Here is a 56,299-nt window from a genome sequence, read left to right as displayed (position 1 = left end):
GTTTGTAGCCCCGGTAAGCGCAGCGCCACCGGGGAACAGGGATTACTGACTCAAATCCAGCTGATAAATGGCGAAGCCGATATCATCGGTGGTCACCTGGCGCATCGGATATTGGGCTTTCTCTTTGATAAACGCCGCGGCTTTGTCGCCAGGCGAGGTCTCAAAACGAATATCCAGCGGCGTCTTACTGTGGATCGGCGCCAGACGCCAGTTGTTATCCGCCGCCGGATGGATCGCGCCATCCTTCTTCGATTGCGCGCCAATCCACGCCGCCAGCACTGAACGGTTTTCATCCGGTGAGGCGAAGGCGATATGGCTTTCGCCGGTGCCAGCGAATTTACCGCCGTACGCGCGATAGTTATTGGTGGCGACCAGGAAAGTGGCCTGCGGATCGACCGGTTTGCCGTTGAAGGTCAGGTGCTTAATACGCTCTGCCTGCGGATGGATCATCTGACATTCGCCGTCGTAGCGGGCCGGCTGAGTGACGTCGATCTGGTAGTTCACCCCGTCAATCACGTCGAAATTATAGGTGCGGAAGCCGTCCCAGTTGATCAGCGACTGCGGCTTGCTGCTGGTCGGGTCAATCTGGTTAAACTGCCCGGCGGAGCACTCCAGCCACTCCTTGACCTCCTTCCCGCTGACCTTCATCACCACCAGGGTGTTCGGGTAGAGATAGAGGTCGGCGGCGTTGCGGAAGGTAAGCTGGCCTTTTTCCACTTCCACGAAGCTCGCCGGATCGTTTTTACGCCCGCCGACTTTAAACGGCGCGGCAGCGGAGAGTACCGGTAGTTTCGCCAGATCCGGGTCGCCCTGAATGTAGTGTTCAACGTAGGCTTTCTGCGCCATGTTGACTACCTGCACCGTCGGGTCGTCCTGCACCAGCGCCAGATAGCTGTACATGTTGTCGGCGGACTTGCCGATCGGCTTACTGACGAACTCGCGAGTAGCGTCGTGATCGGCTTTCAGCACCGCCACCAGCTTACCGTCTTCGTCCGCCAGCGATTTCTTCGCCACCGCGTCGTAGATTGGCCGTGCTTCCGCTTTACTCTGAGTCACCTGCCATTTGCCGCTGTCGTTGTTCAGCACCAGATCGACCACCCCGAGATGATCGCCCCACATTCCCGGCATCACCGCCGGTACGCCGTTCAGCGTCCCTCTGGCGATATCCGCGCCTTTAATGTTGGCGAAGTCTTTGCCTGGGAATACCGCGTGGGCGTGGCCGAACATGATGGCGTCAACGCCGGGCACCTGGCTTAAGTAGTAGACTGAGTTCTCGGCCATCGCCTGATACGGGTCGGCGGAGAGGCCGGAGTGAGCGACCACTACCACCACATCAGCCCCTTTCGCCCGCATCTCCGGGATATATTTGCGCGCGGTTTCGGTAATGTCGTTGACCGTCACTTTGCCGCTAAGATTGGCTTTATCCCAGGTCATGATCTGCGGCGGCACAAAGCCGATATAGCCGATGCGCAGGGTGTGGGATTGACCTGCGCTGTCCTGAACCGGGGTATCCTTGATCAGGTACGGGGTGAACAGCGGTTTGCCGGTTTTGGCATCGATGATATTGGCGTTCACGTAGGGGAATTTCGCCCCGGCTAGCGCCTTGTGCAGGAAGTCGAGGCCGTAGTTGAATTCATGGTTGCCCAGGTTGCCGACGGCATAATTCAGGGTATTCATCGCCTTATACACCGGATGAACATCGCCCTCTTTCAGTCCCTTGGCGGCCATGTAGTCGCCCAGCGGGCTCCCCTGGATGACATCCCCGTTATCCACCAGTACGCTGTTTTTCGCTTCTGCCCGCGCCTGTTCAATCAGGGTGGCGGTACGCACCAGGCCGAATTTCTCCGTGGCGGCATCTTTGTAATAGTCAAAGTCCATCATATTGCTGTGCAGATCGGTGGTTTCCATGATCCGCAGGTCGACCGTTGCGGCGTTGACGCTGGCGGCGATCAGCGTGGCCAGGAGCGTTGCGCTAAACTTAATCATCAGAGGCGTCCTTTTTTATGAGCGATAGCACAGAAGAAAATGTATTTATATTCTGTTGCTTACAGAAATGTGAATCTTGCCAGAAAAGCGGGCAGAGAAACCGCCATCGTTATCACAGATAGCGGAACTTGCGGTGATGCGATATAAATAAAACAACAAGTTAACGCCACTGTAACCAGACGAGGTGGAGAATGTTAGAACAAGTATGTCAGCTTGCACGGAACGCGGGCGATGCCATCATGGAAGTTTACGATGGAAACCAGCCGATCAACGTCGCCAGCAAGAAAGATGATTCTCCGGTCACGGCGGCGGATATCGCGGCGCATAAAGTCATTGTCAGCGGCCTGCAGGCGCTGGATGCCACCATTCCCATTCTGTCGGAAGAGGACCCGCCGGCCTGGGAAGTGCGCCAGCACTGGCAGCGCTACTGGCTGGTCGACCCGTTGGACGGCACCAAAGAATTTATTAAGCGTAACGGCGAGTTCACCGTTAATATCGCGCTGATTGAAAACGGCAAGCCGACGCTGGGCGTGGTCTATGCGCCGGTGATGAAGGTGATGTACAGCGCGGAAAAAGGCAAAGCCTGGAAAGAAGAGTGCGGCGTGCGCAAGCAGATCCAGGTCCGCGATGCCCGTCCACCGCTGGTGGTGATCAGCCGCTCCCATGGCAACGATCCGGAGCTGCAGGAGTACCTTGAGCAGCTGGGCGAGCACCAGACCACTTCCATCGGCTCCTCGCTGAAGTTCTGCCTGGTGGCGGAAGGCCAGGCCCAGCTCTATCCGCGCTTCGGGCCGACCAGCACCTGGGACACCGCCGCCGGCCATGCCGTCGCGGTCGCCGCCGGGGCGCATGTTCACGACTGGCAGGGCAAAACCCTCGACTACACGCCGCGTGAATCCTTCCTCAATCCCGGCTTCCGGGTCTCTATTTATTAAGCAATTTATGCAGCAGGTCGATCACCTGCTGCACCTCTTGCTGAGTGAGCGCGCCGTCTTTGGCCCACTGGATGCGCCCGCTCTTATCCAGCACCACAATCGCCGAGCTCTTCTCGTCCAGCTGCCAGGCTTTTCGCACCAATCCATTGCTGTCGACGATAAATTGCGACCATGGGAAGAGCTTTTTATTGCTTTCGATACTGTTGCGCACAAACATACCGGTGCCCGGGATGGCATCGTCGGTATTGACGATGGTGGTGGTCTGATAGCGATCGTGCGGGAAGCCCGCCGCTTTAATCGCCTCGATCAGATTGGCATTTTTCTCTTTTGCTGACGAGCGTCCGGCGATGTGCTGGACGACGCGCACTTTTCCCGCCAGCTGCGAGCTATTCCAGTTTTTATAGCTAAACTTATCATTATCCAGAATTAATTCGCCCCGATCCGCGACGCCGACCGGCGCCACGCGCTGGCCATCGACAAAGTTATGCGCTGAGGCCAGCAGCGGCACGAGGAGTAACGAGGCGGCCAGTATGCTACGTAGGGTCATACGGTTTCCTTAATCATTTTTTGTGCAGGTGATCCGACCACTTGGTCTCGTTTAATCATAAGTGCGATTGGTGGTGATTACCCGCAATGAGGATGCCAGTTTGCGTGTTGACGCACAAATTAGTCGAAAAACGGCGACTTATACTTACTTCATCGTATGTCTGAAACGAAAATTCTGAATTATTGTCATCAAAGGGTAAATAAACTTATACATACTGGGTCCCTCTGAGATTCTGGACTATAGTTTTAGGGCATTAAAATTTGCGCTCCCGATACGTGGGCTAACTGTGGCACCACAGGAGCGTAACCCTGGCAGGAGAGAAGAATGAAAATTTTCCAACGCTACAATCCGCTGCAAGTGGCGAAGTACGTGAAGATCCTGTTTCGTGGACGGTTGTACATCAAGGACGTTGGCGCATTTGAATTTGATAAGGGCAAAATCCTTATCCCGAAGGTCAAGGACAAGCTGCATCTGTCAGTGATGTCCGAAGTCAATCGTCAGGTGTTGCGTCTGCAAACTGAGATGGCATAACCTGAAACGTAGCAGTACGTAGTAGGTAAAAGACGGCTCCCGATGGGAGCCGTTGATGTTTTTAGCCCTTCATTTCCGCATAGCGTTTGCGATATTCGCCCGGTGGAATACCGTTATGTTTACGAAACAAGCGGGTGAAATAGACCGGATCGCTGTAGCCTACCGATAAAGCAATTTTGTTAAGCGGGAGCGAGGTGCTCTGAATAAGCCACCTGGCGCGGTTGATGCGTTGCGTTTCCCGCCATGCATAAACCGTTTGCCCCAGTTCATTTTTGAAAAGGTGCGCCAGACGTGAAGGGGAGATAAATACCATCGCCGCCAGGGTCTCGATTTTTACCTCCTGCGCAATATGGGCGTTGAGGTAGTCGCAGACGGCGTTAATCCGTGGGTCGTGGGCGTGACGGTTGCTGATGGGCTGTCGCTGAAAACAGTGAAGGATCAATCTTTCCAGGGCGTTCATCGCCAGCGCTTCCGACAGCGGCGCGGATGCCGAGTGATGGCGTATCACTTCGTAGAACAGATCGCGCAGCTGCTGGAGCTGTTCGGGATCGTTAATGGTTGTTTTGCCGATACCGTGAGTGGTTTGGTCCCACTTTAGCCAGTCTATCCAGTAGGGGCGGGGGATAAAGTAGATCCACAGATGGTCCCAATACTCGCTGTGCTCGTCCCTGCCGTAGTGATGGGGCACCCCGGGAGGAAACAGCAGCAGATCGTTTTCCCGGCACAGAAGGAAGCCATCGCCCGCCTTCGCCCGCGCCTGGCCGCGCAGGGTCAGATTAATGATGTAACCTTTCATCCCCTGCGGGCGGTTAATGTAGTAGTCCAGCGTGGAGCCGCGGGTAATCGGCGTGAAGCCTGCGACGACCCAGGCATTGAAGGTAAAGGTCTTCATCAATGGCGAGAAATTGAGTAGCTCATTGATATCCAGTTCCATTCTCTCTCCCACCTGAGCGCCGCCGCGTCGTTAGCTTTCGATGATAGTAAATTCCCAGGCCCTGAGGCGCAACGGCTGGCCGACGTATACTGTCTCCCCGCTCAGCAGCGCGCTACCCGCGGTCTCGCTGACAAATTCCAGCGTCTCGCCGGAGTAATTGAACAGGAAGTGGGTGGTTTTCCCGGCGCGATTACGCATTTTTTTGACCACTAATGGGAAGCGATAGGCGGAAGTGCGCGAGCGCAATGCGAGATCGGCGGTTAGTACATCAAACAGCTGGCTAATCAATCCCTTCTGCGGCAGGAAGCCAACATACATCGCTCGTCCCCGGCCATAATCCGCTTCGGTGGCGGCGGCGTATTCGCCCCATGCCGGATGCTGATAGCGCAGCAAGGTGCGGGTCCCATCATCGGGCGTCAGCAATTCCATCCACAGCTCAGCCTGATTGTCATTGCGGCAATCAATCTCTGCACAGCAAGAGCTTACCGTCGTCCCTTCCGGCAGGGTGAACTGGCTGTAGCTGACGCCGCAGCTCTGCCGCAGGATCCCAGGCTGCGCGCTGCGGCGTACCTTGACGTTTTCATCGCTAAAGCCCGATTTAAAGCCGATAAGCGCTCTGCCGCCCTCGGCGATATAGTGATTGATCCGCGCCAGCAGGCCATCATCGGCAGCGTACAGGCCGGGAACGATCAGCACTCGGTAGCGCGAGGTTTCCTCGTTTACATCGTGGATGATGTCGAGGCTGATATTGTGGTCATACAGCGCATCGTGGAAGCGGCGAAAGATATCGTTATAAATGTTGCCCTCGGCATCGCCAGGACGGAAGTGATTGAGGGCGTCCATTGCCTCATTGCTTATCAGCAGCGCAACGTCGTTTTCGGCCTTCAGCTCCGCCAGCTGCGGCGACAGGCGGGCAAAGTCAGCCCCGATAGTGGTGGCCTCCTGCCAGGTCGGGTTACGCGAGAAGTCGTGGCTGAGCAGCCCCTTCCAGTAGGTTTCGAAGGCGTTATGAATCGAATGCCAGTGCCAGTAGGAGACCATGGCGGCGCCGGAGGCGATATGGCTGAACGCCTGCAGGCGCAGCTGGCCCGGGTAGGGAGTCCACTGGGCGAAGCCCTGCGCCTGGGTTTCCAGCACGAAGTAGTTCTGGCCCGGCTTAAGCGAGCGGGTGATGGCGCCGCCAAAGGCGATTTCCCGCCCGGTCAGGTGTGCCTGGCTCGGGTGATAGATATCGACGCCGGCGATATCCAGCGCCTGCGCCGCCGCAAAATGGTCGACCCGCGGCTGCACGCCGTAAGAGTAACCGCGCCATTCAAAATCGAAGTTGTGGGTGACGAACTGGTGCGGTTGGGCGTACTCGCGCACAATCTCCGCCTGCCAGGCCAGATACTCGGTGACCTGCTGGCGCTGATAGCGGGAGAAGGCGCAGGCGAGGCTGGCGTTGATGGTGTTTTCCACCGGCGGAAAATCCTGCCAGCGGTCAATGCGGTTGCTCCAGTAATCCAGACCGAAATCGTGATTCAGTTGTCGGAGGTCTGGATATTTCTCCTGCAGGCTGCGCACGAAGCCCTCCTGCATATAGCGGCCAATATTGTCGTAATGCTTGGTTTCGTTATCCAGTTGCCAGCCGATAATCGCCGGATGGTGTTGCACATGGGCCATCAGCGTGCGGATAATTTTTTCGGCATAGCGGCGAAAGGTCGGGTTGACGATATCCATGATCTGCCGCGGACCATATTTTTGCTGCCCCGCGACGGTGGTGACCAGAATATCGGGATGTTTCGCCGCCAGCCAGGCCGGGACCGCGTAGGTGGGCGTCCCGACGATGACCGCAATGCCGGCCTCATGCATCGCCTCGAGCACCCGGTCGATATGGTAGAAATTGTACTGGCCCTCTTCGGGCTCCAGCGTACTCCAGGTGGACTCGGCGATACGCACCACGTTAATGCCGGTTTCGCGCATTAAGGCGATATCGTTGGCCAGCCGATCTTCCGGCATATATTCATCGTAATACGCCACGCCATAAAATAACTGAGACATGCAGACTACCTCCTGACATTAATTCGCGGGCACAGGTTGTGAAGAGAACACGCGTGCTTTATCCAGCGTGATAAACGAAATGAGCGTGAAGCACAGGGCGATACTACCGAGCACGATATAGCTGCTGGTAAAGCCCATGCTCTGGTACATATGGCCGATGCCGGTGGAGAGAAAAATAGAGCTAAAGCTTTTTGAAAACTGGAAGCCAATTAAGTAAACCGTCGCGGAAAGCAGGGGGTTAAAGTTAGCGGTAATGTATTTAAGCGCCGCGACGAGTAACACCGAGCTTTCAAATCCATGGAGTAGTTTAATCAGGCTGATGGATACCGGGCCAATAGCCCACGCGGAACCGATAATGCGCAAGCTCATAATCAGCCCGCAGTATAACAGCGCATTTTTCGGGCCGATTTTATTCACAAACCATGGTGCAAAGAACATCACGATGGCATCAAGGAAAATCTGACCCGTGGTTAAATAACCGAAGACTTCTGCACCCCGGGCTTTACTCTCAAAGAAATGGCTGTAGTAGATAGCGAACTGCTGGTCATAGGTTTCATAGACCGCCCCGACGCCAATGACATAGAGGGCGAAGAACCAGAATTTTTTAATTTTTAACAACGAGACGGCATCGCGGAGGGTAACCGGCGACGTTTTGCCGGACAGCAGCCCCTGCTTTTGATGGGTGCTGATCTGCATTTTCCAGACAATCACCAGCAGGCAGACGCCTGCTGCGCTGGCCAGCCAGAAAATCATGTTCTGATCGATGCCGTAGAGCTTTCCTGCCGCAAAGGTGCCGATCGCGGCGCCGATGCCGCCGAACATCCGCGCCCGACCAAATTCGAAGCCGGAGGCGCGGCTGACCTTATCGATGTAGGCTTCGCAAATCCCGCAGCCTGCGCCGTAGGCCATGCCAATATAGAGGCCGCCAGCCAGCGCGCCGAGGAACACATTTATTTTTAACAGAGGCGCGAAGACATAGATCCAGTATGGAGCGAATAAGGTGATAATGATCGCCAGCATCCACATCAGATTCTTACGATACACCAGCTTATCCGATATAAAACCGAATAATGGCTGAACGCAGACGGCCACAATGGCAGTGAAAGAATAAACCAGACCGACGTCCGTGTAGTTAATACCGATGGTTTCCGTTAACCACAGTGATAAATAGGGGTAGCAGCATCCCCAGCCTATAAAGAAAAACAGGAAAAACAGACAGCTGACAAAGTAATTTTTATTCGACGTTATCATGGTAACCCTCGCTTCCTTTATTCAGGAATATGATCGTGTAGACGCGAGCAACGTTACCTTTTTGCGCACGGGGGAGTCATAAACGTTTCGCTATCGAGCAGTAATAATCTGCTATCGGCAGAGGGGCGTGAGCCGCTTCACATTCGGGCAATAAAAAGGGCGGATGATCATCCGCCCTTAAGAGAGAGAAAGGATTACGCTCAGGCGTTCTGGCTTTCCGCCGCTTCCGCCTGCTTGGGCACCAGCACTGTGGGCTTGTTATCGATGCGGGTCACCAGCAACTGGTCAATACGGTAGTTATCGATATCCACGACCTCGAACTTATAGCCGGAGAACTTCACCGCGTCGGTGCGTTTGGGGATTTTACGCAGCATAAACATCATAAAGCCGCCGATGGTCTCGTAGTTCCCGGACTGCGGAAACTCGTCGATATCCAGCACGCGCATCACGTCATCAATCGGCGTACCGCCATCGATTAGCCACGAGTTTTCATCGCGGGCGACGATCTGCTCTTCCAGCCCCTGGCCGACGAGGTCGCCCATCAGAGTTGTCATCACGTCGTTAAGGGTGATGATCCCGACCACCAGCGCATATTCATTCATGATCACCGCAAAGTCTTCCCCGGCGGTTTTGAAGCTTTCCAGCGCTTCGGACAGGGTCAGGGTATCCGGGACGATCAACGTGTTGCGGATCTGCACGCCGCCGGTCAGCACCAGGCTCTGGTTCGCCAGCACGCGGTTCAGCAGATCTTTTGAATCGACGTAGCCGATAATGTGGTCGATATCTTCATTACAGACGAGGAACTTCGAGTGCGGGTGTTCGGCCACTTTATTCTTCAGGCTCTGCTCGTCTTCATGCAAATCAAACCAAATGACGCTTTCACGCGGGGTCATGGAGGAAGGTACGGTGCGGGACTCCAGCTCGAACACGTTCTCAATCAGCTCATGCTCCTGCTTGCGCAGCACCCCGGCCAGCGCGCCGGCTTCGACCACGGCATAGATATCGTCGGAGGTGATATCGTCTTTCCGCACCATCGGCAGTTTAAAGATGCGGAAGATCATGTTGGCCATGCCGTTAAACAACCACACCAGCGGGCGGAAGACTAACAGGCAGAAGCGCATCGGGTTGATGATGCGCAGGGCCACAGTTTCGGGCGCAATCATACCGATGCGTTTCGGAGTCAGGTCAGCAAACAGGATGAACAAGCTGGTGACCAGGGTAAAAGAGATGATGAAGCTCAGTTGCTCGGAGAGCTCCGGTGACAAATACCCGCTGAGCAGGCTATGAAACGCCGGTGAGAAAGCCGCGTCGCCCACAATACCGCCAAGAATGGCGACGGCGTTGAGGCCAATCTGCACGACGGTAAAGAAGGTGCCCGGGTTCTCCTGCATCTTCAGCACCCGCTGTGCGTTGACGTTGCCTTCATCGGCCAGCAGTTTCAGTTTGATTTTACGTGAGGCGGCCAGTGAGATTTCCGATATCGAAAAAAACGCACTGACGGCTATCAGACAGAGTATTACTAAAATACTGTTTAACATATCTTTTCTGACCGTTGAGGTCAGATCCTCGGAAGGGAAGTTGATAACTTAAATGTGGAATACATAAAAAACCGGTCCGAAGGCGCTGGACCGGCTGTCACACTGGGTAGTATAGCGTAAGGGAATGTAAAGCCGCCAGAGCGTTCATTAACCGCCTCGCTGTTGAGGCGGAAATCAGAATTACGCCTGAGGCGGCAGGCAGACGCCAATGCCGCCAATGCCGCAATAGCCATGCGGGTTCTTATACAGATACTGCTGGTGATCGTCCTCGGCATAGTAGAACGGTTTGGCGGTGGCGATCTCGGTGGTGATGTGACGGGTATCGTGCGCGTCGTTCATCGCCGCCTGGAAGCGCGCGAGGCTGGCCTTTGCCGCTTCCGTCTGTTCCGGCGTCAACGGATAGATCGCCGAACGGTACTGGGTGCCGAGGTCGTTACCCTGTCGCATGCCCTGCGCGGGGTCGTGATTTTCCCAGAACACCTGCAATAACTGCTCATAGCTGATGACCTGTGGATCGTAGACCACGCGCACCGCTTCCGCGTGACCGGTCTGGCCGCTGCACACTTCGCGATAGGTCGGATTGGGCGTATAGCCGCCAGTGTAGCCGGCGGCGGTGCTGTAAACCCCCGGCAATTGCCAGAACAGACGTTCAACTCCCCAGAAGCAGCCCATGGCGAACAGTGCCACTTCCATCCCCGCCGGGACGTTGGTCATCGAGTGGCCGTTAACTGCGTGGAGCGTCGCCACTGGCATCGGGGTATTGCGTCCAGGCAGCGCATCCGCCTGGGCGACAAGATGCGTTTTATCAAATAGACTCACGGTGGGCCTCTCAATACAGAAATCGTCGTTAAGGTTGTAACGAAGCGTGTCTTTTAACACAATAAATACGCGTAATACGTCTAGATTAATACATAAGAATTATTTGGGTTATTGCCACTTTTTCAACCCTAAGTTGTTAGGGTTTTGTTAAGCCGTGGAGCGGCGCCAGTGTTTCCTGTAGGGGGAAACAGGGATATTCAGGAGAAAATGTGCTAAAAATCCGCCAGTTATGTGTCACCAGCCTTTTGCTGGTCAGCGGGGTCGCCAGCGCAGCGAATGTGCGTTTGCAGGTTGAGGGATTATCCGGAGAGCTGGAGAAAAACGTTCGCGCCCAGCTTTCCACCATCCAGAGTGATGAGGTCACGCCGGATCGTCGCTTTCGCGCGCGCGTCGATGACGCCATTCGCGAAGGTCTGAAAGCGCTGGGGTATTACGAGCCGACGATTGAATTTGATCTGCGTCCGCCGCCGAAAAGGGGCCGTCAGGTGCTGATCGCCAAAGTGACCCCGGGTGAGCCGGTGCGCATTGGCGGAACCGAGGTGATTCTGCGCGGCGGCGCCCGCACCGACAGCGATTACCTGGCGCTGTTGAAAACCCGCCCGGCCATTGGGACGGTGCTCAACCACGGCGATTACGACGGTTTCAAGAGCTCATTGACCCGTGTCGCCCTGCGCAAAGGCTACTTTGACAGCGAGTTCAATAAAAGCCAGCTTGGGGTCTCCCTCGACCGTCATCAGGCGTTCTGGGATATCGATTACGACAGCGGAGAACGCTATCGCTTTGGCCACGTCACCTTCTCCGGATCGCAAATTCGCGATGAATACCTGCAAAACCTCGTGCCGTTTAAAGAGGGCGACTACTACACCTCGCAGGACCTGGCCGAGCTAAACCGCCGCCTGGCGGCGACCGGGTGGTTCAGTTCGGTGGTGGTGGCGCCTGATTTTGCTAAGTCACGGAAAACCAAGGTGCTGCCTCTGCAGGGCGTTGTCTCGCCACGCAAAGAGAACACCGTGGAAACCGGGGTAGGGTACTCCACAGACGTCGGTCCGCGGGTGAAAGCCACGTGGAAAAAACCGTGGATGAACTCCTATGGTCACAGCCTGACCTCCAGTGTCAGCCTCTCCGCCCCGGAGCAGCAGTTCGACTTTACCTATAAAGTCCCACTGCTGAAGAGCCCCCTCGAACAGTATTATCTGATGCAGGGCGGCTTTAAGCGTACCGACCTCAATGATACCCAGGCCGACTCTACCACCCTGGGGGTCTCGCGTTTCTGGGAGATGTCGAGCGGCTGGCAGCGGGCGATTAACCTGCGCTGGAGCCTGGACCACTTTACCCAGGCGAACGTCACCAACACCACCATGCTGATTTACCCCGGGGTCTCGGTGAACCGCACTCGCTCCCGCGGCGGGCTGATGCCTACCTGGGGCGATTCGCAGCGCTACTCGGTGGACTACTCCAACACCATGTGGGGCTCGGACATCAACTTTATCGTGATGCAGGCTCAGGACGTCTGGATCCGTACCCTCTATGACCGCCACCGCTTTGTGGTGCGTGGCAACCTGGGCTGGATCGAAGCGGATAACTTTGACAAGGTGCCGCCGGACCTGCGTTTTTTCGCCGGGGGCGATCGCAGTATTCGCGGCTATAAATACAAATCCATCTCGCCGAAGGACGATGACGGCAAGCTGATCGGGGCCTCGAAGCTGGCCACCGGCTCGCTGGAATATCAGTACAACGTCAGTGGCAAGTGGTGGGGCGCCGTGTTTGTCGATAGCGGCGAAGCGGTCAGCGATATTCGCGAGAGTGATTTCAAAACCGGCGCCGGGGTAGGCGTGCGCTGGCAGTCGCCGGTGGGGCCGATCAAGCTGGATATCGCCCGGCCAATCGGCGACAAAGAAGAGCATGGTTTACAGTTTTACATCGGTCTGGGGCCTGAATTATGAGTTTATGGAAGAAGATAAGCCTCGGCGTATTAATCGTGTTGGTTCTCCTGCTGGGCACCGTCGGGTTCCTGGTGGGCACCACCACCGGCTTGCATCTGGTGTTCAAAGCGGCGGATCGCTGGGTGCCGGGGCTGGAAATCGGCAAAGTGACCGGCGGCTGGCGTGATTTAACCCTCGATAATGTCCGCTATGAGCAGCCCGGCGTGGCGGTGACCGCCGGCCAGTTTCATCTCAGCGTCAGGCTGCGCTGTCTGTGGGACAGCAGTCTGTGCGTAAACGACATCGCGCTGCGCGATATTTACGTCGCCGTCGATACCAAGAAGATGCCGCCCTCTGCGCCGGTCGAGGAAGAGGAGAGCGGGCCGCTGAATCTCTCCACCCCTTATCCGATCGTCCTCAGCCGCGTCGCGCTGCATAACGTCAACGTCAAAATCGACGATACCGCGGTCTCCGTGCGCGATTTTTCCACCGGCCTGAACTGGCAGGAGAAAAACCTGACCCTGACGCCGACCTCGCTGCAGGGGCTGCTGATCGCTCTGCCGAAGGTGGCGAAAGTGGCGCAGGAGCAGGTGGTCGAGCCGAAAATCGACAACCCGCGACCGCAGGAGAAACCGCTCGGCGAGACGATGACCGACCTCTTCTCGCAGCCGGTGCTGCCGGCGATGACCGATGTCCATCTGCCGCTTAACCTCAATATTCAGGCGTTCCGCGGCGAGCAGCTGCGCCTCACCGGCGATACCGATATCACCGTGTACAACCTGCTGCTGAAAGTCAGCAGTATCGACGGGCAGATGAAGCTCGACGCCCTCGACATCGACTCCGATCAGGGCAAGGTCAGCGCTTCGGGCAGCGCCCAGCTACAGGATAACTGGCCGGTAGACATCACCCTCGCCGGAACGCTGAACGTCGACCCGATGAAAGGGGAGAAGGTGCAGCTGAAGGTGGGCGGCGAGATACGTAAAACGCTTAAGGTCGGAGTGGACTTAAGCGGGCCGGTCGCGGCCACGCTGCGGGCGGACGCGCAGCTGGCGGAGGCCGGGCTGCCGCTCAATATGGAGCTGAAAAGTAAGCAGCTCGCCTGGCCGTTCAGCGGCGAGAAGCAGTTCCAGGCCGACGACGTCCAGCTGAAGTTCAGCGGCAAAATGACCGACTATGCGCTGGCCTTCTCCACCGCGGTGAAAGGCCAGTCGCTGCCGCCGGCGAAAATCGCCCTCAACGCCAAAGGCAATGAGCGGCAGATCAATCTCGACAAGCTGACGGTCAATGCCCTGGAAGGGAAAACCGAGCTGAAAGCGCTCCTCGACTGGCAGCAGGCGATCAGCTGGCGCGGCGAGCTGACCCTCGACGGCATCAACACCGCCAAAGAGGTGCCGGACTGGCCATCGAAGCTCAATGGCAGGATCAAGACCCAGGGCAGCCTGTACGGCGGCAGCTGGCAGATGTCGGTGCCGGAGCTGAAAATTACCGGCAACGTGAAACAGAACAAGGTGGATGTTTCGGGCTCGCTGCAGGGCAACAGCTATCTGCAGTGGAAAATCCCGGGGCTGCATCTGGCGTTAGGCCCGAACAGCGCCGATATCAAAGGCGAGCTGGGGGTGAAGGATCTGAATCTCGACGCCACCATCGATGCGCCGCACCTGGATAATGCGCTGCCGGGGCTCGGCGGGACGGCGAAGGGGCTGGTGAAAGTGCGCGGCACTGTCGATGCGCCGCAGCTGCTGGCGGACATCACCGCCCGGGCGCTGCGCTGGCAGGAGCTGACCATCGCCCAGGTCAACGTCAAAGGGGATGTGAAATCCACCGATCAGATCGGCGGCAACCTGGACGTACGGGTGGATCGCATCAGCCAGCCGGGGGTGAATATCAGCCTGGTGCAGCTCAATGCCAAAGGCACTGAGAAGCAGCATGAGCTGCGGCTGCGGGTGCAAGGCGATCCGGTTTCCGGCCAGCTGGCGCTGGCGGGCAGCTTCGATCGTCAGGCCGAGCGCTGGAGAGGCGCGCTAAGCGATACCCGCTTCCAGACGCCGGTGGGGCCGGTGGCGCTGACGCGCAGTATCGCGCTGGACTACCGCAACCAGGAGCAGAAAATCAGCATCGGGCCACACTGCTGGACCAACCCGAACGCCGAGCTCTGCGTGCCTGAGACCATTGACGCAGGCGCCAGCGGGCGGGCGCGGGTGAATCTCAACCGCTTCGACCTGGCGATGCTCAAGCCGTTTATGCCGGAGGCGACCCAGGCCAGCGGCGTCTTTACCGGTAATGCCGATGTCAGCTGGGACACCACCAAGGAGGGGCTGCCGCAGGGCAAAGTGACCCTCAGCGGGCGCAACGTCAAAGTGACCCAGGTGGTCAATGACGCCCCGCTGCCGGTGGCGTTCGATACGCTGAACCTCAGCGCCGATCTGCATAACAATCGCGCGGAGCTGGGCTGGCTTATCCGCCTGACCAACAATGGCCAGCTGGATGGGCAGGTGCAGGTCACCGACCCGCAGGGGCGGCGTAACCTCGGCGGCAACGTCAATATCAGCAACTTCTCGCTGGCGATGATCAACCCGATTTTCGCCCGCGGTGAAAAGGCGGAGGGAAGGCTCAACGCCCGTCTGCGCCTGGGCGGCAACGTGAAAAGTCCACAGCTGTTCGGCCAGATGCAGTTAAGCGGGGTGGATATCGACGGCAACTTTATGCCGTTTGATATGCAGCCGAGCCAGCTGGCGATGAACTTCAACGGCACGCGCTCGACCCTGCAGGGGACGGTGAACACCCGTCAGGGGCAAATCGCCCTCAGCGGCAACGCCGACTGGACGCAGATCGATAACTGGCGGGCGCAAATTGCGGCGAAAGGCAGCCGGGTGCGGATCACGGTGCCGCCGATGGTCCGTCTCGATGTATCGCCGGACGTGGTGTTTACCGCCACGCCAAGCCTGTTCAACCTCGATGGCAAGGTGGATGTGCCCTGGGCGCGGATCGTGGTCAACGAAGTGCCGGAGAGCGCGGTTGGCGTGTCTTCTGATGAAGTGATGCTCGACAAAAACCTCAAGCCGATTAATCAGCAGAGCGCCGGGATCCCGATCAACAGCAACCTGACGATCCACGTCGGCAACAACGTTCGTCTGGAAGCCTTCGGTCTGAAAGCGCGTCTGACCGGCGATCTGAAAGTGGCGCAGGACAAGCAGGGGCTGGGACTCAACGGGCAGATCAATATTCCGGACGGCCGCTTCCACGCCTATGGCCAGGATTTGATTGTGCGCAAAGGGGAACTGCTGTTCTCCGGTCCGCCGGATCAGCCATTACTGAATATCGAAGCAATTCGTAACCCGGATGCCACCGAAGACGACGTGATCGCCGGCGTTCGCGTCACCGGATCCGCCGATCAGCCGAAAGCGGAGATCTTCTCTGACCCGGTTATGTCCCAGCAGGAAGCGCTGTCTTATCTGCTGCGCGGCCAGGGTTTGAGCAGCGGACAGAGCGATAGCGCCGCGATGACCTCAATGCTTATTGGTATGGGGGTTGCACAAAGTGGTCAGGTTGTGGGTAAAATCGGCGAGACGTTTGGCGTAAGCAATTTGGCGTTGGACACCGAAGGGGTAGGCGACTCTTCCCAGGTGGTGGTCAGCGGCTATGTACTGCCGGGTCTGCAGGTAAAATACGGGGTCGGTATCTTCGATTCCCTGGCGACGCTGACTTTACGTTATCGCCTGATGCCTAAGCTATATGTGGAAGCGGTGTCTGGCATCGACCAGGCGCTCGATTTGCTCTATCAGTTTGAGTTTTAGCAATGCGAATATTTGTTTACGGCAGTTTACGACGCAAACAAGGCAACAGCCACTGGATGACCAACGCCCAGTGGCTGGGCGCTCATAGTGTCGACGATTATCAGCTGTACAGCCTGGGCCACTATCCAGGCGCGGTGCCCGGCGAAGGCACAGTACATGGTGAAGTTTATCGTATTGATGCATCGACGCTGGCCGAACTGGATGCGCTCCGCACCAAGGGGGGCGAGTATGCGCGCCACCTGATTCAGACGCCATACGGCAGCGCATGGATGTATGTCTATCAACGTTCCGTTGAGGGTTGTACGTTGATAGCGAACGGCAACTGGTTGGATCGCGACCAGTATTAACCATGACAGCGCCACCTTCGGGTGGCGTTGTTTTTTTCTGCGCCTACCTCTTACCAGAGCGGAAGATAATCCTTCGCCAGCCACGCTGTGGAAGCCAGCGTCGTCAGCGCGAGGAATAATAATCGTCGTGTTGGGGTGCTAAACATTACATGACCTCCTCGAGCGTGGTAGGAGGGGCAGCCCCCCGCAGGTAACGCCGCATCGCCGATCGCAGCTTCAGCCAGTCAGCCACCCGGTGTGACAATAACCAGGCCGTTGGGCCTATCAGCTCCAGCACCGCCAGTACCCCGCCAAAACAGAGTAACAATAAGGACAGCATGTCCAGCGAATCCTGAACCTGCCACCAGACGCGCCGGCCTGACTGAAGGGCGCTGACGAGTTCTACTCCGAGAAATAACAGATACATCACCAGCGCGAGGCCGTAAAACAGGTAATAGAGCAGCGACAGCTGTCGGCGTCCAGGATAGAGCGGATGGTTTTTTATATAAGCCGCGCCGTCGCTGGCATTGTATAGCGCATGGATCGCCCGGCTGTCGCGCTCGTATACGGCGAGGATGCGATCGCCGGTGGCAAGAAACGGCGGCTGACAACGGTAAAACACCGGATGCAGCGCGAAATTAGCGCAGCCTGCCTGCCACCAGAAGGCCAGCGGCAGGGAACCGCATTGTATCCCGAGGCCGTGATATTCGCGGGTTGGATTGCCTGCATACCACTTCTTAAAGTGGGCGTCGATGATGATGTCTGCCTGAGCGGCATAGCGTTCCGGCAGGGCTTGCGTAAAAGGCATTGCCGACTGGCGGAGGGCTTGCGTCGTGGCGGGTAGCGGCTGGCAAAAGGAGACGTCGCGTCGGCGGGCCAGCGCCATCTTCGCCAGCAGATCGCGCATGGCGGGGTGCCGTTTTAGCGCCGGGTGGAACAGAAGCTCGTAGAGCCCGGTTAACAGCGCGATGAAGGCCAGTATCGCGATAATGCCGCAGCCGAACTTTCCCCATTCTGAGGCGCTCACCATGAGCGGGATAAGGGTGATGATGAGCGTCAGCAGGCTGATAAACAGCAGTGGCCGGGCCCAGCGCTTTACGTGTTGACTGGGCTCAAGGAGCGTTTCGCCATCGCTGAGCCAGTGGATCCAGTAACTGCCGTTGTCCAGGCGGCGGGCGCCAAGATGCAGGGGCTGATTGATCTTCAGACGGTCAAAAAGTGCGGGGTCGTTAAAATAGCGTTTATCGGTGTAAAAGACATGCTCGCCGGCGATAAGGCGCAGATACCCCTGTTTTTCAGAGACGGCGGTCGTGAAGCCAGAAAAGTTAAGAGTGAAATAGCGAACGCTTTTCACGGGACACCCTCCATGGTGTTATCGCGGCAATCCGTGCCGCAATCAGGCAGGGGATGACCCTGCCTGAGACAGAATTACTTCTGCTTAGCGCGCTCGAAAGAGGCAACGATTTCGGCTTTCGCCGCTTCCGCGTTGTCCCAACCGTCGACTTTAACCCACTTGCCTTTTTCCAGATCTTTGTAGTGCTCAAAGAAGTGAGTGATCTGGGCTTTCAGCAGTTCCGGCAGGTCGTTCACATCATTGATGTGATCGTATTCTTTGCTCAGCTTGGTGTGCGGTACGGCAACCAGTTTCGCGTCTTCACCGGATTCGTCGGTCATCTTCAGAACGCCAACCGGACGGCAGCGGATCACGGAGCCCGGCTGCAGCGGGTACGGAGTCGGGACCAGCACGTCAACCGGGTCGCCGTCCAGGGAGAGGGTGTGGTTGATGTAGCCGTAGTTGCACGGATAGAACATCGCTGTGGACATGAAACGGTCAACGAACAGTGCACCGCTCTCTTTGTCGACTTCGTATTTGATAGGATCTGCGTTCGCCGGGATCTCGATCACGACGTAGATGTCTTCCGGCAGATCTTTGCCCGCAGGTACGTTGAGTAAGCTCATGTCTGTTTCCTTTAAAATGTATGGCAAACAAGTGCTCGGTATTATAGCCAACTCACATCGAATGTCTTCGCTTCTTTTTCCCGATCTCGCCGCGGAGTGCTCTGAATTTTGCACGCCATAATGACATGAAAATCCATAAACATAGCCACATCATGAATAAATTTATGTAACCGTTTTCATTGCATGTGATTGATTTATCAAACTGCTTAAAAAAACGTCACAAACCGCCGCTGCCGCGCTCCCCGCGAAGCCTTATCCGCTCTCCGCTGGGCTATTGGGCTGTAATTAACATCTCATTTACTTTTTTGAAGTGTGATGTAACGCATTCAGTTACATCACCGATTGTCTATAGTTTGTCCGCAGGTGAGACTTTAACCAACAATAACCCTACGAGGATACCCTTATGTGGAAGCGCTTACTTCTTGTCACAGCAGTTTCCGCAGCTATGTCGTCTATGGCGATAGCTGCCCCGCTAACCGTAGGTTTTTCGCAGGTCGGTTCTGAATCCGGCTGGCGTGCGGCGGAAACCAGCGTCGCGAAAGAGGAAGCCGCCAAGCGCGGTATTACGCTGAAGATCGCTGATGGTCAGCAAAAACAGGAAAACCAGATCAAAGCGGTGCGCTCCTTTATCGCCCAGGGGGTTGACGCGATCTTCATTGCGCCGGTGGTGGCCACCGGCTGGGAGCCGGTGCTGAAAGAGGCGAAAGAGGCCAAGATACCGGTCTTCCTCCTCGACCGTTCCATTGATGTGAAAGATAAAGATCTCTACATGACCACCGTGACCGCCAACAACGTGCTGGAAGGCCAGCTGATTGGCGACTGGCTGGTGAAAACCGTCGACGGTAAGCCGTGTAACGTCGTTGAACTGCAGGGCACCGTCGGGGCCAGCGTGGCCATCGACCGTAAGAAAGGCTTCGCCGACGCTATCGCCAAAGCGTCGAATATCAAAATTATCCGCTCTCAGTCCGGCGACTTCACCCGCAGCAAAGGGAAAGAGGTCATGGAGAGCTTTATCAAGGCGGAGAATAACGGCAAAAACATCTGCATGGTATTCGCTCATAACGACGATATGGCCATCGGCGCCATCCAGGCCATTAAAGAAGCCGGTCTGAAGCCGGGCAAAGATATTCTGACCGGCTCCATCGACGGCGTGCCGGATATCTATAAAGCGATGATCGCCGGCGAAGCCAACGCCAGCGTCGAGCTGACGCCGAATATGGCCGGCCCGGCGTTTGATGCGCTGGAGAAATACAAAAAAGACGGCACCCTGCCGGAGAAGCTGACCATTACCAAATCGACGCTGTATCTGCCGGATACGGCGAAAGAAGAGTTAGAGAAGAAGAAAAATATGGGCTACTGAGTGGCTAGCCCCTCATCCCGGCCCTCTCCGCAAGCGGAGAGGGTAACAGGCAGCGTTCCAGTAACCCCGGCAAGCAGAGCGCGAACCGGGGCAACCTGACATCATTTGAAGGTGATATCGATTATGAGCGCCGAGGCACACCAGGAGATCCTTCGCACCGAAGGACTCAGTAAATTCTTCCCCGGCGTTAAGGCGCTGGATAACGTCAACTTTAGCCTGCGGCGCGGCGAAATCATGGCCCTGTTGGGCGAAAACGGCGCCGGAAAATCGACGCTGATCAAAGCGCTTACCGGCGTTTACCATGCCGATCGCGGCACCATCTGGCTGGAAGGCCAGGCCATTTCCCCGAAAAATACCGCCCATGCCCAGCAGCTGGGGATCGGCACCGTTTATCAGGAAGTGAACCTGCTGCCGAATATGTCGGTGGCGGACAACCTGTTTATCGGCCGTGAGCCGCGGCGGTTTGGCCTGCTGCGGCATAAAGAGATGGAGGCCAGGGCGACGGCGCTGATGGCCTCCTATGGCTTTTCCCTCGATGTGCGCGAGCCGCTGAACCGCTTTTCAGTAGCGATGCAGCAGATCGTTGCTATCTGTCGGGCTATCGACCTGTCGGCCAAGGTGCTGATCCTCGACGAGCCCACCGCCAGCCTCGATACTCAGGAGGTGGAGATGCTGTTTACCCTGATGCGCCAGCTCAGGGATAACGGCGTCAGCCTGATCTTCGTCACCCATTTTCTCGACCAGGTCTATGCGGTCAGCGACCGCATTACCGTGCTGCGCAACGGCAGCTTCGTCGGCTGCCGCGAAACCCGCGAGCTGCCGCAGATTGAGCTGGTGAAAATGATGCTGGGCCGCGAACTGGACCACAACGCCCTGCAGCGGGCGGGCCGAACCCTGCTGAGCGATAAGCCGGTGGCGGCGTTCGAAGGCTACGGCAAGAAAGGCACCATCGCCCCGTTCGACCTGCAGGTCCGTCCGGGCGAAATTGTCGGCCTCGCCGGCCTGTTGGGTTCCGGACGCACTGAAACCGCCGAGGTGATCTTCGGCATTAAAACGGCGGACAGCGGGAAGGCATGGATCAAAGGCAAACCGCAAACCCTGCGCTCTCCGCATCAGGCCTCCTGCCTCGGGATCGGCTTCTGTCCGGAGGATCGCAAAACCGACGGCATTATCGCCGCCGCTTCGGTGCGGGAAAATATCGTCCTTGCCCTGCAGGCGCAGCGCGGCTGGCTGCGGCCGATACCCCGGCGTGAACAGAACGAGATCGCCGAGCGCTTTATTCGCCAGCTGGGGATCCGTACCCCCAGCGCGGAGCAGCCGATCGAGTTTCTCTCCGGCGGCAACCAGCAGAAGGTATTACTTTCCCGCTGGCTGCTGACCAAACCGCAGTTCCTGATCCTCGATGAACCGACCCGCGGCATTGACGTCGGCGCCCACGCGGAAATTATTCGCCTGATTGAAACCCTCTGCGCCGATGGTCTGGCGCTGCTGGTCATCTCCTCTGAACTGGAGGAGCTAGTGGGTTACGCCGATCGGGTCATTATCATGCGCGATCGCCGGCAGGTGGCCGAGATCCCGCTCGCCGAGCTCTCTGTACCGGCGATCATGAACGCTATTGCGGCATAAGGAGTAACTCATGATGCCTCGATCTCTTTCGCAAACCGGCCCGGAGAAGCGACGCTTCACCTGGCCGAAGGGCACCCCGCAGATCATTGCTCTGCTGCTGGTTCTGCTGGTCGACAGCCTGGTGGCACCCCATTTTTATCAGGTAGTGCTCCAGGATGGCCGCCTGTTTGGCAGCCCAATCGATATTCTCAACCGCGCCGCTCCGGTGGCGCTGCTGGCCATCGGCATGACGCTGGTGATCGCCACCGGCGGCATCGACCTGTCGGTGGGGGCGGTGATGGCGATTGCCGGCGCGACGGCCGCCTCGATGACCGTCGCCGGACACAGCCTGGCGGTGGTGCTGCTGGCCTCGCTGGCGGCGGGCGCGCTGGCCGGGCTGTGGAACGGCATCCTCGTGGCGGTCCTTAAGATCCAGCCCTTTGTGGCGACGTTGATCCTGATGGTGGCCGGACGCGGGGTAGCGCAGTTGATCACCGCCGGGCAGATCGTCACCTTTGATTCCCCTGCGCTGGCGTGGCTTGGCAGCGGATCGTTTCTGCTGTTTCCGACGCCAGTGATCGTCGCCGCTGCTACGCTGCTGCTGTTCTGGCTGTTTACCCGTAAAACGGCGCTGGGCATGTTTATCGAAGCGGTGGGGATCAATATCCGCGCGGCGAAAAACGCCGGCGTTAATACCCGCATCGTGGTGATGCTGGCCTATGTCCTGAGCGGCGTCTGCGCGGCGATCGCCGGGATCATCGTGGCGGCGGACATTCGCGGCGCGGATGCCAATAACGCCGGGCTATGGCTGGAGCTGGACGCCATTCTGGCGGTGGTCATCGGCGGCGCTTCGCTGATGGGCGGGCGATTCAACCTGCTGCTGTCGGTGGTGGGGGCGCTGATTATCCAGGGCATGAACACCGGGATTTTGCTCTCCGGCTTCCCGCCGGAGCTCAACCAGGTGGTGAAAGCGGTGGTGGTGCTGTGCGTACTGATTGTCCAGTCGCCGCGCTTTATCGGTTTACTGAAAGGGGTACGCGGCCATGATAAAACGTAATTTACCGTTGATGATCACCCTCGCGGTGTTTGTGCTGGGCTATCTCTACTGCCTGACGCAATTCCCCGGCTTTGCCTCGACGCGGGTGATCTGCAATATCCTGACGGATAACGCCTTCCTCGGGATCATCGCCGTGGGCATGACCTTCGTGATCCTCTCCGGCGGGATCGATCTGTCTGTCGGGTCGGTGATCGCCTTTACCGGCGTCTTTCTCGCCAAAGCGATTGGCTTTTGGGGAATATCACCGCTGGTGGCGTTTCCGCTGGTGCTGGTGATGGGCTGCGCCTTCGGCGCGTTTATGGGGCTGCTGATTGACGCCCTGAAGATCCCGGCCTTTATCATCACCCTCGCCGGCATGTTCTTCCTGCGCGGCGTGAGCTATCTGGTATCAGAGGAGTCGATTCCGATTAACCACCCGGTGTATGACACCCTGTCCGGGCTGGCATGGACCATTCCCGGCGGCGGACGCCTCAGCGCCATGGGGCTGCTGATGCTGCTGGTGGTGGTGGCCGGTATTTTTGTCGCCCACCGCACCCGCTTCGGCAATCAGGTGTATGCCATCGGCGGCAACGCGACGTCGGCGAATCTGATGGGGATTTCCACCCGCAGCGCCACAATCCGTATCTATATGCTCTCCACCGGGCTGGCGACGCTGGCCGGGATCGTCTTTTCCATTTATACCCAGGCGGGCTATGCGCTGGCGGGCGTCGGCGTGGAGCTGGACGCCATTGCCTCGGTGGTGATCGGCGGCACGCTGCTCAGCGGCGGCGTTGGCACCGTGCTGGGAACCCTGTTCGGGGTGGCGATCCAGGGGCTGATTCAGACCTACATCAACTTCGACGGCACCCTCAGCTCATGGTGGACGAAAATCGCCATCGGCATTTTGCTGTTTATCTTTATCGCGCTGCAGCGTGGGCTGACCGTGCTGTGGGAAAACCGGCAGAATGCGGCGGTGACGCGGGTGAGCGGGGCGGGGAGTCGCTAAGCGAGAGGCTCCTCCCGCAGGCGCGGGAGGAGCGGGCAGGGCGTTTAGGCGTCCGGGAACGACTTAATAAAGTTCTCGACGTCTTCCACCATGTGGTTGTTGCCGACGAAGAAGGAGCGGCGCTGGTGCAGGCTTTCCGGAACAATATCCAGAATACGCTCTTTACCATCGCTGGCCTTACCGCCCGCCTGTTCGGCAAGGAAGGCCATCGGGTTGCATTCATACAGCAGGCGCAGCTTACCATCCGGGTGGCTGGCGGTGCTTGGATAGAGGTAGATGCCGCCTTTCAGCAGGTTGCGGTGGAAGTCCGCCACCAGAGAGCCGATATAGCGTGAGGTATAAGGACGCTGCGTCGCTTTGTCTTCTTCCTGGCAGTACTTAATGTACTTCTTCACGCCCTGCGGGAATTTGATGTAGTTGCCTTCGTTAATGGAGTAGGTATTGCCCTTCTCCGGGAAGCGCATGCGCTCCTGGCACAGACAGAAGACGCCGAGGGACGGGTCATAGGTGAAGGCGTGGACGCCGCAGCCGGTGGTATACACCAGCATTGTCGAAGAGCCATAGACCACATAGCCCGCTGCCACCTGCTTGTTTCCCGGCTGCAGGAAATCTTCTTCTGTCACCGGCGTGCCAACAGGCGTCACACGGCGATAGATAGAGAAGATCGTACCGACAGAGACGTTAACGTCGATGTTAGAGGAGCCATCCAGAGGGTCCATCAGCACCACGTATTTGGCGTGTTCACACCCTTCGAAGACGACAATCTCATCTTCTTCTTCAGAGGCGATCCCGGCAACAATATCGCGTGCTCGCAGTGCGGCTTTTAATTTTTCATTAGCGAACAGATCGAGTTTTTGCTGAACCTCGCCCTGAACGTTTTCAGCACCGCTGGCACCCAGGATATCGACCAGACCGGCCTTGTTGATATCGCGGTGGATGATCTTGGCGCCCAGCTTTATTGCTGACAACAAAGCAGTCAGCTCACCGGTGGCGTGGGAGAACTCGTGCTGCTTTTCAACAATAAACTCACCTAACGTTTTCATAACTCGTTCCCTGCATTTTTATGTTGAGTAAAACGAACGCAACAATCTTAACAAAGAATCAAAAAAGTGCGCACTGGTGAATCGCGCCAGCAAAATACAGATTCGCCTGAAATGCATTTCGCCAGGGCCCGGGATATGGGTAAAATGTGCCCCGGATAAGAGAAGGAAATGACGAATGCGCATTCATATTTTAGGAATCTGTGGCACGTTTATGGGGGGTCTGGCCATGCTGGCGCGCTCCCTCGGTCATGAGGTAACGGGGTCGGATGCTAACGTCTATCCGCCGATGAGCACCCTGCTGGAAAACCAGGGGATTGATTTAATTCAGGGCTATGACCCCAGCCAGCTGGAGCCCCGGCCGGACCTGGTGATCATCGGTAACGCCATGACTCGCGGCAACCCGTGCGTTGAAGCGGTGCTGGAAAACAATATTCCCTATATGTCCGGCCCGCAGTGGCTGCACGACTTCGTGCTGCGCGATCGCTGGGTGCTGGCCGTCGCCGGGACCCACGGCAAAACCACCACCGCCGGCATGGCGACCTGGATCCTTGAAGCCTGCGGTTACCAGCCGGGCTTCGTTATTGGCGGAGTTCCGGGCAATTTCGACGTCTCTGCGCGCCTGGGCGACAGCCCGTTCTTCGTCATTGAAGCGGATGAATACGACTGCGCCTTCTTCGACAAGCGCTCCAAATTTGTTCACTACTGCCCGCGGACGCTGATCCTTAACAACCTTGAGTTCGACCACGCGGATATCTTTGACGACCTGAAGGCGATTCAGAAGCAGTTCCACCATCTGGTGCGCATCGTGCCGGGCAAAGGCAAAATTATCCTGCCGGAGAACGACATCAACCTGAAGCAGGTGATGGCGATGGGCTGCTGGAGCGAGCAGGAGCTGGTGGGCGAGCAGGGCCACTGGCAGGCGAAGAAGCTGAACGCCGACGCCTCGCAGTGGGAAGTGCTGTTTGACGGCGAAAAGGTCGGCGAGGTGAAGTGGGCGCTGGTCGGCGAACATAATATGCATAACGGCCTGATGGCCATTGCCGCGGCGCGTCACGTCGGGGTACTGCCGGCGGATGCCGCGAACGCGCTGGGCAGCTTTATCAACGCCCGCCGTCGCCTGGAGCTGCGCGGCGAAGCCAACGGCGTCACCGTGTATGACGATTTCGCTCATCATCCGACGGCGATCCTCGCCACGCTGCAGGCGCTGCGCGGCAAAGTGGGCGGCACCGCGCGCATTCTCGCCGTGCTGGAGCCGCGCTCTAACACCATGAAAATGGGCGTCTGCAAGGACGATCTGGCGCCGTCTCTTGGCCGCGCCGATGAGGTGTTCCTCCTGCAGCCGCAGCATATCCCGTGGCAGGTGGCGGAAGTGGCGGAAGCCTGCGTCCAGCCGGCTCACTGGAGCGCCGACGTCGATACCCTGGCGGAGATGGTGGTCAAAACCGCCCATCCTGGCGACCATATCCTGGTGATGAGCAACGGCGGCTTCGGCGGCATTCATCAAAAGCTGCTGGATAAACTGGCGCAAAAAGCGGCCGCGACAGAGTAACGTCCCGCCTCCGGTCACTGCCCTCCGCGTGAGGGCAGTTTTGTTTTTACCAACAGGGATGGTGTGATGCTGACCCGCGAAAGCGTTCTTTCTACCGACTCGCCCCATTTCGCCATGCTGGACGCGCTCTACGCGCGCGCCTTTCCTTGGCACGAGCAGCGCGAAAGCGAGGCCAAACGTCAGGCGCTCAGCAACGCGCACTACGCGCTTGAGGCGTGGTTCGATGAGGACGTATTTATCGGCCTCAGCGGCTGCTGGCAGTTTGCCGGCTACGGTTATGTCGAACATTTGGCGATCGACGATACGCTGCGCTCCCGCGGCTATGGTAAACAGCTGCTGGCGCAGATCCTGACGCGCGCCCCGCTGACCATTCTGGAAATCGATCCGCTGAGCAGCGAGATCGCCCATAAACGGCTGCGCTTTTATCAGTCGATGGGATTTCACGCTAACCCCTGGGCGCATCGTCATCCCACCTATCATCAGGGCATCGCGGATCATGAGCTGCTGGTGCTGAGCTATCCGCAGCCGATCGATGAGCGACAGTACCAGCAGTTTGCCCGGGATCTCGGGCACGAGGTGATGGGGCGGGAGTAGCCCGGCGCGGCGTACCGCTCCGGGCGTTCGGCTGGGGGTATTTTTACTCTTTGGCGATCGGCGTTTCGTTCTCCACCACTTTATTGTCGCCCTGAATCTGCGCGATCTTCTGCTCGACGGCGGCCACCTGGGCGCTGTCGTGCAGCAAGGTGTAGGTCAGATCAAACTGCGCGCTGGCGCCCGGCTGCAGCTGCTTCACGCGTTTTTGCTCGCGTTCAATGGTCACCGGATAGGCGTAGCTGGTCCCCGGCTCGATACCGGTGACGTAACCCTGTTTGACGGTGTCGGTGTTTTTCCACAGCGTCAGGACCGGCAGCTGGCGGGTGTCGAACTGAATAGAGGCGCCTTTATCGCCAGCCTTGTTGACCACGGCGGCCAGCGTCTGGTGATTTTCATCGGCCAGCGGCTGAATATTAAATACCATCTCGTCAAAGTCTTTGGTCGGTCCCTGATAGGTTTGCCAGGTTTTTAACCCGCTCTTGGCGTAATCATTGAACGGGCTGATGCTGGACATCGGGGCGAGGAAACGTGCGCCTTCTTCGAGGATCGGGGTACCGAAGTTGCTGTGGTAGATGATCTGATAATCATGCGGATAGTCGGCGTGATTGGTTAAGACATCGTGCAGGCTGAAGCTGTTACTGCCCGGGATATAGCGCAGCTCGGTCATGGTCTGCAGATCGGCTTTTTTGAAGGTGCTCTCTTTCACCAGCCCGCGGACGCGAATTTCATACGGCGCGCTGTCGGCCACCTCAACCTCCACCAGGGAGGCCGGCGTGTTGCCGGCCTTGCCGTGCAGGGTATAAATTTGCCCGTCCGCGGTGACTGGATGGCCGGTCCACTCATAGCCGCAGCGGACCATCATCTCGTTGAACCCTTCCAGCCAGCCGAGTCCGTTGCGGCTCTCCAGGTTGATAAACGCCGGGTTAACAACCTCTTTGACCGGCGAATCCCAGCCCATCCGGCTGCCGAAGCCTTCCACTCGCAGCAAGTTCATGCCCCGCGTCGGGCTGAGGGTGATTGTCAGGCCGTCTTTACTGCGAATGGTGAGGATTTTGCTGCCTTCCTGCTTGCCGCCGTGCAGGACTTTTTGCTCAATGCTGAACGTATGGTCTTTCACCTTCAGCTGATCGCTGCTGATCTGCCAGTTTCCTTTATCCATGCCCTCTTCAGCACTCGTCAGCACCCATGTTTTTGCCGCGGCGGAGCCAGAAACCAGCAGAGCGATAGCCGTCAGAACCAATGTCTTTTTCATTTTTATTCCCTTTTGCTGAATCGATTGTGTCATTGACGTGTGAAATCTACCGGCATGGGGGTGATTAAAATGTGAAGCGCCTCACCTGGTGAGAAAGTGGCCGTTTTGAAGATGTTAAATGCGATAAGTGTCGTATTATTGTGCTAAGGCATGATTAATTATCACCACAAGATGTGATCTGCATTGCTTTTAGCTTTAACGATTCAGCGGTGGTGAGGCAATAAACAAAAGTATCGTTGTGCGGATTAGGGGGACTCAGGAGATGCAGCGGGAACCCCCTGCTGGCGCGATGTTGGCGTTGTAGCTGGGGAAGGTAGGCCGGATAAGGCGTAGCCGCCATCCGGTACAACGCCGGAAACGGCGCCGGATACAGTTTGCCCGGCGGCGCTGCGCTTGCGCGGGCCTACGGTGTTGAGCAAGCGTTTGATAAATCAGGTTAAGCAGCCTTTCGTAGGCCGGATAAGGCGTAGCCGCCATCCGGCACAACGCCGGAAACAGCGGAGTAGCCCGGATAAGGCGCAGCGCGCCGCCATCCGGGTGACTTGTGCGGCAAAAGCGGCGGGGATTAGCCTTCGTTTTCCGCCAGTTCGCGCAGATACTGGAAGATCAGGCGCGCGGATTTCGGCGGTTTGTTGCCTTCTTTCTCTTTCTTCGCATTGCGGATCAGGGAACGCAGCTGCTGACGGTCAGCATCTGGCCACAGGTTCAGCACTTCAGCTACGGCGTCATCCCCGTCGTCAATCAGTCGGTCACGAATCTGCTCCAGCTTGTGGAACAGCGCAACCTGCTGGTTGTGGCGGTTTTTTAGCTTATCCAGCGCCTGACGAATCGGATCGACATCGCGATTGCGCAGCATCTTACCGATAAGCTGCAGCTGGCGGCGGCGACCCTCTTTTTTGATTCGCTGGGCGAGTTCGATGGCGTCGCGCAGGTCAGTATCCAGCGGAATTTTATCCAGCGCGTTTTTCCCCAGGTCAACGAGTTCAGCGCCAAGACGCTTCAGTTCTTCCGCGTCGCGCTTAATTTCACTCTTACTGACCCAGATAATTTCATCGTCTTCATCCTCGATATCATCACCGGGAACGTCGTCGAGCCAGTCTTCGGGCTGCTTTGTCATCTCAGGCTCCTTAAAAAAAGAGGCTAATGTTACCAGTTAAGGCGCGCACTGAAAAACGGTTCTCTGTTAGACTTCAGTTAACTCCTTCTTACATTATGGCATTAGCAATGAAAGTGATCTCTCAAGTTGCCCAGCAACGTAAGACGCTGGAAGAGGCCGTGACCACGGCGCTGGAACTGGCGGCAGGTAAATCCGATGGCGCAGAAGTCTCCGTCAGCAAAACGACAGGCATCGGCGTCAGCACCCGCTATGGCGAAGTGGAGAATGTAGAATTCAATAGCGATGGGGCGTTAGGCATCACGGTTTACCACCAGAACCGCAAGGGCAGCGCCTCTTCCACCGATCTCAGCCCGGACGCCATCGCCCGTACCGTGCAGGCGGCGCTGGATATCGCGCGCTATACCTCCCCGGACCCGTTTGCCGGCGTGGCCGATAAAGAGCTGCTGGCCTTTGACGCCCCGGATCTGGACCTGTTCCACCCGGCGGAGGTCTCCCCGGACGACGCCATTGAACTGGCCGCCCGCGCGGAGCAAGCGGCGCTGAAGGCCGATAAACGCATCACCAACACCGAAGGCGGCAGCTTTAACAGCCACTATGGCATCAAAGTGTTCGGCAACAGCCATGGCATGCTGCAAAGCTACTGCTCGACTCGCCATTCGCTCTCCAGCTGCGTCATTGCGGAAGATGACGGCGATATGGAACGCGACTACGCCTACACCATTGGCCGGGCAATCGAGGATCTGCAATCCCCGGAATGGGTCGGGGAAGAGTGCGCCCGCCGCACCCTGTCGCGCCTGGCGCCGCGTAAGCTGTCGACCATGAAGGCGCCGGTGATTTTCGCCAACGAAGTGGCGACCGGGCTGTTTGGCCACCTGGTCGGAGCGATTGCCGGTGGTTCGGTATACCGCAAATCCACCTTCCTGCTCGATTCGCTGGGCAAACAAATTTTGCCGGAGTGGCTGACCATTGAAGAGCATCCGCACCTGCTGAAAGGGCTGGCCTCCACGCCTTTCGACAGCGAAGGCGTGCGCACCGAGCGTCGCGATATCGTCAAAGATGGCGTACTGACCCAGTGGCTGCTGACCAACTACTCAGCCCGCAAGCTGGGGATGAAAAGCACCGGCCACGCCGGGGGCATCCATAACTGGCGCATTAACGGCCGCGGCCTGAGTTTTGCAAAGATGCTTAAAGAGATGGGCACCGGTCTTGTGGTTACCGAACTGATGGGGCAGGGTGTCAGTGGCGTCACCGGAGACTACTCACGCGGCGCATCCGGCTTCTGGGTAGAAAATGGCGAAATTCAATATCCTGTCAGTGAGATCACCATTGCAGGAAATCTGAAAGAAATGTGGCGTAATATCGTGACCATTGGCGATGATATTGAAACGCGCAGCAACATTCAGTGTGGTTCTGTGCTGCTGCCGGAGATGAAAATCGCCGGACAATAACACCTGTTTGCTTAAATAATAAAAAGGAAGTGAGCAATGCGTAAAAAACTGTTAGCGATGCTGGCTGTCTCTGCTTTTGCGCTCGGTTCAGCGTCGGCCTTCGCCGACCTGGGCGAAGACATGGACACTCTGGCAGAAAACCTGCAAGTGGTACAGAAGACCTCCGACGCCGGCGAGCTGAAAGCGGCGCTGAATAAGATGCGTACCGCCGCGGTTGATGCCCAGAAAGAGACCCCGCCGAAGCTGGAAGGCAAAGCGGCCGACAGCGCTGAGATGAAAGATTACCGTCACGGTCTGGATATTCTGATCGGCCAGATCGACGGCGCGCTGAAGCTGGCGAATGAAGGCAAGGTGAAAGAGGCGCAGGCCGCCGCGGAGGAGTTTAAAACCACCCGCAACACCTACCATAAGAAGTACCGCTAACTGTTCTTTTCGGGAGGCATCAGCCGATGTCTCCCGCCTGAAAACCTACCTGTATCACATTTTTCCCTTTTCTTTTTCCGGCCTTTCCGCAGCCGCGGGCGGCTCATTCGCGCGCATTGTTGTGATACGTCTCACGCCATAATTGCTGTTTTTTCATTTTTCCAGTGAATATGTGGTGTCGATCACGCCTGCCGTCTCCCTTTCCACTTCGAAGTGGAAAACAACTCGCTACAAACTCCCACCCCCCGGCGCTACTTTGATTCCCAGAGCCATCAGCGGGGTATCAGAAGTGAATAACGGAGCGGTAATACACGACGTAGGGGAGCAGGCAGCGCAGACCGAACGCCTGGCTGACAAGATGCTGCAGCAGGTTTTTGCCCTGTTAAGCCGTCACGGCATCGTCCCTAACGACGTTCAGGAGCAAATGCTGACTTCCCACGTGCGGGCGATGGCCCACCGGTCAATCAGCGGCGAACCGCTGCCGGAAGTGGATGCCAGCCTGTTCGAAGAGATTTCACCAGATTCAATGACGTTGGCCCGCGAAGTGGTCGCGCAGTTCGGCAACCTGCCTGATGAAGAGGCCTGGCTGCTCTCCGTCCACTTCGAAGTCGCAAAAGAAAACCTGTAAGGAGCAAAACATGGAACAAATCACCGTAGTTATTGGCGACCGTCTGGGTAAAGGCCAAAAGGTCGCCGCAGGCGCAGAGAAAGCCGGCGCACGCGCAGTGGTCGTCCCTGGCGTTGCTGCCGACATGAAGCTTGGCGACATGATGAAAGCGGAAAACGCCACCTTCGGCATCTCTTTCTGCGGCAGCGGCGGCGCCGGCGCCATCACCGCCCAGACCAAATACGGCTACAAAGCGAAATACGGCATGCGTTCTGTTGAAGAGGGCGTCACCGCCATCAACGAAGGCTGCAACGTGCTGGGCTTCGGCTTTATGGATAAAGAAGAGCTGGGTGAGCGCCTGGTAGAAGCCTGGAAAAAGAAATACGGCGCATAAGTATGAAAGAGCAATTCACCACCACGGTGAGGGTTGCCGGCAAAGGCGAAAGCAAATCACGGGCCTTCGCCGATGCCCTGAACCATGTGCAGGCTGCGGTGATGAAAACCTCATCGCACATTCTGCTGCGTATTGAGCCACAGGACGTGACGGTTGTTCATGCGCGCGAAGCGGTACGAAAAGAGGCCTTCCTGTTTTTCTTTTTGCGCCGTGAACGACGGACCTACAGCGTGGAGCTGGACGTCACCGTCAACGTGACCGCCATCGATCTCGATAAAGTGGATTTCGTCACGCAAACCTGATTGTTAGCAAAGGGTCTGACTATGTTCATGATAATTTTAATAAAATCGCTTATCATCGGCGGCCTGGTCGGCGTCGGCGTGGGCGCCGGAGCGGCACGCATGTTTCATGCCCCTACCACCCAGGGGATGGGGGCGTTTCGAACCCTGGGCGAGCTAAACTCCTGTGAGGGCGATCCGGCTTCCCACTTCTCCTTTGGCCTCGGTTTCTTCTTTAACGCCTGGGCCTCTTCCGTTGCAGCAGGCTCCTTCACCCAGGATGTTGACCACCGCATTATCCCCAACTGGGGCGCGGCGGCGCTGATGCTGAAAAATCGTAACGTCGGCGAAACGCTGCACGATCCGAAAAAAATGGCCATCTCCTGCGGCATCATCGGCATGATTGTCGTCGCCTTCCTCAACCTTACCGCCTCGTCCGTACCGGAAGCGCTGCAGGTGACCGCGGTTAAGGTACTGGTGCCGGCGGCAAACCTGCTGGTGAACACCGTGATGCCGGTGATCTTCTGGCTGGCGGCGATCGACGCCGGTAAAAAATCAGGTTTCTGGGCGACCATCTTCGGCGGCGCGGCGCAGCTGATTATGGGCAACGCCGTACCGGGGCTGGTGCTGGGTATTCTGATCGGCAAAGGCGTTGAAGAGAGCGGCTGGAACCGGGTCACCAAAGTGATGATGATGGCCATTGTCGCCCTGTTCGTCCTCAGCGGCTTCTTCCGCGGCTTCGACATGAAGATGATCGAATCCTTCCATCTGACCGTGCCGAACTGGCTGGACATGATCCACAACTCACTCAGCGGCAAATAACGGGAGCCTGATAATGGAACAGAATAAAGGTTTTTGGTATGCCGACTGGTCGTTCCCGATCTTCGTTGGCCTGCTCTCCTCCGGCGTCTTCGCCGGGACCCACATGTACTACCTGTACGGCATCGGCGCCTTTAACGAAGTCGCCTTCGTGGCGATGCTGAAGTCGGGGATTGATACCGGCGTTTACGGCGCGGTGGCGGCGTTTGGCGCCAGCTTCCTGTTCGCCCGCATCATCGAAGGGTCGCTGGTGGGGATCCTCGATATCGGCGGCGCTATTCAGACCGGGATCGGTCTTGGCGTCCCGGCGCTGCTGCTCGGCGCGGGCTTTGTCTTCCCGGTGGCGAACTTCGCCGCCTCGCTGGCAACCGGCCTGATCCTCGGCCTGGCGGTGGGCTACATCATTATTCTGGCGCGTAAGTTCACCATCAACCAAAGCGACTCCACCTACGGCGCCGACGTGATGATGGGCGCAGGTAACGCCTCCGGCCGCTTCCTGGGGCCGTTGATTATCCTCAGCGCAATGACCGCCTCGATTCCTATCGGGATCGGCTCGCTGGTTGGCGCACTGCTGTTCTACATCTGGCAGAAACCGATCACCGGCGGCGCCATCCTCGGCGCGATGATCCTTGGCTCGATCTTCCCGGTGGCGATTAGCTAATCGCCCGATGGCGCTGCGCTTATCGGGCCTACAGGTCAGCGCGATGTGTAGGCCGGATAAGGCGGTACGCCGCCATCCGGCAACAGATTCACTCTTTCATCAGGAGATAGCTATGTTTGATTTACTCCTGCGCCGCGCGCGCCTCGTCGACGATACCCTGACTGATATCGCCATTCAGGACGGGAAAATCGCGGCGCTGGGCGAGATTAGCGCGCCCTCCCGTAAAACCATCGATCTGCAGGGCAACAGCTACGTCAGCGCCGGCTGGATTGACTCCCACGTTCACTGCTACCCGAATTCGCCGATATATCACGATGAGCCGGACAGCGTCGGCATCGCCACCGGCGTCACCACCGTGATTGATGCTGGCAGCACCGGCGCCGACGATGTGGACGACTTCTACCAGTTAACCCGCAAAGCGGTGACGGAAGTCTATACCCTGCTCAATATTTCCCGCGTCGGGCTGATTGCCCAGAACGAACTGGCCAATTTGGCCAATATCGACGCCGAGGCGGTGAAGCAGGCGGTGCAGCGCCATCCCGACTTTATCGTCGGCCTGAAGGCGCGCATGAGCAGCAGCGTGGTGGGGGAAAACGGCATTACGCCGCTGGCGCGCGCCAAGACTATGCAGCAGGAAAACGGCGATCTGCCGCTGATGGTACACATCGGCAATAATCCGCCGAACCTCGATGAAATTGCCGAGCTGTTGAGTCGCGGCGACATCATTACCCACTGCTATAACGGCAAGCCGAACCGCATTCTGAATCCTGCCGGCGAACTGCGCAGTTCGATTACCCGCGCCCTGCACCGCGGCGTGCGCCTTGACGTCGGCCACGGTACCGCCAGCTTCAGCTTTGAAGTGGCGCGCCGGGCGATTGCGCTGGGCATTCTGCCGCACACCATCAGCTCGGATATTTACTGCCGCAACCGCATCGACGGCCCGGTACGTTCGCTGGCGCTGGTGATGTCGAAATTCCTCGCTATCGGCATGACCCTGCCGCAGGTGATTGACTGCGTGACCGTCAGCGCCGCCGAGGGGCTGCGCCTGTCGCGTAAAGGGCGGCTGGAAGTGGGTTTCGACGCCGATCTAACGCTATTTCGCCTGGAGCGCCAGCCTACGCTGCTGGTGGATGCCGAAAAAGAGAGCCTCCAGGCAGACAACATTCTGGTGCCGCTGGCCGCGATCCGCGCGGGCAAAGGCTATCTGACCGAACAAGGGAGCGCGGAACATGCCTTCGATTTTTGAAAAATACCATTTAAAACAAGTAATTAACACTTCCGGCCGGATGACAGCGCTGGGCGTCTCCACCCCGCGCCCGGAAGTGGTGGAAGCCGCGATGGCCGGTATGAACCAGTACTTTGAAATGAAAGACCTGGTGAATAAGACCGGCGAGTACATCGCCAGGCTGCTGGACGTGGAAGGGGCGACCGTGGTCTCCTGCGCGTCGGCAGGGATTGCCCAGTCGGTGGCGGCGGTGCTGGTGAAAGACAGCGACTGGCTGCTGGAGAACCTGCACGTTACGCCGATAGAGAATAACGAAATCGTCCTGCCGAAGGGCCACAACGTCAACTTCGGCGCGCCGGTCGGCACCATGGTGGCGCTGGGCGGCGGTAAGCTGGTGGAAGCGGGCTACGCCAACGAATGCTCTGCCGAACAGCTGGCGGCGGCGATCACCCCGCGCACCGCGGCGATCCTCTACATCAAATCCCACCACTGCGTGCAGAAAAGCATGCTCAACGTCGCGCAGGCCGCGGAAGTAGCGCGTCAGCATCATTTACCGCTGATCGTCGACGCGGCGGCGGAGGAAGATCTGCAGTGCTACTACCGCATGGGCGCCGACCTGGTTATCTACAGCGGCGCGAAAGCGATTGAAGGGCCGACCAGCGGGCTGGTGATCGGCAAAACGCAGTACGTTGAGTGGGTTAAACGCCAGTCGATGGGCATTGGCCGGGCGATGAAAGTGGGGAAAGAGGGGATCCTCGGCCTGACCTGCGCCATTGAACACTACCTGACGGCGAGCAAAGAGAGCGGTGAGGAGATGGTGACGAAGATGACGCCGTTTATCGAACAGCTCAACACCCTCAACGGCGTCACTGCCCGTGTGGTATGGGACAGCGCCGGCCGCGATATCGCCCGCGCCGAAATCAAATTCGACGAAGCGGTGACCGGCGTGAAGACCGGCGATCTGGTTAACGCGCTGAAGCAAGGCGAATACGCCATCTACTTCCGCGGCTATAAAGCGAATGAAGGCATTATCGAAGCCGATGTCCGCAGCGTTAACGCACAGCAGCTGGCGGTGGTCGCCCGTCGCATCGCGGAAGTTCTGCACAAGGAGAAACAAGCATGAAACTGACCCCAAACTTTTACCGTGACCGCGTGTGCCTGAACGTCCTGGCGGGCAGCAAAGACAACGCTCGGGAAATCTACGACGCGGCGGAAGGTCATGTCCTGGTCGGCGTGCTCTCCAAAAATTACCCGGACGTCGCCAGCGCGGTGGCCGATATGCGCGACTACGCGAAGCTGATTGATAACGCCCTCTCCGTCGGGCTGGGCGCGGGGGATCCGAATCAGTCGGCGATGGTGAGCGAGATTTCTCGCCAGGTGCAGCCGCAGCACGTCAACCAGGTCTTCACCGGCGTGGCCACCAGCCGCGCGCTGCTCGGGCAGAACGAAACGGTGGTCAACGGCCTGGTCTCGCCCACCGGCACCCCGGGTATGGTGAAGATCTCCACCGGCCCGCTGAGCAGCGGAGCGGCGGATGGGATTGTGCCGCTGGAAACCGCCATCGCGCTGTTAAAAGATATGGGCGGCAGCTCCATCAAATACTTCCCGATGGGCGGCCTGAAGCACCGCGACGAGTTCGAGGCGGTGGCCAAAGCCTGCGCCGCGCACGATTTCTGGCTGGAGCCGACCGGCGGTATCGATCTGGAAAACTACAGCGCGATCCTGAAGATCGCCCTCGATGCCGGGGTGAGCAAAATCATCCCGCATATCTACAGCTCGATTATCGATAAGGCCAGCGGCAACACCCGCCCGGCCGATGTTCGCCAGCTGCTGGAGATGACCAAACAGTTAGTGAAGTAGTGCCCTTGCCCCTCACCCTCAAAGGGTGAGGGGCAGCTTATCCCACTGAACCATCAAGGAGTTGCTATGCCTGTCGCTCGTCATCTGCTTGTCGCTTCACTGTCCCTGTTTGCCGCCGCCGCCGCCGCGCAAACTCACTATGCCTGGGTAGGCACCTATAATCCCAATGGCGAAGGTCTGTACCGCTTTACCGTTGATAGCCACACCGGCGCGCTACGTGACAGGACGCTGGTGAGCTCGTTGCCGAACGCCGCGCAGCTGACCGTCTCGCGCGATGGCAAAACGCTGTATGCCGCCAGCGAGGTGGAGAAAGGCGTGGTGCAGGCGTGGCGCATTGAGAAGAACGGTGAGCTGACCGCACTCAATCAGGTCGCCTCCGGCGGCGCCGGGCCGGTTTATCTCTCCCTGACGCCAAACGGTAAACAGCTGCTGGTAGCCAACTACGTCAGCGGCAGCATCGCCGTGCTACCGGTCAAAGAAGATGGTAGCCTGGGTGAGGCGGTGGACAGGCATCAGGATGAAGGCCCGGCAGGGGCCGAACGCCCGGCGGCGGCCGTCGAGGGCAGCTTCGCCATCAGCGATCACAATGGCCCGCACGCCCATATGATCGCCGCCGATCCCAGCGGAAAATACGTTTACTCTACCGATCTGGGGCTGGATCGGATCTATCAGTACCGGCTGGATAGCGCCAGCGGCAAGCTGACGCCGAACGAACCGCCATTTATCGCCGCTTCGTCGCCGGGCGCCGGCCCGCGCCACTTCGTCTTTACGCCAAAGGGCGACGGCCTGTGGCTGATTAACGAAGAAGCGTCGACGCTGACCTTCTATCATCTGGATCAGCAAAGCGGTCTGCTGCGCGAAGGCAAAACCGTCTCCGCGCTGCCGAAAGAGTATAAGGGCACCAGCTTTGCCGCCGGTCTGGCGCTGAGCAACGACGGCAAACAGCTGTACGTCGCCAACCGTCTGCATAACAGCATCGCCCACTTTACGGTGCAGGCCGATGGCCGCCTGAGCCACCAGGAGGATATCTGGACGCGCGGAGATTACCCCCGCACGCTGACCCTGGATACTCAGGGGCAGTGGCTGTACGTCATGAACCAGCGTAGCGATAATATTACCCGCTTCAGCGTGGCGCCGAAGGATGGCAAATTGACCTTTGTCTCAGACTACACGCCGGTCGGCAGCCCATCGCAGATGGTGATATCCGCCCAACCCTGAGCCGTAACCACAAGGAACTGACATGCGATTTCCCAACCAACGCTTAGCGCAACTCTTCACCCTGCTGCGGAATGAAACGCTGCCGCAGGATGAGCTGGCGCAACGCCTGTCGGTTTCCACCCGTACCGTGCGCGCCGATATTACCGCCCTGAATGCGCTACTGGCGCAGTATGGCGCGCAGTTTATCCTTAACCGCGGCAGCGGTTATCAGCTGAAAATTGATAACCCGGCGAGCTTTCAGACACTGGAGGAGACGTCGCCGAAGGCGCAGCATGTCCCGCGTACCGCCCAGGATCGCATCACGTTTCTGCTGGTGCGTTTTCTGACATCGGCGTTCTCCATCAAGCTGGAAGACCTGGCGGATGAGTGGTTCGTCAGCCGCGCCACGCTGCAGAACGATATGGTCGAGGTGCGCGAGCGCTTCCAGCGCTATCAGCTCACCCTTGAAACCCGCCCGCGCCACGGTATGAAGCTGTTTGGCAGCGAGGTATCGGTTCGCGCCTGCCTCACCGACCTGCTGTGGGAGCTGGCCCAGCAGGGCGGTATCGCGCCGCCGATCGGCGCCGAGGCCTTTGCCGCGGAGGTGCCAGCGCTGCTGGAGCCCGTGCTGCAGGAGACGCTCAACCGGCACCATATTCGCCTCACCGACGTCGGCGAGCGCTTTATCTGCCTGTACGGGGCGGTGGTGGTGCGCCGCGTCAGCGAAGGCTACCCGCTGGCGGATTTCAGTGCTGAAGATGTGGCGCAGAACGTCCGTGATGCCGCGCGCGATCTGGCGGGCGAACTGCAGCGGCTGGCCGGTAAACCTTTATCACCCGCGGAAGAAGAGTGGCTGTGCGTGCATATCGCCGCCCGTCAGGTACAGGACGTGGACCCGGAAACCATCAGCGCCGACGATGACGAAGCGCTGGTCAACTACATCCTGCGCTACATCAACAGCCAGTATAACTACAATCTGCTGGACGATGCCCAGCTGCACGCCGATCTGCTGACCCACATAAAGACCATGATCACCCGCGTACGCTACCAGATCATGATCCCTAATCCGCTGCTGGATAACATCAAACAGCACTACCCGATGGCCTGGGATATGACCCTCGCCGCGGTCTCCAGCTGGGGCAAATACACGCCTTATACGATTAGCGAAAACGAAATCGGTTTTCTGGTGCTGCATATCGGCGTCGGGCTGGAGCGCCACTACAACATCGGCTACCAGCGTCAGCCGCAGGTGCTGCTGGTGTGTGATACCAGCAATGCGATGGTGCGGATGATTGAGGCGATCCTGCAGCGCAAATATCCGCAGCTGGAGATCGCCGCCACTATTTCCCAGCGCGAGTACGAACAGCGGGACGCGATCGAGGCGGATTTTGTTATCTCCACGGTGCGGATCAGCGAAAAAGACAAGCCGGTAGTGACCATCGCGCCGTTCCCCACTGACTATCAACTGGATCAGATCGGCAAGCTGGTGCTGGTGGACCGCACCCGTCCGTGGATGCTGAATAAGTACTTCGATGCCGCCCATTTCCGGGTGATCGACACGCCGATGGATCAGCAAACGCTGTTCGCCGAACTGTGTCAGCAGCTGCTGGAGGAAGGCTTCGTCGATGCGGAGTTTCATGCTTCGGTGGTGGAGCGTGAAGCGATCGTCAGCACCATGCTCGGCGACGGTATTGCGCTGCCGCACTCCCTGGGTCTGCTGGCGAAAAAGACGGTGGTCTATACCGTTATTGCCCCGCAGGGCATCGCCTGGGGTGACGAAACCGCCCATATCATCTTCCTGCTCGCTATCAGCAAGCGCGAGTATGAAGAGGCGATGGCGATCTACGATATTTTCGTGACTTTCCTGCGCGAGCGCGCCATGAGCCGCCTCGCCACGACCCGCAGCTTCGATGAGTTTAAAATGGTGGCGATGGAATGCGTCAGCCGGTTTTGAGAGGCGTTTTCCAGATTCGAGTGTAATTCAAATGTAATGCTATAATGCATTACAAAATATCCCTTTCTGGAGGCATAATGGCCACGCTCAACGTTCGACTGGATGATAAACTCAAAAAAGAGGCTTATGCCGTGCTGGAGAAACTCGATATGACGCCAACGGAGGCGGTACGCCTGCTGTTTCAATACATTGCGGAAAATGGCCGCATGCCGGTGAAAAGTATGACTATCAGCGATAGCGAAGCGGCATTATTACGCACCGTCCGCGAGCGGCTGGAAAACCCGCAGCCGGAGGTGAAGGTGAGTCTGGATGACCTATGAACTGGCGTTTGATCCGCGTGCCTGGCGCGAATGGCAGAAGCCTGGCGAGACGATCAAAAAACAGTTCAAAAATAAGCTCCAGCAGGTTGTGCAGAATCCGCGAACTGAGTCGGCCAGGCTGAGCGATTTGCCGGATTGCTACAAAATCAAGCTTAAGGCGTCAGGTTATCGGCTGGTGTATCAAGTACGAGATAGGGTGGTGGTGGTTTACGTTATTGCCATTGGCAAAAGAGAGAAAGCGGCCGTTTATCATCAGGCGAATAAACGGCTCTAAACGCTATCGCAAATGATGCACGACCTGGTTGCTGCTGCCGCGCCAGATCAGCGCCGGGTCTTTTAAATCCTGCACAAACTTACCGTCGACCAGCACGTTGATCAGGTTCACCACCTGCATCTGCGCCTCATTCAGCTCATCCAGCTTATAGCCGGTCCAGACCCAGATATCTTTACCGGGGCATTCGGCGCGCACGCGCTGAACCAGCTTTAAGATCTCCGCGATGTTTTGCGGATGCAGCGGATCGCCGCCGGAGAGTGAAATCCCCTGGCGCTTGATGCGGGTATCGTTGAGGTCGGCAATGATGCGGTCGGCCATCTCGGTCGTGAAGGGCATGCCGGAATTCACCCTCCAGGTGCTTTTGTTGTAGCAGCCTGGGCACTCGTGGACGCAGCCGGAGACAAACAGGGTGCAGCGGGTGCCGGGGCCGTTGACAATATCTACCGGGTAGTACTGATGGTAATTCATTGTTTCCTCTTCTCATTTGCCGCTGCAGCGGCGTTGGCTGCGCTCGCTCGCCCGGGTCACTTACTCCAGTAAGCTCCCCGGGACTTACTCGTTTGCCGCCTTGCTACAACGCCAACTGATTTGAGGAAACCCACCTGGCTGTCTGGGATCCCTTCGTTTGCCGCCTTGCTCTGACGTTATTTGCTTTGCGAAAACGGAGGAGTGCGGCCATTTCCCGGCGTCGCTGCGCTCGGCCGGGCTACGACTCACCAGGCAGTGGTAGCCCGGATAAGGCGCTGCGCGCCGCTATCCGGGAAAAGCGCATTGTTCTTTAACCGATCTGCCCATTGCCCAGGTGCTTCACGCGGCGCTTCACTTCTTCCTGCTTGCCGGCGTTGAACGGACGCGCGTCCGGGCTACCGAGGTAGCCGCACACCCGGCGGGTAACGGAAACGCGGGAGGCGTCGTGGTTACCGCATTTCGGGCAGGTAAAACCCTTGCTGGTGCACTCGAACTCGCCGGTGAAACCACACTCGTAGCATTCATCGATCGGCGTATTGGTTCCGTAATACGGCACATGCTGATAGCTGTAATCCCACACGTCCTCCAGCGCCTTCAGGTTGTGCTGGATGTTCGGGTATTCGCCGTAGCAAATGAAGCCCCCGTTGGCCAGCGGCGGATACGGCGCTTCAAAATCGATCTTGTCGTACGGGTTGACCTTCTTCTCCACGTCGAGGTGGAAGCTGTTGGTGTAGTAACCTTTGTCGGTCACCCCTTCCACCACGCCAAACTCGGCGGTATCGAGACGGCAGAAGCGATCGCACAGGTTTTCGCTCGGCGTGCTGTACAAGCTAAAGCCGTAGCCGGTCTCTTCCTTCCACAAATCGACGGCGTCGCGCAGGCGCTGGACGATGGCCACACCCTTCTCGCGCAGCGCCTCGCTGTCGTACATGTGCTGATTGCCGTACAGTGCATTGATGGTTTCATGGATACCGATATAGCCCAGCGAAATCGACGCCCGGCCGTTTTTGAAAATCTCGGAGACGTCGTCGTCGGCTTTCAGTCGCACGCCGCAGGCCCCTTCCATATAGAGGATCGGCGCCACGCGCGCTTTTACCCCTTCCAGGCGGGCAATACGGGTCATCAGCGCTTTGCGCGCCAGCTGCAGGCGCTCGTCCAGCAGCGCCCAGAAGGCGGCTTCGTCGCCTTTCGCTTCCAGGGCGATGCGCGGCAGGTTGAGGCTGATAACGCCGAGGTTATTGCGCCCATCGTGCACCTGCTCGCCGTTCTCGTTTTCCCACACCCCGAGGAAGCTGCGGCAGCCCATCGGCGTTTTAAACGACCCGGTAACCTTCACCACCTGGTCGTAGTTGAGGATATCCGGGTACATGCGCTTGCTGGCGCACTCCAGCGCCAGCTGTTTGATGTCGTAGTTCGGATCGCCGAACTTATGGTTCAGGCCGTCACGGATCGCGAACACCAGTTTCGGGAACACCGCGGTCTTACGGTTTTTACCGAGGCCGGCAATGCGGTTACGCAGAATCGACTGCTGGATCAGCCGCGATTCCCAGCTGGTGCCGAGGCCGAACCCGAAGGTGACGAACGGCGTCTGGCCGTTGGCGGTATGCAGCGTGTTAACCTCATACTCCAGCGACTGGAAGGCGTCGTAGCACTCTTTTTCGGTACGGGCGCGGGCATAGCCTTCGGCATCCGGGATCTGCCACTCTTCGGCGATTTTGCGATGCTTGTTAAAGCTTTCGCTGACGAACGGCGCCAGCACTTCATCGATGCGGTTAATGGTGGTGCCGCCGTAAATATGGCTGGCGACCTGGGCGATGATCTGCGCTGTCACCGCGGTGGCGGTAGAGATAGACTTCGGCGGCTCGATCTCCGCGTTGCCCATCTTAAAGCCCTGGGTCAGCATGCCTTTCAGGTCGATCAGCATGCAGTTAAACATGGGGAAGAAGGGCGAGTAATCGAGGTCATGATAGTGGATCATGCCGCGTTCGTGGGCCATCACCACATCGTGAGGCAGCAGGTGCTGCCGGGCGTAGTGCTTGGCGACGATACCGGCCAGCAGGTCGCGCTGGGTCGGGATGACTTTACTGTCCTTGTTGGCGTTTTCGTTGAGCAGCGCGGAGTTGGTCTGCTCGACGAGGCCGCGGATCTCCTGATTGAGGCGGCCGCGCTTCTCACGCTGGCTATCGCGGTCATGGCGATACTCAATATAGGCGCGCGCCAGCTGCTTATAGGGGCCGGACATCAGCTGGTTTTCCACCGCGGTCTGGATCTCATTGATGTCGACCTGGGCGCGGCCCTGCATTTGTTGGCTAACGACTTCTGCGACGGTGGCGCAATAGTCTGCGTCATCGACTCCCGCTGCTTTAGCTGCACGCAGAATTGCTTCCTGAATGCGCTCTGACTTGAACGGCACTTTACAGCCATCACGTTTCATCACATGCGGTGTCATGATCACTCCATATATAGAACAGGTTATCCACAGAGGCGGAGGTTATCCCGAAGGCGCTGCGCGCTACGGCTCGTGCTGTTTGCCTTCAGATCCGGCCCGTTTTATCCACATCTCATCACCGCCAGACATCGACAAGATATGGTGACATAATAGACGATTAATACAACATGTAGGGCCGGGACGCATTTTAAGTTCTATATGTAGTGATTTGCATCAAAGATGTTTGCGATTTTATTGACCCAGAACAAGGTAAAAAGGTGAGAGTACGGATGATGGGCGCTGGCGATAAATGTAAATTTATCTGGCTGGAAAATAAGCAAAAATGCCTGGCGTTCGCCACCGGCGCCAGGCATGACATTCTCATCTCGGGAGGGCAGGGGATACCTTACGCCTGCAGCCACCATACCGCTTCGAACGGCCGCAGCGTTAGCCCGGTCGGGCGGGGCGTGGTCTCGGCATAGTTGCTGATGATCATCTTCCAGTCGCCTGGGGCCTCCTCTGGCTGCCAGGTCTGCAGGTCGCGGCTCAGGTTGGCGGCGACCACCAGCGTTTGTCCCTGCCACTGACGGCGATAGCACCACAGCGACGGATGGTCAGGCAGGAGATCCTGATAATCACCCCAGGTCAGCAGCGGCAGGGTTTTACGCAGCGTAATCAGCTGCTGATAGGCATAAAACACCGAATCGGGGTCCGCCAGCGCCGCCTCGACGTTGATCTCCCGGTAGTTATCGCCAAGGCCGATCCACGGCTCACCGTCGCTAAAGCCACCGTTCTCGCCACTATGCCACGGCATCGGCGTGCGGCTGTTGTCGCGCGATTTGCTGGCAAGGATTGCCAGCAGTTCGTCCGGGCTTTGCCCCTGCGCCGCACGTTCGATAAACATATTGTGGCTCTCGACGTCGCGATAATCGCTGATGCTGTTGAAGTGCGGATTGGTCATACCGATCTCTTCGCCCTGATAAATATAGGGCGTGCCCTGCATGCCGTGCAGCACCATCGCCAGCATCTTCGCCGCCGGCACCCGGTACGCGCCTTCGTCGCCAAAGCGCGAGACGATGCGCGGCTGATCGTGGTTACACCAGAACAGCGCGTTCCATGCCCGGTTGTGCATCCCCTGCTGCCAGTGGCGGAACAGCGCCTTCAGCGCCACATAGTCCGGGCGGGCGAGGGTCCACTTCTCCCCTCCGGGATAATCGACTTTTAAATGGTGGAAGTTAAAGGTCATCGACAGCTCGCGGCCGTCCAGCGCGGCGTACTGCTGGCAGTGTTCCAGCGAGGTGGAAGACATCTCGCCGACGGTCATCAGGTTACGCGGGGTGAAGACATCGCGGCTCATCTCCTGCAGGAACTCATGCACCCGCGGGCCGTCGGTATAGAAGCGGCGGCCATCCCCGTCCAGATCGCAGGGAAAGGTCTGGTCTTTTGAGATCAGGTTGACCACGTCGAGGCGCAGACCGTCGACGCCGCGGTCAGCCCAGAATTCGCAGACCTTTTTCAGCTCGGCGCGCACCGCCGGATTCTCCCAGTTGAGATCCGCCTGCTCAATGGCGAACAGGTGCAGATAATACTGCCCGCTGTCGGCGTGCCACTGCCAGGCGTTACCGCCAAATTTAGAGCGCCAGTTGTTCGGCAGGGCGTCCGGTTCGCCATCGCGCCAGATATAGAACTGGCGGTAGGGACTCTCCTTATTCAGCGACTGACGGAACCATTCGTGTTCGGTCGAGGTATGGTTCAGCACCATATCCAGCACGATGCGGATCCCGCGTGCCTTCGCCTCCGCCACCAGGGCGTCAAAGTCGGCCATCGTGCCGTAGGAGGGATCGATGGCGGTGTAGTTCGCCACGTCGTAGCCGTTATCCACCTGCGGAGAGACGTAGAACGGCGTCAGCCAGATGGCGTCTACCCCAAGCTTTTGCAGATAGTCGAGGCGGGAGGTGACGCCGCGCAGGTCGCCGGTACCGCTGCCGGTGGTATCCTGAAAACTCTTCGGATAGATTTGATAAATAACGCCGTTTTGCCACCAGTGGGGGAGTTGATTCATAGTACTTTCCTGCTGCAACGAGGGGCGCCAAAGGCGCCCCGAAAGAAGAAGTTAGACAATCTGCAAGGTGCCCTGACGGTACTTGCGCTGATACACCACGGTGGTGAGGATAATCGGCACCACCACCGCGATGGCCATCGCCATGGCGTACACCTGCCAGTAGGTTGGCTGGATGGAGAGGATCCCCGGCAGGCCGCCGACGCCGATGCCGTTCGCCAGCACGCCGTTCAGGCCGCACAGCAGGCCGGCGAGGCCGGAGCCGATCATCGCGCACAGCATCGGGAAGCGGTACTTCAGGTTGATACCGTACATTGCCGGCTCGGTGACCCCGAGATAGGCGGAGATCGCCGCCGGCACCGATATTTCACGTTCATTCTGCTTGCGGCTGGCGATGATGATGCCGACCACCGCCGACGCCTGGGCAATGTTGGACAGCGCAATCAGCGGCCACACCGGGGTACCGCCCATGCTCTGGATCATCTGCATATCGATGGCGAGGGTGGTCTGGTGGACGCCGGTTATCACCAGCGGCGCGTAGAGGAAGCCAAACAGCGCGGCGCCGATCGGCGCGAAGCTGCCGGTTAACAGATGGCGCACCGCGAAGGCCACGCCGTCGCCGATCAGGCGGCCGAACGGACCGATAATGGCGTGCGCGAGGAATACCGCCAGGATCAGCGAGCAGACCGGGACAATGACCAGGTAGAGGTAGTCCGGCACAATGCGCTTGAGGCGCGTCTCGATAAAGCCTAAGGCCAGGCCTGCCAGCAGGGCCGGGATCACCTGCGCCTGGTAGCCGACTTTAGCAATGGTAAACAGGCCGAAGTTCCACACCTCCGGCACCTGCTGGCCGAGGAGATAGGCATTCATCAACTGCGGGGACACCAGGGTAACGCCAAGGACGATCCCGAGGATCGGCGTACCGCCCATCTTCTTCACCGCCGACCAGCAGATCCCCACCGGCAGATAGAAGAAGATCGCCTCGCCAATCAGCCACAGGAAGTCATAGATGGTTTTCAGCGACGGGTGCATCTGGGCCAGCGTCTGGCCGTTGCTCATAGGTAAGTCGCCGATGACGTTGCGGAAACCGAGGATCAGACCGCCGCTGATCAGCGCCGGCAGCAGTGGGAAGAAGATCTCGGCGAAGTGCGAGATCAGCTGTTCATGCCACTTCATATTTTGCCGCGCGGCCTGTTTGACCTGCTCTTTATCGGCGGAAGTCTGGCCAGTGGTCGCCAGCAGGGCTTTGTAGTAATCGCCCACCTCGGTGCCGATGACCACCTGGAACTGGCCGGCGTTAGTGAAGCATCCCTTCACCATGCGCAGCTGCTCAATCTCTTTTGGTCTGGCGATGGCCGGGTCGTTCAGCACAAAGCGCAAACGGGTAATACAGTGGCTGACGGTGGCGATATTGCCGCGCCCGCCCACCAGTTCGATCAGTTTATCGATGTCCTGCTGGTTTACTTTGCTCATGATGAAGCCTCAAAAACAGAGGGGAGAGATGCCGTTTTTACCTTGAGGGCATCCTAACCGTTCCGCTTAATTTGCAAAATGGGAACGTTCCCGAAACCCAGCGACGATCACATAAATCGCCAGAGCGAGATTAATTGAGGGCGGCGGGAATCACGATCTGGCGGGGATCGACGCTGCCGGCGATCTGCTCGATCAACTGCCGGGCGGCCCGGCGTCCGGACTCGGCATAGCCCGGATCGACGGTCAATATTTCCGGGTGGAGAAACTTCATCAGCGGCGTGCTGCCGACGCTGGCGAGCTGCAGCGCATCGCGGCCCTGCTGCTGGAGGTACTTACTGGCGCCGAGGGCGAGGGTATCGGTGGCGCAGACCAGGGCGCTGGTCTCGGCCGTCAACACGCTGGCGACGGTGTCATACCCCTGCTTCATGCCCAGCCCCGGCAGGGCGGCGGTGGGCGTCAGACGATGCTTTTTACAGAAGGCGAGGTAGGCGAGATGTCGGCGTTCGCCGGTGGTGACGTCGCTGTGCGGTACGCCAAGGAAGCTGATGTGGCGATGTCCGCGATCGTAGAGCCGCTGCATCAGCAGCGTGATGGCCCCCTCGTCGTCATAGCACACCGAGGCGAAGCCGGGGGCGTCGCGGGCCATCAGCACCAGGGTGTCGCGCCAGGGGGCGAGCATCGCCTCGTCGATGCCGGTAAAACCGAACAGTACCACGCCGTCAATATTACGCCGGGCGAGCATGCCGAGATGCTCCTCCACCAGCCCCGGGGAGAACTGACTCTCCATCATAATCGGGTCGTAACCCTGCTCATAAAAGGCGGGCAGCATGGTCTGCACGGCGAGGTTTTCCGACAGCGAATCGAGACGGGTGACGATAATCGCCACCACTTTATCGCTCTGGCCGCGCATGGCGCGGGCGGAGCGGGAGGGCGAGAAACCGTGCTGCTGCATCACCGCTTCGACGCGCTCGCGGGTCCGTTCGCTGACCCCGCTCTCGTTGTTGAGGACGCGGGATACCGTTGATTTCCCTACGCCGCTTAAGCGCGCGATATCTTTGATGGTCAGCCGGTTCTGCATGCGGAATTCTCGTCAGGGGGTAGAAGTGAGCATAATGCTACTCAACCAAACCGCAATGAGCAAAGTCTGGTTTACGTTCGGTTTAGTTGCGCGGGTTTATCATCGCCATTATTGCCACACAATCCTTAATGAGGGCGCTATAATCCGCGCCGTTTATATTCACTTACCGGAGATAGTTATGGACCCCGATCCCACTCCTCATCCTCGATGGAGCAACCTTTCTTTCCGGTAAGCCTGTTTAACACTGCTTTACCGGAAAGCGTAAAGCAGTGACGTCCTTGATGTCCCTGCCATAAAAATAACATGCCTGACAGGTAGGTTTTGCTACGCCCGTCGGCAACGCTGCGTTCGCTTACGCGAGCGCGGAGGGACTGTTTATGCTGAAAAATTATACCCGGCAGCTGTTCGCACAGCTTAGCCGCCATCTGCCACGCCGTTTAGTCCAGCGCGATCCGCTGCCGGACGCCCGTCATCTGGCGAGCGGCCCCATTCCTGAGTCGCTGGGCAAACAGTGTCTGGACGTGGCGGCGATGGACGACCAGGAGATCTGGCGCGCCTTTGACAGCCACCCAGAAGGGCTCAATGAAGGCGAAGTGGCGGCGAAAATCCTCAAACACGGTGACAACCAGATCCCGGCGCAGAAGCCCTCTCCGTGGTGGGTGCATCTGTGGACCTGCTACCGCAACCCGTTCAATCTGCTGTTGACGGTGCTCGGCATCGTCTCCTATTCCACCGAGGATCTGTTCGCCGCCGGGGTTATCGCCCTGATGGTGGGGATCTCGACGCTGCTCAACTTCATCCAGGAGGCGCGCTCGACCAAAGCGGCGGATGCGCTGAAGGCGATGGTGAGCAATACCGCCACCGTGCTGCGGGTGGTCAACGAGCAGGGGGAGAGCCGCTGGCTGGAACTGCCTATCGACCAGCTGGTGCCGGGCGACATCATCAGGCTGTCGGCGGGAGACATGATCCCGGCCGACCTGCGTATCCTGCAGGCGCGGGATCTGTTCGTCGCCCAGGCCTCGCTGACCGGCGAATCGCTGCCGGTGGAGAAAGTGGCCCGCAGCCGCGATCCGCTGCAGCAGAACCCGCTGGAGTGCGACACCCTGTGCTTTATGGGCACCAACGTGGTGAGCGGCTCGGCGCAGGCCATCGTTTTCGCCACCGGCGGCCACACCTGGTTTGGTCAACTGGCCGGCCGCGTCAGTGAACAGGAGAGCGAGCCGAACGCCTTTCAGAAAGGCATCAGCCGGGTCAGCATGCTGCTGATCCGCTTTATGCTGGTGATGGCCCCGGTGGTGCTGCTGATCAATGGCTACACCAAAGGCGACTGGTGGGAGGCGGCGCTGTTCGCGCTGTCGGTGGCGGTTGGCCTGACGCCGGAGATGCTGCCGATGATCGTCACCTCGACGCTGGCGCGCGGGGCGGTGAAGCTGTCGAAGCAAAAGGTTATCGTGAAGCACCTCGACGCCATTCAGAATTTTGGCGCGATGGACATCCTCTGCACCGATAAAACCGGCACCCTGACCCAGGATAAAATCGTGCTGGAGAACCATACCGACGTCTCCGGCAAGGTCAGCGAGCGGGTACTGCATGCCGCCTGGCTCAACAGCCACTACCAGACCGGCCTGAAAAACCTGCTCGACACCGCGGTGCTGGAGGGCGTTGAGCTGGAGGCCGCCCGCGGGCTGGCGGCGCGCTGGCAGAAGGTAGATGAGATCCCCTTCGACTTCGAACGCCGCCGCATGTCGGTGGTGGTGAAAGAGCAGGACGACGCGCATCAGCTGATCTGCAAAGGGGCGCTGCAGGAGATCCTCAACGTCTCAACCCAGGTGCGCTACAACGGCGATATCGTGCCGCTGGACGACACTATGCTGCGCCGCATTCGCCGGGTGACCGACACCCTCAACCGGCAGGGGCTGCGGGTGGTGGCGGTGGCGACCAAATATCTGCCGGCCCGCGAAGGCGACTACCAGCGCGCCGATGAGTCGGACCTGATCCTGGAAGGCTACATCGCTTTCCTCGATCCGCCGAAAGAGACCACCGCTCCGGCGCTGAAAGCGTTAAAAGCCAGCGGCATCACGGTGAAGATCCTCACCGGCGACAGCGAGCTGGTGGCGGCCAAGGTGTGCCATGAAGTGGGGCTGGATGCCGGCGAAGTGGTGATTGGCAGCCAGATTGAAGCGATGAGCGACGACGAGCTGGCGGCGCTGGCGAAACGCACCACGCTCTTCGCCCGCCTGGCGCCGCTGCATAAGGAGCGTATCGTGACGCTGCTGAAACGCGAAGGCCACGTGGTGGGCTTTATGGGCGACGGCATCAACGACGCCCCGGCGCTGCGCGCGGCGGACATCGGCATCTCGGTCGACGGCGCGGTGGATATTGCCCGCGAGGCGGCGGATATCATTCTGCTGGAGAAGAGCCTGATGGTACTGGAGGAGGGGGTGATCGAAGGCCGCCGCACCTTCGCCAACATGCTTAAGTACATCAAAATGACCGCCAGCTCCAACTTCGGCAACGTCTTCAGCGTGCTGGTGGCCAGCGCCTTCCTGCCGTTTCTGCCGATGCTGCCGCTGCACCTGTTGATTCAAAACCTGCTGTACGATGTCTCCCAGGTGGCGATCCCGTTCGATAACGTCGATGATGAACAGATCCGCAAACCGCAGCGCTGGAACCCGGCCGATCTCGGGCGCTTTATGGTCTTCTTCGGCCCGATCAGCTCGATTTTCGATATCCTCACCTTCGGCCTGATGTGGTGGGTGTTCCACGCCAATACCGTGGAGATGCAGACCCTGTTCCAGTCCGGCTGGTTTATCGAGGGGCTGCTGTCGCAAACGCTGATTGTGCACATGATCCGCACCCGGCGCATTCCGTTCGTCCAGAGCCGCGCCGCCTGGCCGCTGTTCGCCATGACCCTGGTGGTGATGGCGGTGGGGATCGCGCTGCCGTTCTCGCCGCTGGCGGGCTATCTGCAGCTGCAGGCTCTGCCGCTGAGCTACTTCCCGTGGCTGGTGGCGATCCTGGCGGGCTATATGGTGCTGACCCAAACCGTCAAAGGCTTCTACAGCCGCCGCTACGGCTGGCAATGAGGGGAAGGTTTACGGATGACCCACGTAAAAAAGGCAGCCTGCGGGCTGCCTTTTTTCATGCCGAGGTTAGCGATCAGCGACGCACGGCGATGGCTTCGATCTCGATCTTCACATCTTTCGGCAGACGCGCCACTTCAACGCAGGAGCGCGCCGGGAAGGTGGCGTTGTGCTCGGTGAAGAATGCTTCGTAAGTGGCGTTAACGGTAGCGAAATCGTTGAGGTCTTTGACGAAAACGGTGGTCTTGACGATATCGCCGACGGTGAGGCCAGCGGCTTCAACGATCGCTTTCACGTTGTTCAGCGACTGGCGCGCCTGTGCGGACACGTCTTCCGGAACGCTGCCGGTTTTCGGGTCGACCGGGATTTGGCCAGAGGTGATGATCATGCTGCCGAGGTCAACGCCCTGAACGTATGGGCCAATCGCTGCTGGTGCATTTTCCGTCGCAATAGTTTTGCTCATGTTATCTCCAGATGAACTGAGTAATGTTACGCAAAATCATTCAGGTTGCCGCCAGGCGATAAGCGCTGTATCGCCGGCGCAGACGCCGCCTGAAGGACGAAGCGTAGGGTGGTAGCCATTATAGGGAGGCCTACCACCAATACCAACCGCATTTAGTTGGCCAGCACCACATAATGAGAAAACTCTTTTTCGCAGTATTTACATTTGAGTGCGATGTCATCAGCGCGCTTTTTCACTGCAAAACTGGAAGAAACCGGTTCGGCGTGGCTGATACAGTTGCTGTTCGGGCAGACCAGCACGCTGTCGATACGATCCGGCAGGCTCGGGCGGGATTTGCCCACCACTTCGTAATCATCAATGCGGTTTACCGTCGCCTGCGGGGCGTATAACGACAGCTGGTTAACCTGCTCGTCGGTCAGGAAGGTGTTCTCGATTTTAATCAAGTCTTTGCGGCCCATCTCGCCGGAGGGCAGGTTCAGGCCGATGGTGATGCGCTGGTCGGTTTCGGTCAGTTTGAACAGGGTGAGCAGCTTAAAGCCGACCTGCGCCGGGATGTGGTCGATCACGGTGCCGCGTTTGATCGCTTCTACCTGCAGTTTATTGTCGTGTGTCATCTCTCATTTCCCCCTTACAGAGCCAGCTCGCTATTCAGTACCAGTGCCAGTAACGCCTGGCGGGCGAAGATGCCGTTACCGGCCTGCTGGAAGTACCAGGCGTGCGGCGTTTTATCGACATCGGTGGTGATTTCGTCAATGCGCGGCAGCGGGTGCAGCACCTTCATGTTAGCGCGCGCCCCTTCAAGGTCGGCGGCGCGCAGGACGAACTGCGCTTTGACGTTGGCATATTCCGACGGATCCAGACGTTCTTTCTGCACGCGGGTCATGTACAGAATATCCACTTCCGCCATTACGTCGTCGATGGCGCTATGCAGGCTCCAGGCGATACCTTTTTCATCCAGCATATCGAGGATGTACTGCGGCATGGCCAGCGCGTCCGGGGCGATGAAGTAGAAGCGGTTGCCGCTGAACTTGGCCAGCGCCTGGGTCAGGGAGTGGACGGTACGGCCATACTTCAGATCGCCGACCATCGCCACGTTGAGGTTTTCGAGGCGGCCCTGGGTCTCCTGAATGGTGAACAGGTCGAGCAGGGTTTGGGTCGGGTGCTGGTTAGCGCCGTCGCCGGCGTTCAGTACCGGCACGCCGCCGGAGAATTCGGTCGCCAGACGGGCCGCGCCCTCCTGCGGATGACGCATCACGATGGCATCAACGTAGGTGCTGATGACGGAGATGGTATCCGCCAGCGTTTCCCCTTTTTTGCCCAGCGAAGTGTTGGCGCTGTCGGAAAAGCCGACCACGCTGGCCCCCAGGCGGTGCATCGAGGTTTCAAAAGAGAGGCGGGTGCGGGTCGAGGCTTCAAAGAAACAGCTGGCGATAACCTTATGCTTCAGCAGCTCGGGTTGTGGATTGGCTTTCAGCTTTGCCGCCGTCGCCAGCACCAGTTCGAGGTCTTCGCGGCTGAGATCGTTTATGGAAATGATATGTTTTTGATATAGCGGGTTAGCCATGCTTATCTCCTGACGCCTGGGCAAAAAAAAAGCCCCTTAAATAAGGGGCTTCGGGAATCCAATGAGCAACGGAAAGAAAAACGGCAGGCCAGCGTCTGCATTGAGACGCGCTAAGACAGAATGTCGTACGCAATTGGCCATGCTTCCTCCCGGCAAAACGACTGGCATTATACGCAGACCGTTATGACGATCAAGCGATTCATTCACAATCAGGTAATCGTTTGCCTGCAGAAAAGTGCGCCAGCGCAAAGAACCATGAAACTGTACTGGTATGGCAGCGGCGATGGGGGTATAAAACGCAAAAATGAAATGTTGTTTTATATTTGAGGTAAGCGATGATTATTGGCAATATCCACCATCTGCAGCCGTGGCTGCCGGCCGCGCTGCGCGAGGCTATCGAACACGTTATCGCCCATGTCAGCGAGGCGACGCCGCTGGGTAAACACGATATCGACGGCGACAACCTGTTTTATCTGATTTCCGAAGACGCCACCGAGCCGCAGGCCGCACGCCGCGCGGAATATCATGCCCGCTATCTCGATATCCAGATTGTGCTCCGCGGCAGCGAGGGGATGACCTTCAGCACCTTGCCGGCAGCAGAGCCGCAGACCGACTGGCTGGCGGAGAAAGACATCGCTTTCCTGGCGGAGGGGACGCAGGAGCAAACGGTGATCCTTAACGAAGGGGACTTTGTGGTGTTTTATCCCGGGGAAGTGCATAAACCGCTGTGCGCCGTGGGCGCGCCGGCGAAGGTGCGCAAAGCGGTGGTGAAGATGCTGATGGCGTAACGCAGCGCCCTGACGGGCGGTATCCCGGATACGCGCCGAGCGATCCGGGATTTGACGGCGAGCGAAGGACTATTTGCTCAGCGTCGCCACCATCACCGCTTTGATGGTGTGCATTCGGTTTTCCGCCTGGTCAAAGACCACGCTTGCCGCTGACTCAAACACCTCGTCAGTCACTTCCATGCCGCCGTGCAGGCCGTAATCGGCCGCCATCTGTTTGCCCAGAGTGGTCTGGTCGTCATGGAACGCCGGCAGGCAGTGGAGGAACTTGACCTGCGGATTGCCGGTCAGCGCCAGCATCGCGCTGTTAACCTGATAGTCGCGCAGCAGGGCGATACGTTCGGCCCATTTTTCCTTCGCCTCGCCCATTGAGACCCAGACGTCGGTATAGATAAAATCGGCGCCTTTCACCCCCGCGGCGATATCTTCCGTCAGGGTGATGTTGCCGCCCTGCTGTTTCGCCAGCGCGGTACAGGTTTCCACCAGCGCGGCCTCCGGCCAGCAGGCCGAGGGCGCCACCAGGCGCAGATCCAGACCGGTCAGCGCCGCGGCTTCCAGCATCGAATTGCCCATGTTGTTGCGCGCGTCGCCGGCGTAGACCAGCGTCATCTGGTTAAAGGCTTTGCCCGGCAGGTGCTCTTTCATGGTCAGCAGGTCCGCCAGCAGCTGGGTAGGGTGGAACTCGTTGGTGAGGCCGTTCCATACCGGCACGCCGGCATATTGCGCCAGGGTCTCCACCACTTCCTGGCCGTGGCCGCGATACTGAATGCCGTCGTACATCCGTCCGAGCACGCGGGCGGTGTCCTTGATCGACTCTTTATGGCCAATCTGGCTGCCGCTTGGCCCCAGGTAGGTCACGCGGGCGCCCTGATCGTATGCGGCAACTTCGAAAGAGCATCGTGTACGGGTTGAGTCTTTTTCGAAGATGAGCGCGATGTTTTTCCCTGCCAGTTTCTGGACTTCGATACCGTTTTTCTTATCGGCTTTCAGCTTTGCCGCCAGCTCGAGCAGGGCGGTGATTTCTGCAGGCGTAAAATCGAGTAACTTTAAAAAATGCTTCTGGTAAAACGCAGACATGGTTCCCTCACCTGGCATAGGCCACTAATTGAATTAAAATTCAATTTATATGTATGAATATTCATTTGCAAGTCTGTGATCGAAATCTTTCACTGAGAAGTGGAGGCAATGACGGCGGTATGTGACAATAGGGATAACTGCCGCACATTATGAGGAACGAGCCATGGCAAACCCGGAACACCTGGAAGAACAGCGTGAAGAGACGCGTCTGATTATCGAAGAGCTGCTGGAGGATGGCAGCGATCCGGACGCACTGTACACGATTGAGCATCACCTCTCTGCAGACGATTTCGAAACCCTGGAGAAAGTGGCGGTGGAAGCCTTTAAGCTGGGCTACGAAGTAACCGAGCCCGAAGAGCTGGAAGTGGAAGAGGGTGAAGTGGTCATCTGCTGCGATATTCTGAGCGAATGCGCCCTGAACGCAGAACTGATCGATGCCCAGGTGGAACAGCTGATGACGCTGGCAGAAAAATTTGACGTCGAGTATGACGGGTGGGGCACCTACTATGAGGACCCGAACGGCGAAGAAGACGGCGATGATGACGAAGATTTTGTCGATGAAGACGACGATGGTGTTCGTCACTAAGTCGCAGATGTTGTAGATGGATACGGCGGCGCCAGCCGCCGTATAGCAAGGAACTTCCATGGATTACCCGCAGATACTCTCCCCGATTATCAACTTCCTGCACTGCCCGACGCCGCAGGCGTGGATTGACGAAGCCCGCAAGCCGGAAAACCTGCCGCTGCTGCTGACCGACCATATGGTGTGCGAACTGAAAGCGGCGCAGAACGCCATGCTGCTGGTGCGTCGCTACGTCGCGGATAAAGCCGACGCCGATGAGCTTCTGGACTGCCTGAAGCCGTATGAAGACTTCACCTACCGCCGGGGGCCGGAGCCGGATTTTGTCGCTCTGCATAAGCGGATCAACAAAAGCGCCATGCCGCAGACCGACGACCCATGGGGCCGTCAGCTGCTGGACAGCATGATTTTGCTGATTAAAGAGGAGCTGCATCACTTCTGGCAAGTGCGGGAGATGATGCTGGCGCGCGATATCCCCTATGTCAAAATCACCGCCAGCAACTATGCCCGCGGCATGCGACGGGAGGTACGCTCACATGAGCCGGTGATGCTGATCGATAAGCTCATCTGCGGCGCCTATATCGAGGCCCGCTCCTGCGAGCGCTTTGCGGCGCTGGCGCCGTGGCTGGACGACGAT

54 protein-coding genes (1 of these 54 running past the window's edge) are annotated in these 56,299 nt (G+C 58.3%); 30 read left to right on the top strand and 24 right to left on the bottom strand.

Annotation, left to right across the window (positions count from 1 at the left end):
- Window positions 1-42: 42 nt before the first annotated feature.
- Window positions 43-1,986 (bottom strand): 2',3'-cyclic-nucleotide 2'-phosphodiesterase, encoded by a 1,944-nt coding sequence (gene cpdB, locus ACLEXF_RS20475; RefSeq protein ID WP_343459658.1) that lies wholly within the window; start codon window positions 1,984-1,986, stop codon window positions 43-45.
- Window positions 1,987-2,177: 191 nt separating this feature from the next.
- Between cpdB and cysQ the strand changes: the two genes are divergently transcribed.
- Window positions 2,178-2,921, top strand: a complete 744-nt coding sequence (cysQ, locus tag ACLEXF_RS20470) for a 3'(2'),5'-bisphosphate nucleotidase CysQ (RefSeq protein WP_017900585.1) — start codon at window positions 2,178-2,180, stop codon at window positions 2,919-2,921.
- Here cysQ and ACLEXF_RS20465 read toward each other — a convergent pair.
- Window positions 2,911-3,468 (bottom strand): YtfJ family protein, encoded by a 558-nt coding sequence (locus ACLEXF_RS20465; RefSeq protein WP_004206478.1) that lies wholly within the window; start codon window positions 3,466-3,468, stop codon window positions 2,911-2,913. The genes cysQ and ACLEXF_RS20465 overlap by 11 nt on opposite strands.
- Before the next feature lie 324 nt (window positions 3,469-3,792).
- Here ACLEXF_RS20465 and ACLEXF_RS20460 point away from each other — a divergent pair, with 324 nt between their 5' ends.
- Window positions 3,793-3,999, top strand: coding sequence for a DUF1107 domain-containing protein (locus tag ACLEXF_RS20460; protein ID WP_002886707.1), 207 nt, complete (start codon window positions 3,793-3,795; stop codon window positions 3,997-3,999).
- 61 nt (window positions 4,000-4,060) lie between these two features.
- Here the strand turns inward: ACLEXF_RS20460 and araC are convergent, their stop codons facing one another.
- The 5 genes from araC to msrA all read right to left on the bottom strand — a co-directional run bounded on the left by araC (window position 4,061) and on the right by msrA (window position 10,581).
- Window positions 4,061-4,933, bottom strand: coding sequence for an arabinose operon transcriptional regulator AraC (araC, locus tag ACLEXF_RS20455; protein ID WP_004206480.1), 873 nt, complete (start codon window positions 4,931-4,933; stop codon window positions 4,061-4,063).
- A 30-nt stretch (window positions 4,934-4,963) separates the two neighbouring features.
- On the bottom strand, window positions 4,964-6,973 hold the full coding sequence (locus ACLEXF_RS20450) for a beta-galactosidase (RefSeq protein ID WP_064795184.1): 2,010 nt from the start codon (window positions 6,971-6,973) through the stop codon (window positions 4,964-4,966).
- 18 nt (window positions 6,974-6,991) lie between these two features.
- Window positions 6,992-8,224 carry an oligosaccharide MFS transporter gene (locus ACLEXF_RS20445; RefSeq protein ID WP_141923019.1) on the bottom strand — a complete coding sequence of 411 codons (1,233 nt, stop codon included), beginning with the start codon at window positions 8,222-8,224 and terminating at the stop codon, window positions 6,992-6,994.
- 200 nt (window positions 8,225-8,424) lie between these two features.
- Window positions 8,425-9,762 (bottom strand): hemolysin family protein, encoded by a 1,338-nt coding sequence (locus tag ACLEXF_RS20440; RefSeq protein ID WP_004206485.1) that lies wholly within the window; start codon window positions 9,760-9,762, stop codon window positions 8,425-8,427.
- A 180-nt stretch (window positions 9,763-9,942) separates the two neighbouring features.
- The gene (gene msrA, locus ACLEXF_RS20435) at window positions 9,943-10,581 is read right to left on the bottom strand and encodes a peptide-methionine (S)-S-oxide reductase MsrA (RefSeq protein WP_032456893.1); all 639 of its coding nucleotides are present in this window, start codon (window positions 10,579-10,581) and stop codon (window positions 9,943-9,945) included.
- Window positions 10,582-10,790: 209 nt separating this feature from the next.
- Between msrA and tamA the strand changes: the two genes are divergently transcribed.
- From tamA to ACLEXF_RS20420, 3 genes are read left to right on the top strand one after another with little or no spacing between them, the layout of a single operon-like run.
- Window positions 10,791-12,524, top strand: a complete 1,734-nt coding sequence (gene tamA / locus ACLEXF_RS20430; RefSeq protein WP_023319583.1) for an autotransporter assembly complex protein TamA — start codon at window positions 10,791-10,793, stop codon at window positions 12,522-12,524.
- Window positions 12,521-16,297: an autotransporter assembly complex protein TamB gene (gene tamB, locus ACLEXF_RS20425; protein WP_371330534.1), complete on the top strand. Its 3,777-nt coding sequence runs from the start codon at window positions 12,521-12,523 to the stop codon at window positions 16,295-16,297. Before tamA ends, tamB begins: the two co-directional genes overlap by 4 nt.
- 2 nt (window positions 16,298-16,299) lie before the next feature.
- Window positions 16,300-16,644, top strand: a complete 345-nt coding sequence (locus ACLEXF_RS20420) for a gamma-glutamylcyclotransferase family protein (RefSeq protein WP_002886724.1) — start codon at window positions 16,300-16,302, stop codon at window positions 16,642-16,644.
- A gap of 145 nt (window positions 16,645-16,789) precedes the next feature.
- On the opposite strand, the gene ACLEXF_RS20415 is transcribed toward ACLEXF_RS20420, so the two are convergent.
- Window positions 16,790-17,977, bottom strand: a complete 1,188-nt coding sequence (locus ACLEXF_RS20415; protein WP_109882776.1) for a hypothetical protein — start codon at window positions 17,975-17,977, stop codon at window positions 16,790-16,792.
- Window positions 17,978-18,051: 74 nt separating this feature from the next.
- Window positions 18,052-18,582, bottom strand: coding sequence for an inorganic diphosphatase (gene ppa, locus ACLEXF_RS20410; protein WP_002886766.1), 531 nt, complete (start codon window positions 18,580-18,582; stop codon window positions 18,052-18,054).
- 403 nt (window positions 18,583-18,985) lie between these two features.
- Between ppa and ytfQ the strand changes: the two genes are divergently transcribed.
- The 4 genes from ytfQ (at window position 18,986) to yjfF (ending at window position 23,589) form a co-directional block, all read left to right on the top strand.
- Window positions 18,986-19,942: a galactofuranose ABC transporter, galactofuranose-binding protein YtfQ gene (gene ytfQ / locus ACLEXF_RS20405; protein WP_002886769.1), complete on the top strand. Its 957-nt coding sequence runs from the start codon at window positions 18,986-18,988 to the stop codon at window positions 19,940-19,942.
- Between the two features lie 123 nt (window positions 19,943-20,065).
- A complete protein-coding gene (gene ytfR, locus ACLEXF_RS20400; RefSeq protein WP_407259955.1) occupies window positions 20,066-21,568 on the top strand; it encodes a galactofuranose ABC transporter, ATP-binding protein YtfR in 1,503 nt (500 codons plus the stop codon).
- 10 nt (window positions 21,569-21,578) lie between these two features.
- Window positions 21,579-22,604 carry a galactofuranose ABC transporter, ATP-binding protein YtfT gene (ytfT, locus tag ACLEXF_RS20395; RefSeq protein ID WP_004206491.1) on the top strand — a complete coding sequence of 342 codons (1,026 nt, stop codon included), beginning with the start codon at window positions 21,579-21,581 and terminating at the stop codon, window positions 22,602-22,604.
- Window positions 22,591-23,589 (top strand): galactofuranose ABC transporter, permease protein YjfF, encoded by a 999-nt coding sequence (gene yjfF, locus ACLEXF_RS20390; RefSeq protein ID WP_002886825.1) that lies wholly within the window; start codon window positions 22,591-22,593, stop codon window positions 23,587-23,589. The genes ytfT and yjfF overlap by 14 nt, the downstream gene beginning before the upstream one ends.
- Before the next feature lie 44 nt (window positions 23,590-23,633).
- On the opposite strand, the gene fbp is transcribed toward yjfF, so the two are convergent.
- Window positions 23,634-24,632: a class 1 fructose-bisphosphatase gene (gene fbp / locus ACLEXF_RS20385; RefSeq protein WP_004206493.1), complete on the bottom strand. Its 999-nt coding sequence runs from the start codon at window positions 24,630-24,632 to the stop codon at window positions 23,634-23,636.
- A 175-nt stretch (window positions 24,633-24,807) separates the two neighbouring features.
- Between fbp and mpl the strand changes: the two genes are divergently transcribed.
- Both mpl and ACLEXF_RS20375 read left to right on the top strand, forming a co-directional pair.
- Window positions 24,808-26,181, top strand: coding sequence for a UDP-N-acetylmuramate:L-alanyl-gamma-D-glutamyl-meso-diaminopimelate ligase (mpl, locus tag ACLEXF_RS20380; protein ID WP_048296492.1), 1,374 nt, complete (start codon window positions 24,808-24,810; stop codon window positions 26,179-26,181).
- Window positions 26,182-26,247: 66 nt separating this feature from the next.
- Window positions 26,248-26,775 (top strand): GNAT family N-acetyltransferase, encoded by a 528-nt coding sequence (locus tag ACLEXF_RS20375; RefSeq protein ID WP_064151128.1) that lies wholly within the window; start codon window positions 26,248-26,250, stop codon window positions 26,773-26,775.
- 43 nt (window positions 26,776-26,818) lie between these two features.
- Here ACLEXF_RS20375 and ACLEXF_RS20370 read toward each other — a convergent pair whose 3' ends face one another.
- Window positions 26,819-28,027, bottom strand: coding sequence for an aldose 1-epimerase family protein (locus tag ACLEXF_RS20370; protein ID WP_017900577.1), 1,209 nt, complete (start codon window positions 28,025-28,027; stop codon window positions 26,819-26,821).
- A gap of 565 nt (window positions 28,028-28,592) precedes the next feature.
- Window positions 28,593-29,144, bottom strand: a complete 552-nt coding sequence (gene yjgA, locus ACLEXF_RS20365; protein WP_004206498.1) for a ribosome biogenesis factor YjgA — start codon at window positions 29,142-29,144, stop codon at window positions 28,593-28,595.
- Window positions 29,145-29,239: 95 nt separating this feature from the next.
- On the opposite strand from yjgA, the gene pmbA reads away from it, so the two are divergent.
- From pmbA to ACLEXF_RS20295, 14 genes are all read left to right on the top strand, one after another.
- Complete coding sequence (gene pmbA, locus ACLEXF_RS20360; RefSeq protein ID WP_017900576.1) at window positions 29,240-30,592, top strand: metalloprotease PmbA; 1,353 nt, start codon at window positions 29,240-29,242, stop codon at window positions 30,590-30,592.
- A gap of 36 nt (window positions 30,593-30,628) precedes the next feature.
- On the top strand, window positions 30,629-31,015 hold the full coding sequence (cybC, locus tag ACLEXF_RS20355; protein WP_002886893.1) for a cytochrome b562: 387 nt from the start codon (window positions 30,629-30,631) through the stop codon (window positions 31,013-31,015).
- Between the two features lie 289 nt (window positions 31,016-31,304).
- Window positions 31,305-31,643 (top strand): PRD domain-containing protein, encoded by a 339-nt coding sequence (locus ACLEXF_RS20350; RefSeq protein WP_004206500.1) that lies wholly within the window; start codon window positions 31,305-31,307, stop codon window positions 31,641-31,643.
- 10 nt (window positions 31,644-31,653) lie between these two features.
- The gene (locus tag ACLEXF_RS20345) at window positions 31,654-32,016 is read left to right on the top strand and encodes an SFCGS family glycine-rich protein (RefSeq protein ID WP_004206501.1); all 363 of its coding nucleotides are present in this window, start codon (window positions 31,654-31,656) and stop codon (window positions 32,014-32,016) included.
- Between the two features lie 2 nt (window positions 32,017-32,018).
- Window positions 32,019-32,318 (top strand): DUF4312 family protein, encoded by a 300-nt coding sequence (locus ACLEXF_RS20340; RefSeq protein WP_004206503.1) that lies wholly within the window; start codon window positions 32,019-32,021, stop codon window positions 32,316-32,318.
- Between the two features lie 21 nt (window positions 32,319-32,339).
- A complete protein-coding gene (locus tag ACLEXF_RS20335) occupies window positions 32,340-33,116 on the top strand; it encodes a DUF4311 domain-containing protein (protein ID WP_423265808.1) in 777 nt (258 codons plus the stop codon).
- A 13-nt stretch (window positions 33,117-33,129) separates the two neighbouring features.
- The gene (locus ACLEXF_RS20330; RefSeq protein ID WP_004206504.1) at window positions 33,130-33,774 is read left to right on the top strand and encodes a DUF4310 family protein; all 645 of its coding nucleotides are present in this window, start codon (window positions 33,130-33,132) and stop codon (window positions 33,772-33,774) included.
- 112 nt (window positions 33,775-33,886) lie between these two features.
- Entirely contained in the window at window positions 33,887-35,020 is a 1,134-nt protein-coding gene (locus ACLEXF_RS20325; protein ID WP_407259954.1) for an amidohydrolase/deacetylase family metallohydrolase, read from the top strand.
- The gene (locus ACLEXF_RS20320) at window positions 35,004-36,122 is read left to right on the top strand and encodes a DgaE family pyridoxal phosphate-dependent ammonia lyase (protein WP_048294063.1); all 1,119 of its coding nucleotides are present in this window, start codon (window positions 35,004-35,006) and stop codon (window positions 36,120-36,122) included. Before ACLEXF_RS20325 ends, ACLEXF_RS20320 begins: the two co-directional genes overlap by 17 nt.
- The gene (dagF, locus tag ACLEXF_RS20315; RefSeq protein WP_017900574.1) at window positions 36,119-36,859 is read left to right on the top strand and encodes a 2-dehydro-3-deoxy-phosphogluconate aldolase; all 741 of its coding nucleotides are present in this window, start codon (window positions 36,119-36,121) and stop codon (window positions 36,857-36,859) included. The genes ACLEXF_RS20320 and dagF overlap by 4 nt, the downstream gene beginning before the upstream one ends.
- 66 nt (window positions 36,860-36,925) lie before the next feature.
- Complete coding sequence (locus ACLEXF_RS20310) at window positions 36,926-38,077, top strand: lactonase family protein (RefSeq protein WP_087832357.1); 1,152 nt, start codon at window positions 36,926-36,928, stop codon at window positions 38,075-38,077.
- 22 nt (window positions 38,078-38,099) lie between these two features.
- On the top strand, window positions 38,100-40,010 hold the full coding sequence (locus ACLEXF_RS20305; protein WP_200541779.1) for a BglG family transcription antiterminator: 1,911 nt from the start codon (window positions 38,100-38,102) through the stop codon (window positions 40,008-40,010).
- 77 nt (window positions 40,011-40,087) lie between these two features.
- Window positions 40,088-40,330, top strand: a complete 243-nt coding sequence (locus tag ACLEXF_RS20300) for a type II toxin-antitoxin system RelB/DinJ family antitoxin (RefSeq protein WP_023291757.1) — start codon at window positions 40,088-40,090, stop codon at window positions 40,328-40,330.
- Window positions 40,320-40,604: a type II toxin-antitoxin system RelE family toxin gene (locus tag ACLEXF_RS20295; RefSeq protein WP_407259953.1), complete on the top strand. Its 285-nt coding sequence runs from the start codon at window positions 40,320-40,322 to the stop codon at window positions 40,602-40,604. Before ACLEXF_RS20300 ends, ACLEXF_RS20295 begins: the two co-directional genes overlap by 11 nt.
- 3 nt (window positions 40,605-40,607) lie before the next feature.
- Here the strand turns inward: ACLEXF_RS20295 and nrdG are convergent, their stop codons facing one another.
- The 5 genes from nrdG to treR form a co-directional block, all read right to left on the bottom strand.
- Entirely contained in the window at window positions 40,608-41,072 is a 465-nt protein-coding gene (gene nrdG, locus ACLEXF_RS20290; protein ID WP_061155975.1) for an anaerobic ribonucleoside-triphosphate reductase-activating protein, read from the bottom strand.
- A gap of 310 nt (window positions 41,073-41,382) precedes the next feature.
- Entirely contained in the window at window positions 41,383-43,521 is a 2,139-nt protein-coding gene (nrdD, locus tag ACLEXF_RS20285; protein WP_004206513.1) for an anaerobic ribonucleoside-triphosphate reductase, read from the bottom strand.
- A 385-nt stretch (window positions 43,522-43,906) separates the two neighbouring features.
- Window positions 43,907-45,562, bottom strand: coding sequence for an alpha,alpha-phosphotrehalase (gene treC / locus ACLEXF_RS20280; RefSeq protein ID WP_064178460.1), 1,656 nt, complete (start codon window positions 45,560-45,562; stop codon window positions 43,907-43,909).
- Between the two features lie 51 nt (window positions 45,563-45,613).
- Window positions 45,614-47,032 carry a PTS trehalose transporter subunit IIBC gene (gene treB / locus ACLEXF_RS20275; RefSeq protein WP_004206516.1) on the bottom strand — a complete coding sequence of 473 codons (1,419 nt, stop codon included), beginning with the start codon at window positions 47,030-47,032 and terminating at the stop codon, window positions 45,614-45,616.
- Between the two features lie 130 nt (window positions 47,033-47,162).
- Entirely contained in the window at window positions 47,163-48,110 is a 948-nt protein-coding gene (gene treR / locus ACLEXF_RS20270; protein WP_069135465.1) for a trehalose operon repressor TreR, read from the bottom strand.
- Between treR and mgtL the strand changes: the two genes are divergently transcribed.
- Both mgtL and mgtA read left to right on the top strand, forming a co-directional pair.
- A complete protein-coding gene (mgtL, locus tag ACLEXF_RS20265) occupies window positions 48,091-48,342 on the top strand; it encodes a mgtA regulatory leader peptide MgtL (protein WP_349817321.1) in 252 nt (83 codons plus the stop codon). The two genes, treR and mgtL, sit on opposite strands and share 20 nt — an antisense overlap.
- Window positions 48,343-48,487: 145 nt before the next feature.
- Window positions 48,488-51,196 carry a magnesium-translocating P-type ATPase gene (gene mgtA / locus ACLEXF_RS20260; protein ID WP_004206521.1) on the top strand — a complete coding sequence of 903 codons (2,709 nt, stop codon included), beginning with the start codon at window positions 48,488-48,490 and terminating at the stop codon, window positions 51,194-51,196.
- A 73-nt stretch (window positions 51,197-51,269) separates the two neighbouring features.
- Here mgtA and ridA read toward each other — a convergent pair whose 3' ends face one another.
- The 5 genes from ridA to ACLEXF_RS20235 all read right to left on the bottom strand — a co-directional run bounded on the left by ridA (window position 51,270) and on the right by ACLEXF_RS20235 (window position 53,361).
- A complete protein-coding gene (gene ridA, locus ACLEXF_RS20255) occupies window positions 51,270-51,656 on the bottom strand; it encodes a 2-iminobutanoate/2-iminopropanoate deaminase (RefSeq protein ID WP_002886926.1) in 387 nt (128 codons plus the stop codon).
- Between the two features lie 152 nt (window positions 51,657-51,808).
- Complete coding sequence (gene pyrI, locus ACLEXF_RS20250) at window positions 51,809-52,270, bottom strand: aspartate carbamoyltransferase regulatory subunit (RefSeq protein WP_002886927.1); 462 nt, start codon at window positions 52,268-52,270, stop codon at window positions 51,809-51,811.
- 14 nt (window positions 52,271-52,284) lie between these two features.
- Window positions 52,285-53,220, bottom strand: coding sequence for an aspartate carbamoyltransferase (gene pyrB / locus ACLEXF_RS20245; RefSeq protein WP_004206522.1), 936 nt, complete (start codon window positions 53,218-53,220; stop codon window positions 52,285-52,287).
- Window positions 53,221-53,222: 2 nt separating this feature from the next.
- Window positions 53,223-53,282 (bottom strand): pyrBI operon leader peptide, encoded by a 60-nt coding sequence (locus ACLEXF_RS20240; protein WP_227650304.1) that lies wholly within the window; start codon window positions 53,280-53,282, stop codon window positions 53,223-53,225.
- A complete protein-coding gene (locus ACLEXF_RS20235; protein WP_002886930.1) occupies window positions 53,257-53,361 on the bottom strand; it encodes a pyrBI operon leader peptide in 105 nt (34 codons plus the stop codon). Before ACLEXF_RS20235 ends, ACLEXF_RS20240 begins: the two co-directional genes overlap by 26 nt.
- A 194-nt stretch (window positions 53,362-53,555) precedes the next feature.
- Between ACLEXF_RS20235 and ACLEXF_RS20230 the strand changes: the two genes are divergently transcribed.
- Window positions 53,556-54,008: a YhcH/YjgK/YiaL family protein gene (locus tag ACLEXF_RS20230; protein WP_064178462.1), complete on the top strand. Its 453-nt coding sequence runs from the start codon at window positions 53,556-53,558 to the stop codon at window positions 54,006-54,008.
- 69 nt (window positions 54,009-54,077) lie between these two features.
- Here ACLEXF_RS20230 and argF read toward each other — a convergent pair whose 3' ends face one another.
- Both argF and argL read right to left on the bottom strand, forming a co-directional pair.
- A complete protein-coding gene (gene argF / locus ACLEXF_RS20225; RefSeq protein ID WP_004178387.1) occupies window positions 54,078-55,082 on the bottom strand; it encodes an ornithine carbamoyltransferase in 1,005 nt (334 codons plus the stop codon).
- On the bottom strand, window positions 55,052-55,147 hold the full coding sequence (gene argL, locus ACLEXF_RS20220) for a putative translational regulatory protein ArgL (RefSeq protein ID WP_370736902.1): 96 nt from the start codon (window positions 55,145-55,147) through the stop codon (window positions 55,052-55,054). The genes argF and argL overlap by 31 nt, the downstream gene beginning before the upstream one ends.
- 98 nt (window positions 55,148-55,245) lie before the next feature.
- Here argL and rraB point away from each other — a divergent pair, with 98 nt between their 5' ends.
- The gene (gene rraB, locus ACLEXF_RS20215) at window positions 55,246-55,668 is read left to right on the top strand and encodes a ribonuclease E inhibitor RraB (RefSeq protein ID WP_004206524.1); all 423 of its coding nucleotides are present in this window, start codon (window positions 55,246-55,248) and stop codon (window positions 55,666-55,668) included.
- Window positions 55,669-55,726: 58 nt separating this feature from the next.
- Window positions 55,727-56,299, top strand: partial view of a tRNA isopentenyl-2-thiomethyl-A-37 hydroxylase MiaE gene (gene miaE / locus ACLEXF_RS20210; RefSeq protein ID WP_004206526.1) — the 5' portion only. It continues 192 nt past the right edge of the window; only the first 573 of its 765 coding nucleotides appear in the window; its start codon is at window positions 55,727-55,729; its stop codon lies beyond the right edge, outside the window.

The organism is Klebsiella pneumoniae complex sp. WS1778 (assembly GCF_049472055.1).
Classification (GTDB): Bacteria; Pseudomonadota; Gammaproteobacteria; order Enterobacterales; family Enterobacteriaceae; genus Klebsiella; species Klebsiella quasipneumoniae.
This window is presented reverse-complemented; position numbering and strand designations above follow the sequence as displayed.

Coding starts and splice junctions, on each gene's coding strand:
- mgtA (WP_004206521.1), top strand. CDS start 48,488: ATGCTGAAAAATTATACCCGGCAGCTGTTCGCACAGCTTAGCCGCCAT.
- nrdG (WP_061155975.1), bottom strand. CDS start 41,072: ATGAATTACCATCAGTACTACCCGGTAGATATTGTCAACGGCCCCGGC.
- ACLEXF_RS20445 (WP_141923019.1), bottom strand. CDS start 8,224: ATGATAACGTCGAATAAAAATTACTTTGTCAGCTGTCTGTTTTTCCTG.
- ytfT (WP_004206491.1), top strand. CDS start 21,579: ATGATGCCTCGATCTCTTTCGCAAACCGGCCCGGAGAAGCGACGCTTC.
- ACLEXF_RS20370 (WP_017900577.1), bottom strand. CDS start 28,027: ATGAAAAAGACATTGGTTCTGACGGCTATCGCTCTGCTGGTTTCTGGC.
- ACLEXF_RS20465 (WP_004206478.1), bottom strand. CDS start 3,468: ATGACCCTACGTAGCATACTGGCCGCCTCGTTACTCCTCGTGCCGCTG.
- treB (WP_004206516.1), bottom strand. CDS start 47,032: ATGAGCAAAGTAAACCAGCAGGACATCGATAAACTGATCGAACTGGTG.
- ACLEXF_RS20440 (WP_004206485.1), bottom strand. CDS start 9,762: ATGTTAAACAGTATTTTAGTAATACTCTGTCTGATAGCCGTCAGTGCG.
- ytfQ (WP_002886769.1), top strand. CDS start 18,986: ATGTGGAAGCGCTTACTTCTTGTCACAGCAGTTTCCGCAGCTATGTCG.
- ACLEXF_RS20460 (WP_002886707.1), top strand. CDS start 3,793: ATGAAAATTTTCCAACGCTACAATCCGCTGCAAGTGGCGAAGTACGTG.
- cpdB (WP_343459658.1), bottom strand. CDS start 1,986: ATGATTAAGTTTAGCGCAACGCTCCTGGCCACGCTGATCGCCGCCAGC.
- yjgA (WP_004206498.1), bottom strand. CDS start 29,144: ATGACAAAGCAGCCCGAAGACTGGCTCGACGACGTTCCCGGTGATGAT.
- rraB (WP_004206524.1), top strand. CDS start 55,246: ATGGCAAACCCGGAACACCTGGAAGAACAGCGTGAAGAGACGCGTCTG.
- fbp (WP_004206493.1), bottom strand. CDS start 24,632: ATGAAAACGTTAGGTGAGTTTATTGTTGAAAAGCAGCACGAGTTCTCC.
- ACLEXF_RS20335 (WP_423265808.1), top strand. CDS start 32,340: ATGTTCATGATAATTTTAATAAAATCGCTTATCATCGGCGGCCTGGTC.
- tamB (WP_371330534.1), top strand. CDS start 12,521: ATGAGTTTATGGAAGAAGATAAGCCTCGGCGTATTAATCGTGTTGGTT.
- ACLEXF_RS20235 (WP_002886930.1), bottom strand. CDS start 53,361: ATGGCCAATTGCGTACGACATTCTGTCTTAGCGCGTCTCAATGCAGAC.
- nrdD (WP_004206513.1), bottom strand. CDS start 43,521: ATGACACCGCATGTGATGAAACGTGATGGCTGTAAAGTGCCGTTCAAG.
- pmbA (WP_017900576.1), top strand. CDS start 29,240: ATGGCATTAGCAATGAAAGTGATCTCTCAAGTTGCCCAGCAACGTAAG.
- mpl (WP_048296492.1), top strand. CDS start 24,808: ATGCGCATTCATATTTTAGGAATCTGTGGCACGTTTATGGGGGGTCTG.
- ACLEXF_RS20340 (WP_004206503.1), top strand. CDS start 32,019: ATGAAAGAGCAATTCACCACCACGGTGAGGGTTGCCGGCAAAGGCGAA.
- argF (WP_004178387.1), bottom strand. CDS start 55,082: ATGTCTGCGTTTTACCAGAAGCATTTTTTAAAGTTACTCGATTTTACG.
- ppa (WP_002886766.1), bottom strand. CDS start 18,582: ATGAGCTTACTCAACGTACCTGCGGGCAAAGATCTGCCGGAAGACATC.
- mgtL (WP_349817321.1), top strand. CDS start 48,091: ATGGTCAGCCGGTTCTGCATGCGGAATTCTCGTCAGGGGGTAGAAGTG.
- ACLEXF_RS20375 (WP_064151128.1), top strand. CDS start 26,248: ATGCTGACCCGCGAAAGCGTTCTTTCTACCGACTCGCCCCATTTCGCC.
- ACLEXF_RS20330 (WP_004206504.1), top strand. CDS start 33,130: ATGGAACAGAATAAAGGTTTTTGGTATGCCGACTGGTCGTTCCCGATC.
- araC (WP_004206480.1), bottom strand. CDS start 4,933: ATGGAACTGGATATCAATGAGCTACTCAATTTCTCGCCATTGATGAAG.
- argL (WP_370736902.1), bottom strand. CDS start 55,147: ATGAATATTCATACATATAAATTGAATTTTAATTCAATTAGTGGCCTA.
- ACLEXF_RS20310 (WP_087832357.1), top strand. CDS start 36,926: ATGCCTGTCGCTCGTCATCTGCTTGTCGCTTCACTGTCCCTGTTTGCC.
- pyrI (WP_002886927.1), bottom strand. CDS start 52,270: ATGACACACGACAATAAACTGCAGGTAGAAGCGATCAAACGCGGCACC.
- ACLEXF_RS20450 (WP_064795184.1), bottom strand. CDS start 6,973: ATGTCTCAGTTATTTTATGGCGTGGCGTATTACGATGAATATATGCCG.
- dagF (WP_017900574.1), top strand. CDS start 36,119: ATGAAACTGACCCCAAACTTTTACCGTGACCGCGTGTGCCTGAACGTC.
- ACLEXF_RS20320 (WP_048294063.1), top strand. CDS start 35,004: ATGCCTTCGATTTTTGAAAAATACCATTTAAAACAAGTAATTAACACT.
- pyrB (WP_004206522.1), bottom strand. CDS start 53,220: ATGGCTAACCCGCTATATCAAAAACATATCATTTCCATAAACGATCTC.
- treC (WP_064178460.1), bottom strand. CDS start 45,562: ATGAATCAACTCCCCCACTGGTGGCAAAACGGCGTTATTTATCAAATC.
- ACLEXF_RS20295 (WP_407259953.1), top strand. CDS start 40,320: ATGACCTATGAACTGGCGTTTGATCCGCGTGCCTGGCGCGAATGGCAG.
- ACLEXF_RS20325 (WP_407259954.1), top strand. CDS start 33,887: ATGTTTGATTTACTCCTGCGCCGCGCGCGCCTCGTCGACGATACCCTG.
- cybC (WP_002886893.1), top strand. CDS start 30,629: ATGCGTAAAAAACTGTTAGCGATGCTGGCTGTCTCTGCTTTTGCGCTC.
- yjfF (WP_002886825.1), top strand. CDS start 22,591: ATGATAAAACGTAATTTACCGTTGATGATCACCCTCGCGGTGTTTGTG.
- ACLEXF_RS20230 (WP_064178462.1), top strand. CDS start 53,556: ATGATTATTGGCAATATCCACCATCTGCAGCCGTGGCTGCCGGCCGCG.
- treR (WP_069135465.1), bottom strand. CDS start 48,110: ATGCAGAACCGGCTGACCATCAAAGATATCGCGCGCTTAAGCGGCGTA.
- cysQ (WP_017900585.1), top strand. CDS start 2,178: ATGTTAGAACAAGTATGTCAGCTTGCACGGAACGCGGGCGATGCCATC.
- ACLEXF_RS20300 (WP_023291757.1), top strand. CDS start 40,088: ATGGCCACGCTCAACGTTCGACTGGATGATAAACTCAAAAAAGAGGCT.
- ytfR (WP_407259955.1), top strand. CDS start 20,066: ATGAGCGCCGAGGCACACCAGGAGATCCTTCGCACCGAAGGACTCAGT.
- ACLEXF_RS20305 (WP_200541779.1), top strand. CDS start 38,100: ATGCGATTTCCCAACCAACGCTTAGCGCAACTCTTCACCCTGCTGCGG.
- ACLEXF_RS20345 (WP_004206501.1), top strand. CDS start 31,654: ATGGAACAAATCACCGTAGTTATTGGCGACCGTCTGGGTAAAGGCCAA.
- ACLEXF_RS20420 (WP_002886724.1), top strand. CDS start 16,300: ATGCGAATATTTGTTTACGGCAGTTTACGACGCAAACAAGGCAACAGC.
- ridA (WP_002886926.1), bottom strand. CDS start 51,656: ATGAGCAAAACTATTGCGACGGAAAATGCACCAGCAGCGATTGGCCCA.